Origin of the sequence: Methylocystis sp. IM3 (genome assembly GCF_038070105.1) — a bacterium.
Classification (GTDB): Bacteria; Pseudomonadota; Alphaproteobacteria; order Rhizobiales; family Beijerinckiaceae; genus Methylocystis.
The window spans coordinates 3048269-3103208 of the sequence record NZ_JBBPBZ010000002.1 but is presented as its reverse complement, the minus strand read 5'-3'; the positions used below and the strand labels follow the sequence as shown (position 1 = coordinate 3103208).

Sequence of the window (54940 nt, the reverse complement as noted above, 5' to 3'; positions counted from 1 at the left end):
AGCCGTTGAAAACGCCGTAATGGCCGACGCCGTCCTGCAAGTGATGCGCCTTGCGCGCCGCCGGAATGCCGGCGCAGAGCTCTTGCGCGGCGAGCGTCTGGCCGACGCCGGAAATATCGTCCTTCTCGCCTTCGACAGTGAGCAGGGCCGTGCGGCGGATCGCCTTGAGGTCGACGAGTTCGCCGCGATGGCGCAGGAGCCCGAGCGGCACTTCGTGCCGGATGAATACGCGCTCGACCGTCTGGAGATAGAATTCGGCCGTCAGATCCATCACGGCGAGATATTCGTCGTAAAAGTCGCGGTGTTTCTCGGCCGAGTCGCCGTCGCCCTCGATCAGATGGTTGAACATCTCCATATGAGCCGTCACATGGCGCTCGATATTCATCGCCATGAAGCCCGAAAGCTGGAGGAAGCCCGGATAGACGTCGCGCCCCATGCCCGCATGAGGGAAGGGAACGGTGTGGATACAGTGGCGGCGGAACCACTCGATGCCGCGCTTCTCGGCGAGCTTGTTGACCGCGGTGGGATTGACGCGCGTATCGATCGGTCCGCCCATCAGGATCATGGATTGGGGGGCCGCCGGATCGTCGGCCGCCTCCATGGCGGCGATGGCGCAGATCAGGGGCACGGAGGCCTGACACACGCCAAGCGTGTGGACGGGCGTCCCGTCCTCGGCAAGGAAGCCCATCATCTCTTCGAGATAGTCGATGTAATCGTCGAGATCGAAACCGCCCTCGATGAGCGGCACGGTGCGCGCGTCCGCCCAGTCGGTGATATAGACGTCGTGGCTCGGCAGGAAGGCCTCGACCGTCCCGCGCAGCAGCGTGGCGTAATGGCCCGACATTGGCGCGACGATGAGAAGCTTCGATTGACGCGGCGCCTCGCCCTCGAACTGCCGCTTGAAATGCAGCAGGCCGCAGAAGGGCTTCATCCAGACATGCTCTTCGGCGATCTCGACCGTTACGCCGTCGACGACGGTCGAATCGAGGCCGAACATCGGCTTGCCGTAACGGCGCGTCATGCGCTCGAAGAGTTCGGCGGAGGCCGCGATGCTGCGGCCGAGCGAGGTGTGATAGAGCGGATTGAGGGGGCTCTTGATCGTGTGCAACAGGGCGTCAGTCGCCGCGCGCGCCGGCGCGAAGGCCAGATGCAGCATCTCGTAAACATGATAGGACATACGATCCATATTCAGAGCCTTTCCGCTACTCCTATGCTGCGCTGCACAAAAAATTTGTAGCCGAATTCTTCAAAAATGCAAAGTCCAGCGCCCGCGACATCGTCGCGCAGAAATGCAAACAGATTGAAGGCGTCCGGGGAAACAACCTATCTAGCGCCCGCCGCCGCGCCGGCGAACATCAGTAGCCAAAGCACGGCGGCCGACCCTTTGTAAATCATTAATCCGCGAAAAATATCCGCCGCTGTGGCCTCCCGCCGGCCACGCCCGAGCAGGGCGCCGTCCACCGTCGCGCCATGATAGGCGCGCGGGCCGCCAAGCGCGAGGCCGAGCGCGCCGGCCATGGCGGCCTCGGGCCAGCCGGCGTTGGGCGAGGCGTGTCGCGCGGCGTCGGCGCGGGCGGCGTCGAGCGCGCCCTTCGCCGAGGCGGCCGGGATCGCCGCGGCCGTCGCAACGATGAGGCCCGCCGCGACCCGCGCGGGCACGAGGTTGAGGAGATCGTCGCAGCGCGCCGCCGCCCAGCCGAAGGCGAGATGGCGGTCGGATTTGTGGCCGATCATGCTGTCGGCGGTGTTGACCGCCTTGTAGACGAGCGCGCCCGGCAAGCCGAAGAGGGCGAGAAACAGCGCGGGCGCGACGACGCCGTCGGAGAAATTCTCGGCGAGACTTTCGATCGCCGCGCGGGCGACGCCGGCCTCGTCGAGCGCGGCCACGTCGCGGCCGACGATCTTCGCGACCTCGCGGCGCCCCTCGTCGAGGCCGCGTGACAGCCCTTGCGCTACGGCCGCCACATGATCGTAAAGGCTTCTTTGAGCAAGGAGGCTCGAGGCGAGGAGCGCGGCGAGAAGCCAGCCCAAGGGCAGGGCCTCGCAGAGCCGCTCGATGACGACTCCCGCGGCGAGCGGGAGGGCGGCGACGAGCATCAGCGCCGCGGCGCCCTTGGCGCGTCGCCGGGCGAAGGTGTCGCTCTCACGGTTGAGCCGGCGGTCCAGCGCGCCGATGAGGGCGCCGATCCAGGTGACCGGATGGCCGATGCGCCGGAAGAGCGAATCGGGATAGCCCGCGCCCGCTTCGATCGCGAGCGCCGCCAGCGCAACGCCGAAACTCATGGGCGCGTATCGGCCGATATTTGGGGCGGGCGCTGCTCCCTCCCCGCAAGGGGGAGGGATTTGGCCCCCGCAATATCCGTCGTCGGCCTCCTCACCTCAGCGCCCGAACAGGCCGGTGATCGAGGCCTTGGCGAGCGCGTTCTGATTGATCGTGAAGCCGGCGATCGCCGTGCGGCCCTTGCCCGCGTCGCCGATCTTGTCGGTTTTCAGCGCATAGACGGTGATGACATAGCGATGCGGCTTGCCGGGCGGCGGGCACGGACCGCCGTAGGATCTGTCGCCGAAGTCATTTTCGAGATGATGCGCGCCGGGCGGCAGGTTCTTGCCGGAAGCGTCGCCGGCGCCCTGATTGAGTCTGCGCGCGTCCGGCGGAATATCCACGACGAGCCAGTGCCAGAAGCCCGCGCCGCCGGTCGGCGCGTCGGGATCGTGCATCAGCACGGCGAAGCTCTTCGTGCCGGCCGGCGGGTCGCTCCAGGTCAGTTCGGGAGAGAGATTGGCGCCCGTGCAGCCGAAGGAATCATAGACATGCTTCATGTCGATCCTCTGGCCGTCGGCGATGTCGGGGCTCCTGAGTTCGAAGGCCTGCGCGCCGGCGGCCTCGGCCGTCGCGAGCGTCATCATGGCGAAAAAGGATGTCAGGCTGCGATTCATGGGCCAAGCTCCTTCCTAGAAACGGGCGACCCTTTTAGCGGATCGCCGGCCCGGTGTCGCCGGGATGTCGCGGGGCGCGGGGACTTGCTACACATGGCGCATGACGGACGCGCCAAAAGATCGCTCCTTGCGCCGGGGCTGGACGACCGGCGCCTGCGCCACCGCCGCGACCCGCGCCGCCTTCGAGGCGCTGGTGACGGGCGCGCCGCCCCCCGATCCGGTCGAGATCGCGCTGCCCTCGGGCCGGCGCGTCGCCTTTGCGCTCGCCGAATTTGCGCGCGGACCCGATTTCGCGCGCGCGGGCGTGGTGAAGGACGCGGGCGACGATCCGGACGTGACCCATGGCGCCCTCGTGCGCGCCACGGTCCGCCGCGCCGCGCCGGGGACGGGCGTGTCCTTCCTCGCGGGGGAGGGCGTCGGCACGGTGACTCGGCCCGGCCTGCCGCTGGGGCCGGGCGAGCCCGCGATCAATCCCGTGCCGCGGCGCATGATGGCCGAGGCGATCGCGGAAGCCGCGCAAAAGCTCGGCGTCGAAGCCGACGCGAAGATCGAGATTTCGATTCCCCACGGCGCGGAGATGGCGAAGCATACGCTCAACGGGCGCCTCGGCATCGTCGGCGGCCTCTCCATCCTCGGCACGACCGGCGTCGTCACGCCTTTTTCCTGCGCCGCCTGGATCGACAGCATTCATCGGGGCGTCGATGTGGCGCGCGCGAGCGGGCTCGTCCATCTCGCGGCGACGACGGGCTCGACCTCGGAGGCCGCCGTGCAGAAGCTCTACGGTCTGCCTGACGCCGCGCTGATCGAAATGGGGGATTTCGTCGGCGGCTTTCTGAAATATCTGCGCACGCATCCTGTCGCGCGGGTCACGATCGGCGGCGGCTTCGCCAAGATGGCGAAGCTCGCGCAGGGCAGGCTCGATCTGCATTCGGGCCGCTCCACGCTCGATCTTGCGGAACTGGCGGAGACCGCGCGCGCGGCGGGCGCCGATGGAGAGACGCAGGCGCGCATCCGCCACGCCAATAGCGCGCTCGACGCGCTGCTGATCGCCCGCGCCGAAGGCGTCGATCTCGCGGCCCCGGTGGCGCGCTCCGCCTTCGCCACCGCGGCGCGCGCGCTCGGCGCCGCCTGCGAGAGCGAGCTTCAGATCATGGTCTTCGACCGGGAGGGCGGCCTCCTGGCGCAGACGCCTTTCAAGAGGGCCTGCGATGCCTGAGCCGAGAGGGGAAGCCGAAAACCCCCGCCTGACGTTCATTCTGGGCGGCGCGCGTTCGGGAAAGAGCGCCTATGCCGAAGGGCTGATCATGGCGCATCCGGGGCCGTGGTTCTACATCGCCACGGCGGAGGCGTTCGACGACGAGATGCGGGCGCGCATCGGCGCCCATCGCGCGCGGCGCGGCGGCGACTGGCGCACCATCGAGGCGCCGCAGGAGCTGCCGGCGGCGATCGTGGCGGCGCCGGCCGAGTCGCCGCTCATGGTCGATTGCCTGGCGATCTGGCTCTCCAACAGAATGTTCGCGGAAGCCGATCTCGCGGCCGACCGCGCCGCGCTGGCCGCCGCGCTGCTGGCCCGCCGTGCGCCGACGGTGGTCGTCTCGCCGGAGGTGGGTCTCTCGATCGTTCCCGAAAACGCGCTCGCCCGCGCCTTCCGCGACGCCGCCGGGCTGCTGCATCAGGAGGTGGCGCGGATCGCGGCGCATGTCGCGCTCGTGGTGGCGGGCTATCCGGTGAAGGTGAAGTAGGGCCTTTTTTCACTCCCCCTTGCGGCGTGGGCGGTTCTCGGTTTGGGCGCGTTTACGCCCCCGCCGCCTTCAGCCCCCGCTCCAGATCGGCGAGAATGTCGTCGATATGTTCGAGGCCAATTGAGAGGCGCACATAGCCGGGCGTCACGCCGCTGGCGAGCTGCGCCTCTTCGCCGAGCTGGGAATGCGTCGTCGTCGCCGGATGGATGGCGAGGCTGCGCGCGTCGCCGATATTGGCGACGTGGTAGAACATCTCCAGCGCGTCGATGAAGCGGCGGCCGGCCTCCAGTCCCCCTTTGAGCTCGAAGCCGATCAAGGCGCCATAGCCGCCCTTGAGATAGGCGTCGGCGCGCCGGCGGGCTTCCCCGCTCTGCTGCGAGGGATGGATGACCCGCGTCACTTCGCTGCGCTTCGCCAGGAAATCCGCGACCTTCTGCGCATTCTGCACATGGCGCTCCATGCGCAGCGTCACCGTCTCGATTCCCTGCAGGGTGAGGAAGGCGTTGAAGGGCGAGGGCGCGGCGCCGAGATCGCGCAGAAGCGTCGTGCGCGCCTTGATGATATAGGCGACGGGTCCGAGCGGCTTGACCGCCTCGACCCACACCGCGCCGTGATAGCTCGGATCGGGCGTATTCAGCGCCGGCTGGCGGGCGGGGAATTTCTCCCAGTCGAAATTGCCGCCGTCGATGATCGCGCCGCCGATCGAGGTGCCGTGGCCGCCGAGATATTTCGTCGTCGAATAGACGACGATGGCCGCGCCGTGATCGAGCGGGCGGGCGATGATCGGCGCCGCCGTATTGTCGACGATCAGCGGAATGCCGTATTCGCGGCCGATCGCCGCGACTTCGGCGATGGGAAAGACGGTGAGCTTGGGATTGGGGAGCGTCTCCGCATAATAGGCGCGCGTGCGGTCGTCCGTCGCACGGCGGAAGTTCTCCGGGTCCGCCGGATCGACGAAGCGCACCTCGATTCCCTGATCCTTCAGCGTATTGGCGAAGAGATTCCAGGTACCGCCGTAAAGATCGGTCGAGGAGACGACATTGTCGCCGACGCGCGCAAGGTTTTGCAGGGAGAAGGCCGAGGCCGCCTGTCCCGAGGACAGCGCCAGCGCCGCGACGCCGCCTTCGAGCGCGGCGAGCCGCGCCTCGAGCACGCCCGTCGTCGGGTTGCCGATGCGCGTGTAGATGTGGCCGAGCTCCTTCAGCGCGAAGAGATTGGCGGCGTGCTCCGTGTCGCGAAACTGATAGGACGTGGTCTGGAATATCGGCACGGCGACGGCGCCGGTCGCCTCGTCGGCGCGCCACCCCGCGTGCAGCGCAATCGTTTCCGCATGTTTCGAGTCGTGAGCCATGGCCAATCCTCCCGCTACAGGCAACTAAACGAAAAGCCGGCGCGAGGCGATATTTTCTTGCCGGCGCGACGGCCCCGCCCATCTAGCCGTTGGGGGCTTACCCGGCCCGCCGCCAAGGCGGCGGTCAGGAGCGAGAACCATGAAGAAAATTCTCGTGATCTCTGCTTTTCTGTCGGCAGGGGCCGTTGCGCCCGCGTGGGCGCTCGATCAGGGAGATCCCAATCCGCCGACCTTCGACGGGGGCCAGCCGGTCATGCCCAAGGAGGCGCAGCAGGGGCCCGGACTCCGCCAGGCCGAGGCCCGCGAGAGCGCCCCCGTCGAGGCGTCGGGCGTGATCCCCAAATCGACGATGACGCCCTCGCCCGGCGAAACCTCCGGGCCGGCGGTCGGCACGCATGTCGATCCGCCGACGGTGGTGCAGAAAGAAAATCCCGCCGCCCAGATGCAGGCGTCGCCCACGGGCCTCGCCGGGCCGAGTGGCACCGCCGCCGGCTCGCCCGGCATCGAGGGCAAGGCCGGCACGCAGGCGGGCAAGGAATGGCTGCCGCCGGAAGAGCTTCGCGGCAGGAAGCCTAGCAGCTGAGACGCGCCGCGCAGGCGAGCGCGAAGGCGTATTCCAATCCGGTGTCCTCCAGCGCCTCGAAACGTCCCGAGGCGCCGGAGTGGCCGGCCCCCATATGGGTGTGGAGCAGCACGGGCCCGCCGCCGGTCATGGTGGCCCGCAGCTTCGCGACCCATTTGAGCGGCTCCCAATAGGTCACGCGCGGGTCCGTGACGCCCGCGATCGACAGAATGGCCGGGTATCTCTGGGCGCGGATATTGTCATAGGGCGAATAGGACGCCAGACGGTCGTAGACCTTTTCGTCTTCGAGCGGATTGCCCCATTCGAGCCATTCCGGCGGCGTCAGGGGCAGATCGTCCCGCATCATCGTGTGAAGGACATCGACGAAGGGAACGCCGGCGATGACCCCGGCGAAAAGCTCGGGCGCCGCATTGGCGGCGACGCCCATCAGCAGGCCGCCGGCCGAGGCGCCCTGCGCCACGATCGCGCCGGCGCGCGTATATCCCGTCGCGACGAGATCGCGCGCCACGGTCATGAAGTCCGAAAAGGTGTGCGGCTTTCTGTCGAGCTTGCCGTCCTCGTACCAGCGCCAGCCCTTGTCGGTTCCGCCCCGCACATGGGCCAGCGCATAGACGAAGCCGCGATCCACGAGCGACAGCGCGTCCTCGTTGAAACTCGCGCCGAGTGAATGGCCATAGGCGCCGTAGCCATAGAGCAGGAGCGGCGCGCCGCCCCGGCCCGGCTCGAAATCCGCGCGATGCAGCAGCGTGACGGGAATCGTCTCGCCATCCGCGGCCGGCGCGAAAAGCCGGCGCGTAATATAATTTTTTGGATCGTGTCCGGAAGGAATTTCCTGCCGCTTGCGCAGCACGCGCTCGCGCGTCCGCATGTCGTAGTCGAAGGTTTCGTCCGGCGTCGTCATGGAGGAATAGGTGAAGCGCAGCCTGTCCGTGTCGAATTCGAGGCCGGGATCGAGGCCGAGCGCGTAAGCCTCTTCCCCGAAGGCGATGGCGTGCTCCTCGCCGCTCGTCAGATCGCGCACCATGATGCGCGGCAGCGAATTCTCGCGCGTCATCCAGACGAGCCAGTTTCGATAGACCGTGAAGGAGACGATCATCGCGCCGTCGCGATAGGGCGCGACATCGCGCCAGTTGGCGCGCTGCGGCGCATCGAGCGGCGCGACCGAGATGCGAAAATCCTCGGCCCCGTCCGCATTGTTGAGGATGTAGACGAGATCGCCGTGCGGCTCGACGTCGTAGCGCAGTCCCGGTTCCCGCGCGGCGACGCGCCGGGGCGGCGCCTCGGCGTCGGCGAGATCGACGAGCCAGCATTCAGAGGCGTCGTGCCCCCGAATGGCGACGACGGCGAAACGCCGGCAACGGCTTTCCTCGATGCCGATGAACCACGCGCCGTCGGGCTCCTCCAGAATCAGGCGATCCGTCGCCGGGTCGGCGCCGACCTCGTGACGAAAGACCTGCGCCGTGCGATGGTTCTCGTCGACGCGCACGTAATAGAAGGCCCTCGAGTCGGCGCTCCAGACGATGGAGCCCTCCGTATCGGTCACCACGTCGTCGCGGTCCCGCCCATCCGCGAGCGCGCGGGTGCGAATGGCGTAAAGCTCCGATCCGGCGGCGTCGACGCTCCAGGCGAGCTGCGCGTGATCGGGCGAATGGGCGGTCTCGCCAATGTCGAAGAAGTCGTGGCCCCTGGCGAGCGCCTCGCCGTCGAGCAGGATGGTCTCTTCCCCGCCGTCGCGCGGCATGCGGCAGGCGATGGGGTGCTCCGCGCCTTCGCGGAAGCGCCCGTAATAGGCGAAGGGACCATCGGGATCGGGAACGTCGGCGTCGTCCTCCTTGATGCGCCCGCGCATTTCGGCCACGAGGGTCTTGCGCAGCTCGGCGAGCGGCGCGACGGCTTGCGCGCAATAGGCGTTCTCCGCCTCGATCAGCGTCGCAATGTCCCGAGGAAGCTTTTTCGGGTCGCGCAGCACCTCGCGCCAGTTCTCGGCCGCAAGCCACGCGTAAGGATCGTCGAGGACGCGCCCATGCGTGGTCATGCGAAAGGCGCGCCGCTCCGCCACGGGGGGCGTCGCGCTCAGATCGAATGTCGCGTCGTCGATCTTTCGTGGCTCAGCCATTCTCTTTCCCGCCTGTCCTGCCGCCCGGAGGCTCGCGGGGCGCCTGCGAAAAGGGGCGACGCGCGCAAGCCTTTCTCAATATTTTCGTCGTTAGCCTTACCACCCGGGGCCTCGGATTTTCGAGCGGAAACCAAAATGAGCTTCCTCCATCCCCATGTGCGCGCGGGCCGGCCACGCCGTCTACACGGCAAGGGCCTTATCTTTTATCTTATTGAAAGAAAAGGCGCTGCGCCAGGGCTCCTGTTGGCGCGGCTGCTCCTCTCGGCCCTTGCGGGCGTCCTCGCCATCCACTTCTGGAGAAATCACCGGGGCTGAAATCCTCGCTGTTCCCTGCCGCTTCGGGCGCAGGAGGCGACCGAGACAAGTTCTTAAAAATGTCATAACGTCCGCCTTGGCCGCGTTCTTGAGTAGCGTTTGGCCAGGGAGAGTCCGAAGCCGCGCGGCCGGCTTCTAAAAACAAAAGAGACGTTATGTACAAGAGCACCAAGTTCATTTGCGCGGCTGGCGCATTCGCTGCGTTGTTCGTCGGATCGTCCGCTTTTGCGGAAACCGCCTGGAAGCCGCCGGCGGAGATCGCCCCCAAGGCCGCCGAGGCCGGCGCCGCATCCACGGACGCCCCGGCCGCCACCCCCGCCGCCGCGACCTCACAGGCTTCGCCTGCGGACAAGGAAAAGGCCTGCGCCGATCAGGCCAAGGAAAAGGGCCTGAAGGGCAAGGCGAAGAAGCAGTTCAAGGCCGAGTGCTTGAAATCCTGACGCGATGCGCTGGCCGCGACATTTGCGCGGCCGGCTGTCTTGTCTCGAACTCGCATCCGGGAAGGAAATGAAAGGGGCGGGCGCCGGCGCCCGCCCTTCGTTTTGCGCGGGCTAGTAAACCCGCTCGATGCAGAAGTCGACCACCTCGAGGAGCGCGTCCTTCCAGGGCGATGCGGGGAAGATTTCCATCGCGTCGCGGGCAATCGCGCCGTAATGGGCCGCGCGTTCGATCGTGTCGTCGAGCGCCTTGTGTTTTTTCATGAGTCCGCAGGCGGTCTCGACGTCGCCGTCGTTGATCTCGCCCTTCTCGAGCGTGCGCCGCCAGAACTCGCGCTCCTTCTCGCTGCCGCGCCGGAAGGCGAGCACGACGGGGAGGGTGATCTTGCCCTCGCGGAAATCGTCGCCGACATTCTTGCCGAGCTTGGCGGAGGAGCCGCCGTAATCCAGCGCGTCGTCGATGAGCTGGAAGGCGATGCCGAGATTCATGCCGTAGCTGCGCGCGGCTTCCTCGTCGACCCTGGGCTTGCCCGCGAGCATCACGCCGACCTCGGCGGCCGCCGCGAAGAGCTCGGCCGTCTTGCGGCGGATCACGCCCATATAGGCGTCTTCCGTCGTCGTGGTGTCCTTGGCGGCGTTGAGCTGGAGAATTTCGCCCTCGGCGATGACGGCCGCGGCCTGCGAGACCACGGTGAGCGGCGGCACCATGCCCGGCTCGACCATCATCTTGAAGGCGTGGCCGAGCAGGAAATCGCCGACGAGCACGCAGGTCTGGTTGCCCCAGAGCATCCGCGCCGCGATCTTGCCGCGCCGCATGCTGGACTCGTCCACGACGTCGTCGTGGAGAAGCGTCGCCGTATGCATGAATTCGATGCCGGCGGCGAATTTGAGATGGCCGTCGCCCTTGTAGCCGCACATGCCCGCCGTCGCGAGCACGAGCATCGGGCGCAGGCGTTTGCCGCCGGCGGAAATCAGATGGTTGGCGACCTCCGGGATCGTCGTGACGTCGGAGCCCGTTCGCTGGATGATGAGCTGATTGGTGCGCTCGAGGTCCGGGCGGATCAGGCTGAGCAGGCTGTCGAGGCCTGCGGCCTTTTTCTCTTCGAGCGGAATAACGATACCCACGGACCCCCCTACGGCCTTACCTCAATAACGGCGGGGCAATTTAGGGCTTTGCGTCGCTACCGGCAAGTCGAGCCTTCGATTGATCCTTCCGCTACAAAAAATAATCTGCTTCTGAACCATCTTGCCGGGTTGCGCTTGCGGCGCGCGCGTCGGGCATGTGACTGTCGCAAAACAATGAGCGACGGCGAAATCGACGGATTTCTCGAAGGACGGCTGCGACTGCGGCAGGGGCGGGGCCACCGCGCAGGCCATGACGCGGTCTTGCTCGCCTCCGCGACGCCTCCGGACGCCCGTGGTCTGATCCTCGACATCGGGGCCGGGGCCGGAGCCGTGGGGCTCATGGCCGCCCTGCACGCCCCCGCCGCCCAAGTCGGGCTGGTCGAGATCGATCGGCAGACCTGCGCGCTCGCGCGAGAGAACATCGAACGCAACGGCCTTGCGGCGCGCGTGACGGCGCATGAGGCCGACGTCGCCTCTGCGACGTCGCGCCGCGCAGCCGGGCTCGTCGACGAGCAGGCTGCGCTCATCCTCACCAATCCGCCGTTTCACGAACCGTCGCGCGTGCGTGTGACGCCGGACGCCGGCAAGGCCCGCGCCCATGTCGCCGCCGCGCCGCTCTCGGAATGGGTGCGCGGCGCGCTCGCGCTGCTCGCGCCGGGCGGGCGTTTTGCGATGATCCATCGCGCCGACGCGCTCGCCGATTGCCTCGCCGCCGTCGCCGGAAGGCTCGGCGGCGTTTCGGTTCTGCCGATCTACTCCCGCCCCGGCGCGCCTGCGACGCGCATCCTGCTACAGGGGACGAAGGGATCGAAAGCGCCGCTGGCGCTTCTGCCGCCGAAGGCAATCTGGGATCAATAGCGTAAGATCATGATTGTAATGGTTTTATTGCTATAGCTTGTCTTTTCTGCCGAATCGAATAGCTTAGCTTGCGATGGAGGGCGCTGCTCCCGCCCGAATGCAGGCGCCGTCTCGCCGTCCGGCGGCGGAGAAAGGGGCTCCTCTCCCGTCGTTCGGCGCCTCATCGGCTGGGCGGCGGGGTTTTTTGGAAGCATATGGTCGGTGAAAGCGCAGCCATGACTATTCTTCTCGTCGAAGGCGATGCGGAACTGCATCAATCTCTCGCCGGCCTCCTTTCATCGGCGGGGGTGGTCGCCGCGGTCTCGAACGCCAGAGAATGTCGAGAGCGGCTGGCGCGATCGACGTTCGACCTTGCCGTGCTCGATCTCAATCTGCCGGACGACAGCGGTTTTGCGATGGTCAGATATCTCCGGCGGACCACGCGCACCCGCATCATCGTCCACACGCATCGCGACACGCTGACAGACCGCGTCGAGGCCTATACCCAGGGCGCCGATCTCTTTCTGGTGAAGCCTGCGCCCGAGGCGGAGATGCTGGCCGCCGTCAAGTCCTTGCTGGGGCGGGAGCAGCCGTCGCCGGAGGCGGAGCCGGGGGGCTGGCTGCTCGATAAGGGTGGCGGCCTGCGTGGGCCCGGCGGGGAGACGATCCGCCTGGGCCACCGCCAGATCGCCTTCATGAAATGCCTCGCCCGGACGCCGGGCCAACCCGTCGGCAGAGATGAACTGCGCCGGGCCATCGGAATCGAGGAGACGGACGAAAGCGGCCGGGCGCTGGACATGTTCGTGCGCCGCCTGCGTAACAGCATCGAGGAGCAGGCCCACCAGAAGGCCCCCATTACGACGATCTATCGGCAGGGTTTCGCCTTCGATCCCGCGTCTTCACAGGCGACCGCGCAGGCGGATTGAGGCCAGGCCTCAGTGGCGCGCGCGCCCCCAATGGCGCGCCCCGCCGCTGATGGAGATGATCGCCCCTTGCCGGCGCACCATGGAATAAAGCTGCGCGGCATGTCCGGGTGAGAGCCGCACGCATCCATGCGAGACCGGGCGGCCGAGGGAGCCGGTGGCGTACGTCCCATGAATGGCGTAGCCGCCGTTGAAGAAGATGGAATGCGGCATCGGCGCATTGTCGTATTTGCTGGAGTAATGCATGGGTTGCAGCGCCTTGGCGGAGAAGACGCCGCGCGGCGTCCGGTAGCCGGGCCGCGCCGTCGAGACGGGCCAGACATAGCTGCCGCTCCCCGAATTGACATACATGCGCTGGCTGCCGAGATCGATGTGGACGCGAACTCGCGCCGCCGCGCTTTCTCCGCCTGCAATCGCGAAGAGCGAAACAAGAAGAAGGGCATTGATACGCAAAGCAGCCTCCCGCGCGGATGAGCGTCAACCCAAGAGGCATATATGCGCCGCCTCGCGGCTATCCATCGCCGCGGGGTAAAAACCGCGCAGGGACAAGACGCTCCTACATGCGCGCGACCACCACCAGCCGGCGAATGTCGCCGCGCTTATAGGCCTGAAGGAAGGCGTTGTAGTCGCGGAAGGAGACGCAGCCGTTGGAGTCGCCGTTCGGCCCGAGCATATAGGTGTGGGCAAGGAGACCCGCGCGGCCGTATATCGAATCACCGCCGATCGGCGTCAGGCGCAGGGCCTCGACGCCATGAAACAGCGCCTCGCGCGGCGTCAGGGCATAAACGGTCGGAGGCGTCGGACCGCGCATGCGCACATGCACGTAGCGCGGATCGTCGAGATATTCGCGAAGGCCAGAATGGGCTTCGAGCCTGGTGCCGTCCGGCATGTAAACCGTGTGCGCCGAAATGTCGTAGACGGCGGTGCCGGCTCCCGCGCGCGGCGCCGGGCCGACGGCGGCAGATTGCGCCGGGGCCGCGGGCGCGGCGGGGCTCGTGACGCCGCCAAAAAGACCGCCGGTCGATTCCGGCGCGGCATAGGCCAAGACCTGAGCAGAGCCCTGAGCAGGAGCCTGCTGCGGGCGGCGCGCGTTGCGGCCGGTTTGCGCCGGCTCGGGCGGGGCGGCGGGTTGTTGGCTGGCGCCGGCGCCGCCGAAAATCTTCTCGAAGAAGCTGCGGGTGTCGGCTGACGCCGGCGCGGGGGCGGGTTCGGCGAGCGCGGCCTGCCGCTGCGGCGCGGGCGCCAGGCGGCTCGCAAGCGCCTTGAGATCGGCGGGCCGGCGGGGCGGCAGTGGCGTCGTCTCATCGTTAGGGGAGACGCTTTCCGCCTCCGCCGATTCGAGGTTCGCTTCGAGATTCGGGTCGAGCTTCGCCTCCGGCTCCAGAGCCACGGGCTCCACTTTCGCGGCGAGCGCGGCCGTCGTGTCGGCTGTCTGCGCAGGCGCGGCGGCCGTGCGGGCCCAGGGCCCAAGGCCCACGATCATCCGACCGTAAGGGTTGGCGGCAGGCGCCTCCGTCCGCGCCAGCGTGTCAGCCGCGACCGGCCCTTTTTGCCGATGGACATGCCAGCCGATCAGCAGGCTCGACGACAGCGCGACGCTTCCGAGCGCCACATAGGCGACGAAGCGGCCGCGATCTCGTGACAGGAAGCCATGTAAAATCTGGGGTTTCGTCAACATCCGCCCTCGGAAAATGATCGGGTGGCGCGCTCGCGCTGCGACCGGCGGCGTCACGAATCACGGGGTCGGCCGGGTCGAGCGGACGCGCAAGAACGCCGCAGCAACACTCTGGAAAAGCATAGCGGCCTTGCTTGGGCTCGATTGAGGCGAATTCTTGGCTGTGCGTGGACAGCTTCGCACAAGGCGTCAGCCCGCCATAGACATAAGAAACCGTGTGAATGCAGAGACTTGGCACAGGATTGTCTGTCCCGAAATGAGGCGCCCGACAAAAAAACGCGCCGATCCTGCGAGACCGGCGCGCTCGGTGGACGGGGCGGCTCCTCTCCTAGAGGTGCGCGACCACGGCGAGGCGGCGAATGTCGCCGCGCTTATAGGCCTGAAGAAAGGCGTTGTAGTCGCGGAAGGAGACGCAGCCGTTGGAGTCGCCGTTCGGCCCGAGCATATAGGTATGCGCGAGGAGTCCGGCTCGCCCGTAGATGGCGCCGCCGCCGCCGACAGGATTGAGGCGCAGCGCCTCGACGCCATGGAACAGGGCTTCGCGGGGGGTGAGCGTATAGATATGCGGCGGCGTCGGGCCGCGCATGCGGAGATGCACATAGCGCGGGTCGTCGAGATGCTCGCGCAGGCCCGAATGCGCCTCCAGCCTCGAGCCGTCCGGCATGTAAACCACCCGGGCGGAGATGTCGTAGACCGCCGTATAGCGGTCGAAGCGCGCGGCGGGATTGGTGGGCGCGACGGCGCTGCGCAATCCGCCGAACAGCCCGCCCGTGTCGGCGGGCGTGGCGGCATAGGCCATGACCTCGCGATTCGGCCGGCCGGTCGTCAACGCCGCCGCAGCCTGGGGCGCGCCGCCAAAGAGGCGCTCGAAGAAGCTGCGGCCATCCGAGGGCGCGGCGGGAACGGTCGTGGAGCCTGCCGCCCGCGCCATCTGGCGCGCAGGACTACGCGGCTCGTCCCGCGCGAGAGAGACGGGCTGCTCCTTCGGGGGCTCGGGCTTGAGCGCGGCGGAAAGTTCCGGCGGGCGTCGTGGCGGCGTCGGCGCCTCGAGGCTCGCCAGCTCCGGCGCTGGCGCGGGCGGCGCGTCGGCGTCAGTTCGGAGGTCGACGGGGCGCGCGGGCGGCTCGGGCGCCTGCGCCGCCCGCCATGCGCCTTCGGCCGGTTTTGGCCCGGCCTCGGCGCGCGAGACGAAGAAATCATAGAACCGCGCGCGGGCGCTGCGTGGCGCAAAGGCTTGCGGCGCATGGGCGCCAATGCCGGAGACGAGGGAGCCGCGCAGGCCGAGATCGGCGGGGGCCAGTTCGGCGGTCTCGCGCGCCGGCTCGGCCGGTCCGGCGGGCTCCTCCGGGAGCGAGAACAAAAAGCCGCCGGTCAGCAGGCAGAGGGCTACGCCGCCGACCGCCGGGACGATCTTGTGCGCCCGACGGGGGGCGCGAACGCGGGGATACGACACATGGTTACGCATGGGCTAACGCTAGCGCCCATGGCTTTCGGAATGGTTTCCGAGGGCTTTCCCGGCAACTTCGAGTTTGGCTCAAATTGGAACGGCCCCGGCCATTGACCGCGGGCCGCGGCGACCGTAACTGCTTCTTCGCCGCGACAGGATGCCTGCATGACCGCCACCGCCGACGATCTCTCCCCCACGCGCTCCTTCCAGGGCCTGATTCTCACGCTCCAGAATTTCTGGGCGGCGCAAGGCTGCGTCATTTTGCAGCCCTATGACATGGAGATGGGCGCGGGCACCTTCCATCCGGCGACGACGCTGCGCGCGCTCGGCCCGAGGCCCTGGCGGGCCGCCTATGCGCAGCCGTGCCGGCGTCCCAAGGACGGGCGCTATGGCGAGAACCCCAACCGCGTGCAGCATTATTACCAGTTCCAGGTGATCCTCAAACCGTCGCCGGCCAATCTTCAGGAGCTCTATCTCGCCTCGCTCGCCGCGATCGGCCTGGATGCGGCGGTCCATGACATCCGATTCGTCGAGGACGACTGGGAAAGCCCCACGCTCGGCGCCTGGGGGCTCGGCTGGGAATGCTGGTGCGACGGCATGGAGGTCTCGCAGTTCACCTATTTCCAGCAGGTTGCGGGCTTCGAATGCGCGCCGGTCGCGGGCGAACTCACCTATGGGCTGGAGCGGCTCGCCTGCTATCTGCAAGGCGTCGACAGCATCATGGAGCTGAATTTCAACGGCCGCGACGGCGCGGAAAAAGTCACCTATGGCGACGTCTTCCTGCAGGCCGAGCAGGAATATTCGCGCCATAATTTCGAGGCCGCCGACACGGCGAAGCTCTTCGAGGACTTTCGGGACGCGGAAGCCGAGTGCCGGCGCCTGCTCGATTTCGGCGCGGGCTCGGGCGATGAGCGGCATCTCATGGCGCTGCCCGCCTACGACCAGTGCATCAAGGCGAGCCACGCCTTCAATCTGCTCGACGCGCGCGGGGTGATTTCCGTCACCGAGCGGCAAAGCTACATCCTGCGGGTGCGCGAGCTCGCCAAGGCCTGCGGGGCCGCCTGGCTGCGCACGGCGGGCGGCGGCGCCAACGGCTGACGGCCGCCGGGGCGCGGAAAAAGCTCAGTAACGAATTTGAGATGTCCATATCGAGACCCGCGTCGGCGCTAGCCGGCGCGGGCGCCTTGCTGCGCCCAGTGACAGGCGCGAACCACGCCGGCCCGCGACAAAATCAAAAAAAATTGTCTCGCCGATGAAACTATCGTAGAAGTTGTGCGCCTTATGGCAAAGTTCACGCTTGCGTTGCTCGAATCGCACCCCATCTCCAGAGGAGTTCAAGCGGGAGCGTAGTGGCGCAGGGTGCGCGTTGGCGCACAGCCTCCGGGCTGGGCGTCATGCAAAGAGAGGCAAGACAGGCTGCGCCAGTACGGCCGCAGCCCAGTGCGGCGGGGGGAGCGCCCGCCGGGTCTTTCCGGGAACGCGAGGTCGCAGTCCTTGACTGTGTACATCGTTTGTTCTAGTAAAGTTCTTGTTTCGCTCTGTTTGGCAGGGTGTCATGCGTCGGGACCATAATTTTTCGCCATTAATGATGCGCCGGCCATCGCATGGCCTGTCGCCACGCGGTCAGGAACTCGATTCGCTCGCAGAAGCGAATCTCCTCCAGGGCCGCTTCTTCTCCTGGCGTGGCGTATCGGGACGCCGTTACGTCTGCTCCATCTTCCAGCGAGGCGAGGAAGGTTTCGTCTCCGAAGTGGAAAGCGCGGTCGTCGTCGGCGTGGCCCGTGAGGGCCTTGCGCGGCGCCCGCTCTGCGTCTTTTCGACGCGGGAGCCCGGGGCGAGGCCGCCACTCGCTTCCCTCGCCCACGAACTCGGCGTTTCCGAGTGGCATGTCCATTTCTGCGCCGGAGACGAAACGGCGCGCGATCTTTCGGGCTCGCTTCTCAATTGAAGCGGCTTCCGAATCAACGGGGCGCATAGACGCCCCGGACAACAGGGGCCCGGTCCTGACCGTAATGGATCGGAACGCCCCGGCTGAGTCAGCGTGTGGTCGCGTCCGAGTGACTTGTCGTCAAATAGTCGTTGCGTGAGCCGAGTAATCGTTGCGTTGGCGTTGAGTCGAGTTTCCGGTTTGCGTGGCGTGGGGCAGGCGTGGCGTGGCGTGGCGTGGCGTGGCGTGAGCGTAGCGTTTGTAGGCGTCGGGCGTCCGCGTGGCGTTGTGCGTCTGATTGCGCGTTGGATGAGTGCTCTAGCAGCCGGGGCTTGCCCCGGCCTTTTTTTCCTACGGTCTGTCAGACATCCTGTCCGGCCTGTCCGGCGGCAGGGCTCATCCGGCAGGACGAGCGGTCGAGACGTCGGACGACTTCCTCGAGTTCCGGGTCGTGAATGTCGAGTTGCAGCAGGTGCTCGTAGGTGTTGCGCACATAGGCCGGATTGTCGCCGTTGAGGCCCACGCCTTCCGCGACGAGGCGGGTCATCTCATCGACAGGCAGGCGGCCGGCGTATTGATGATGGCTGCGGTCGACGACATAGGCCAGGGCGTTGACGCAGCCGCCCTCGGCAAATCGCACACCGATCGTCTTTTCGAGATAGACGGAAGTCACGAGCTCGCGTTCGCGCAGGTAGTGGATCGTGCTGTCGCGGTCGCGCGCCGCGACGCGAAAGGCCACGCCCTGGCAGGACCCGCCCCGGTCGAGCCCGAGAACAAGCCCCGGCCGCTCGGGCGTGCCCCTGTGGACGTGGGAGAAAATGCAAAGAGACCGATGATAGCCGTGAACCCAGGCGAGGGCGCTCTCGACGAAGTCGAAGCCCGGCCGCCACATCAGCGAGCCATAGGCGAAAACCCAGAGATCCTCGTCGCGGGAATGCGTCGCCAGCAAACCTGACCTCATCCGAGCTTTTCAGCTCCAGCGGCCGAACGCTGCGCCCGGCACATCGCAGTTTATCAATTCGCAGTTTTTCAATTCGCCTCTCGCAATGCAACAGGAAAGAGGCGCGTTCGCTTGAAACGGCTCGCCGAGCCTGCCGCCTCCACTGGATGCTTCCACAAGATATTGTCGGCCGTTTCTTGCCTTCCCCATGCTTTTGTGGCGCTCTTGACGCATGAAATTCGAACGCCTGCGCATATTGGGGTTCAAGAGCTTCTGCGAGTCGACGGACTTCCTCATTCAGCCCGGCCTCACCGGCGTGGTCGGGCCGAACGGCTGCGGCAAGTCCAACCTCGTCGAGGCCCTGCGCTGGGTCATGGGCGAAAATTCCTATAAAAACATGCGCGCGTCCGGCATGGACGACGTGATCTTTTCCGGCGGCGGGTCGCGCGCCGCGCGCAATTTCGCGGAAGTCGGCCTTGTTCTGGACAATTCCGCCCGCCTCGCGCCCGCCGGCTTCAACGACGCCGATCTCATCGAGGTCACGCGCCGCATCGAGCGCGAGCAGGGCTCGACCTATCGCATCAACGGCAAGGAAGTGCGCGCCCGCGACGTGCAATTGCTCTTCGCCGACGCCGCGACCGGCGCCCGATCGCCCTCGCTCGTGCGTCAGGGCCAGATCGGCGAGATCATTTCGGCCAAGCCGCAGGCGCGCCGCAGAATTCTCGAAGACGCCGCCGGCGTCGCCGGCCTGCATTCCCGCCGCCACGAGGCCGAGCTGAGGCTGAACGCCGCGTCCGAGAATCTGACCCGCCTAGAGGATGTTTTGAAGCAGGTCGAGAGCCAGGGCGACAGTCTGAGACGTCAGGCGCGTCAGGCCGCGCGCTATCGCGAGGTCGCCGCCAAAATCCGGCAGAACGAGGCGCTCGTCGCGCTCGTTTCCTACCAGATCGCCGCCGATCAGCTGCGCGACGCCGCCCGCAAGCTCGAAGCCGACATCCTCAACGTGCAGACGCGCACGCTCGAGCAGGCGGAGGCCGCGAAGCTTCAGGCCATCGCCGCGCATGAGCTGCCGAAGCTGCGCGAGAAGGAGGCCGAAGCCGGCGCCGCCGTGCATCGGCTCGTGGCCGCCCGTCAGGCGCTCGAGGCCGACGAACAGCGCGCCAAGCAGCGCATTTCAGAGCTCGCGCGGCAGATCGAGCAGTTCATGCGCGATCTCGAGCGCGAGCGGGCCTTGATCGAGGACGCCGCCGAAGTTGCGCAGAGGCTGGAGGACGAGCGCGCCGACCTTCTGGGCGCCGATTTGCAGGACGACGACCGGGAAGCCGAGGCGCGCGAGCGTCTTGCCGAGATCGAGGCGAAGCTCGCCGAGACCGAATCGGCCCTTTCCGACGTGCAGCAGCAGCTCGCGGGCGTGAACGCCCGGCGCGGCGCCATCGAATCGGCGCTGCGCGACGAGAACGCCCGCGTGGCGCGCTTCCAGGCGGAGCTCACCCGGCTCGACACCGAATTCGCGCTGATCGCCGGGCAGGGCGGGGGCGTCGAGGAGGCGGCGCGTCTCGCCGAGGCGTTCGAGATGGCCGTCGAGGAGGCGCGCGCCGCCGACGAAGCCGCGCAGATGGCCGAGGAGGGGAGCCGTGAGGCGCGCGAGGCGGAGGCCGCCGCCCGTCAGCCGGTCGAGCAGGCCGCGCTGAGGGCGCAGCGGCTGGAGACCGAGGTCCGCACGCTCGAAAATCTGCTGCAATCCGGCGCTGGCGGCCTGTGGGCCCCGGTCGTCGAGAGCGTGACGGTCGAGAAAGGCTATGAGACGGCGCTCGGCGCCGCGCTCGGCGACGATCTCGACGCCTCCGCCGAGACATCTGCTCCCGCGCATTGGGCCCTCACCGCCGACGCGGGCGACCCGTCTCTGCCCCCCGGCGTGCGCCCGCTCCTCGACATGGTCGAGGCGCCGCCGGCGCTGCGCCGTCGGCTCGCCCAGATCGGCGTCGTCCTGCGCACCGAGGGCGAGAGTCTGCGCAAGCTCCTGAGGCCAGGCCAGCGCCTCGTCTCCAGGGAAGGCGATCTGTGGCGCTGGGACGGCTTCACCCAGGCCGCGGAGGCGCCGACGCCGGCCGCGCGCCGGCTTGCCGAAAAGAATCGCCTCGCCGATCTGCGGGCCGAGGCGGCCCGCGCCCGCGCCGAGGCCGACGCCCTCGCCGAGGAGCTCGACGCCGCCCGGGAGGCGACACGGCTCGCCGCCCTTGGCGACGCCGCCGCCCGCGACGCCCAGCGCCGCGCCCGCGCCCGGCTCGAAGAGGCCCGCGAGCGCCACACCGCCGCCGAGCGCCGTCTGGCGCAGATCGGCCAGCGCCTCTCCGCGCTGGAGGAGGCCAAGGCGCAGACCCTCGCCAACCGCGACGAGGCCGCGCAGAAACGCGAATCGCTCGCCGCCGAGCTCGACGCGCTGGACGAGCCGGCCTCGCTCGCCGGCGCCATGGAGAGCCTGCGCGCCCGCGCCATGGTCGAGCGCGCCCAGGCGGGCGAAGCCCGCGCGTCCCTGGCGACGCTGCGCAACGAGGCCAACGCCCGCGCCTCGCGCGTCGCCGCGATCGCCCGTGAAATCGCCTCCTGGGCCGAGCGCCGCGACCGCGCCCAGGATCGGCTCGGCGAATTGGAGGAGCGTCTCGAATCGGCGCGCGAGGAGCAGGAGCGCCTCGCCGAGGCGCCGGACGCCTTCCTCGAGCAGCGCCGGGCCCTGATGAATGCGCTGGAGGACGCCGAGGCCGCCCGCCGCGACGCCTCCGACGCCCGCGCCGCCGCCGAGACGAGCCTCGCGGGCGCCGACCGCGCCGCCCGCGTCGCGCTCGACGCCATGAGCGCCGCGCGCGAGGAGAAGGCGCGCAGCGAGGCCCAGCTCGAGGCCGCGAAACAGCGCGCCGCCGACATCGAGCGCGCGATTGCGCATGATCTCGAAACCACGCCCGCCGCGCTCGCCGGTCTCGCGGGGGTGAAGGAGGGCGACGAACTCCCCGACATCGCCGAGATCGAGAAGCGGCTCGAATCCCTGCGCGCCGACCGCGAGCGCCTGGGCGCGGTCAATCTGCGCGCCGAGGAGGAGCTGACCGAAATCGACGCGCAGCGCGAGAAGATGATCGCCGAGCGCGACGATCTCGCCGAGGCGATCAAGAAGCTGCGCGCCGCCATCGCGAGCCTCAACAAGGAGGGTCGCGAGCGCCTGCTCGCCGCCTTCGACAAGGTCAACGCCCATTTCAGGGAGCTGTTCACGCTGCTGTTCGACGGCGGCTCGGCGGAGCTTCAGCTCGTCGAAAGCGAGGACCCGCTGGAGGCGGGCCTCGACATTCTCGCCCGACCGCCGGGCAAGAAGCCGCAGACCATGACGCTGCTCTCCGGCGGCGAGCAGGCGCTGACCGCCATGTCGCTGATTTTCGCCGTGTTTCTCACCAACCCGTCGCCGATCTGCGTGCTCGACGAGGTCGACGCCCCCCTGGACGACTCCAACGTCGAGCGCTTCTGCGACCTCATCGACGAAATGCGCAAGAAGACCGACACGCGCTTCGTGACGATCACGCACAACCCCATCACCATGGCCCGCATGGACCGGCTTTTCGGCGTGACCCAGGCCGAGCGCGGCATTTCGCAGCTCGTCTCGGTCGATCTGGAGCAGGCGGAAAAATTCGCGCTCGCCAGCTGAGCGCGTGCGACTGTTCCCGACGCTCAGCGGTTCGCCGTCTTCGCCTGGCCGTCCCGGGCCGGCGGGATCGGCTTGCCGCCCGACTTCTCGATTTCGGCGACGAGCTGCTTCATTTCCGCGATCTGCTGCGTCTGGTCCGTGGCGATGCGCCGCGCCAGCTCGCGCACGCGGGGGTCACGCAAATGCGCCCGTTCCGCGACCAGAATCGCGGCGGAGTGGTGCGGGATCATCGCGCGCATGAATTCGACCTCGTGGACGCCGTCCTGCGTCCGCACCAGCCAGGCTGCGGCGGCAAAGACGGCGACCGCCGCCGCGACGATCACGGAATTCGCCGGCCCGCTGCGGTAAATGTCCGGCGAAAACAGAATGACGACCACCGCAACGGCGGCGCCGGCGGCGACGGCCATCCAGACGCGGCCGGCGCTGAACCAGAGATGATCGGCCTGATAGACGTCGAGATAACTCACGCAGAATATCAGAATGGTCGCGACCGCGATCATGACGGCGAAACGCGCGTAAGGCATCGGCTCCTCCCTGTCCCCGCCGCGCGGCGGGGACGCCCGCCGTTCCGCCCCCATCCCGATTAACAACGCAGCGGCGCGGAAGGTCCGGACGGCGCGGCGCGCGGATTCGGCGCGGGGCCTTTCGCAAATGCACAAACTTTCACCCGCGCAAATCGTCGCAAGCGGATGTTTTCCTTTGAAATCAGTGGATTTGCGCAAAAGCGGCGCGCCTTGACTTCACAATGGCCCGTCAATATGTTGCGCGCGGCTCGAAAGGGTCCGGCCGCAAGCCGGGATCTTTCGATTCCAGCCGCTCCCGAAAGCCGGACCATCCCTCGAACCAAGCCGTCCCGGCCATCGTTCAATTTTGCGCGCGCCAGCCATTCGAGCGCGACGGAGAGAGCCGATGACCGAAGACGACAAGCGGGACGCCGAACAGGACGCGCTCAATGCGCGGCTCGAGAAGCTCAACGCGGCGCTGCGACAGCGCGACGAGGAGCGACTCGCCAAGGAGGCGCCGCCGCCCGAGAGAAAGGGCCTGTCGCGGGCGTTGAGCGTCGGGCTCAACGCTTTTTCCGAGTTTGTGGGCGCGGTGGCGGTGGGCGGGGTTCTCGGCTGGAAGGCCGATGAATGGCTCGGCACCAAGCCCTGGCTGATGATCGTCTTGCTCGGTCTCGGCATAGCGGCTGGCTTTTGGAATATTTATCGCGTGGCGAAGCCCAAGGACTGAGCCGCCGCGAAAGGAAAAGTCACTAGGCGCGACCTTCGCGCCACCAATCGAGGGCCGGGCGGAGACGCTCGGGCAGAAACGATGAGCACTGAAGCAGCGGCCGCGCCGAATCCGATTGAACAGTTCGAACTGCACCGCTACTTCCCGCATCAGATCGCGGGCGTCGAAACCTCTTTCACCAACGCCTCGCTCTACATGCTCGTCGCCGCGCTGGGCGTCGTGCTGCTGATGGTCCTCGCGACCTCGCGCAAGGCCATCGTGCCGGGCCGCTTTCAGGCGCTCGCCGAAATGCTTTACGAGTTCGTCGCCAATACGGTGCGCCAGACCGCGGGCAAGGAGGGGATGAAGTTCTTCCCCTTCGTCTTCTCGCTCTTTTCCTTCATCCTGATCGCCAATCTGATCGGCCTCATCCCCTATACCTATTCGGTGACGAGCCAGATCGTGGTGACCGGCGCCTTCGCGCTGCTCGTCATCACGCTGGTGACGGCCTATGGCTTCTACCGCCACGGATTCGGCTTCCTCAATCTCTTCGTGCCGCATGGCGTGCCGCTGCCGGTGCTGGTGATCCTCGTGCCGATCGAGGTCATCTCCTTCCTGTCGCGCCCCGTGTCGCTCTCCATTCGTCTGTTCGCCAACATTCTCGCGGGCCACGTGACCCTCGCGGTGTTCGGCGGATTCGTCGTGCTGCTGCTCGCGGCCGGCGGCGTCTATTCGGCGCTCGCGCCGGTGCCGCTGCTCGCGATCGTCGCGCTCTATGCGCTGGAACTGCTCGTCGCCTGTCTGCAGGCCTTCGTGTTCAGCGTCCTCACTTGCGTCTATCTCAACGACGCGATTCATCCGGGCCACTGATAAACACCCAACAATAAAAGTCGCCCATAAGGAAAACAGGAGAAGTCTATGGCTACTGAGATGCAACTGGTTGGCGCGGGTCTCGCCGCGATCGGCACCGGCGCTGCGGCGATCGGCGTCGGCCTCATCTTCGGCAACTTCGTCAATGGCGCGCTGCGCAATCCGACGGCCGCCGCCTCCCAGTTCACCAACGCGATCATCGGCGCGGCGCTCGCCGAAGGCTTGGGCATCTTCGCCTTCGTCATCGCGCTGCTTCTGTATCTGAAGGCCTAAAGAGCTTTCTCCTGATCTCGCGGGGCGCGCGCACATGGCGCGCCTCGCAGCCCGTACGCCCCTCGCAGAGGCGCGCCCCGCGTTCCATCCGCGCCGCGTCGAAGACTCTGGATCATCTCCATGGCGATCATCTCTTCCGCCCACGCCGCCGAGGCCGAGCAGGAAACCCAAGGGACCCATGAAACCCAAGGGACCCTCGAAGCTCAAGGGACCCACGAATCCGTGGGCGCGCCGGGTGGCGAAGCCCATCACGAAGGCGGCTTCCCGCCTTTCCAGACCGAGAATTTCGCGCCTCAGCTCGTCTGGCTGATGCTGATCTTCGGCTTTCTCTACGTGCTGATGTCGCGCATCGCGCTGCCGCGCGTTGGCGGCATCATCGAGAACCGCGAATCCAAGATCGCCGCCGACCTCGACGCCTCGCGCGACATGCAGTCGAAGGCCCAGGCCGCCGCGCAGGCGAATGACGAAAACCTTCGCCGCCGCCGCGAGGAGGCTCAGGCGATCGGCCGCGAGGCCCAGCAGAAGATCGCCGCCGAGGCGGCCGCGCAGCGCACGCGCGCCGAGAGCGACGCCGCCGAGAAGATCCGCGCGGCGGAGGAGCGCATCGGCGCGGCCAAGAGCGCGGCGCTCGGCAATGTCGAGCAGATCGCCCTCGACGCCGCCGCCTCGATCGTCGAGAAATTGACCGGCGCCCCCGCCGATCGCGCCCGGCTCGCGGCCGAATATCAGTCCGTGAAGAACTGAGGAGACGCATTCCATGCATTTCGACGCGGAATTCTACGTCGCCGTCGGCTTCACGATCTTCGTGCTCGTGCTGCTGTGGGTCGGCGCCCATTCCAAATTCGCCGCGCTGATCGACGCGCGCATCCATCGCATCAAGGGCGAGCTCGCCGAGGCGGAGCGCCTGCGCGCCGAAGCCGAATCGCTCCTCGCGTCCTTTGAGAAGAAGCGCGAAGAGGCGGAGGCCGAGGCCCGCGCCATCGTCGCCCAGGCGAAGGAAGAGGCCGAGCTGATCGCCGCCGAGGGCAAGCGCCGTCTCGACGAGTTCATGGTCCGCAGCGTCAAGCAGGTGGAGCAGAAAATCGCTCAGGCCGAGGCCCAGGCCGCCGCCGAGGTGCGCGCCGCCGCCGCCGACGCGGCCGTGAAGGTCGCCGAACGCGTTCTCGCAAAGGGCGCGCCGGGCAAGGACTTCGTGACGGCCGGGATCAACGAGGTCAAATCGCTCGCCGAACGCGCGCGCTACGTCTCGACCTGAAACGGTTGATCTTTAGGAAGAATTTGGAAAGGCCGGCGTCAGCGCCGGCCTTTTTTGCGTCTGGCCGCGGGCTTCTCTTCCGCATCGGCCGCGCCGCCGGTGAACCCGACGAGGATCTCATATTCCTCCTGCGCCTTGCCATTGGCGGGCACGGTCAGCGGATCGGCGAGCAGCCGGAAATCGGCGCGGGCGCCGCCGGCCGGGATCGAGGCGTTTACGCGATAATTCTTCGTGGAGACGATCGAATCGTCCTTGGTCCGGCGCAGCGCCACGCGAATGGTTCCACCATAAGCGCCAGGGGCGCCGGCCGGGCCGAGCATGGCGTCGCCCTCGACGCCGACCCGGATCACGATCTGATCGCCATTGACGACGCATTCCCGGGCAATGTCCTTGATCGACACCTGATGATGCACGCTCGCGGCCTCGACGCCGGGAGGCGTTCGCAACATCTGCGCGCCGTCTTCCGCCACGATCACCGGACAATCCGCCGTGGCGCCGGGCGTCTGCGGCGCGTCCTTCTTGCCGCCGAGCATTTCCGGCATGCCGAGCTTGGGAAAATCGAAGGCGACGGCCGTCTCGACGCCTGGCGCCGCCAGCAGGGCGAGCGCCGCCAGTCCAGCAAAACCCTTGTTCATCCGCTTGCGCGCTCCTCTCGAAGACCGCCGCCGATCACGGCAGCTTCGCAAAACCTTCCTTGAATCCCTGCAGACTCAGAGGGAGGCCAATTCCCTCCTCGGGAACCTGATGAATGATGAAGGTGGCCATCTTGCCGTTCTTCAGATGGTCGATCAGCTTGTCGTCCATCGTCACTTCCGCCACACAGCCGGTCGGCAGACATTTGACGAAGCCGGCGAGGCCGATGTCCGTCTGGTCGATTTTCAGGCCGAGGCCATTCGGCAACAGCACGCCGAGCGGCGCAATGACACGCAGCAGGCGGCTCTTGCCGTCGCTGGTCTTGAGCACGATCACCACCAGATTGACGTTGTTCTTGTCCTCGGCGACGACGCTCTGAATGAGCGCGCATTGCTCGGCGGAGGCGCCTGCCGGCGTCTCGCAGCGAATCTCCCAGTCGCCATATTTGGACTTGACCACGCCCTGGGCCAAAGCGGCGCTCGCGGCAGTTGTCATCACGACGCCGGCAACGCCCGCGACGAGATGTCGCAAGGGATTGGAGCAAATCGCGGCGCGAAAAGGATTCATGGTCTCTCCAGAAGCAGAGGCGCCGATTATGTGCGGAAAAACGGCCGCTTCGCGGCCGCCGCGCCGTCGCGGGGCGGGCCGCTTTGCCTAGCAAATGGACCCGCGCTGTCAAGCCGCATCCCGCAGCGGCTCCTTGCCTCGCCGGGACCTTGCCCCAGCCTCTCCGGCGCGACCATTTGTCAGCCGGATTATGGCGACGCAGCAATTGCGCAGGAGTTGCGTTTGTGGTTGAACCGGGCCGGAACGGGCGAAGCCTGCCTCGGGCGAGGCGCGCCCGAAATTTGCATGAAAAAAATGACAATGTCTGACGAAAAGGTGCGAAAGGCGACCTGCATGTCCACGGGCAATCGAAACTTCCTTTCTGTCGGGGCGCTTGCGGCGGCTGCCGCGCTTCCGGTCCTCCTCTTCGCTGGCTTTGCCTATGCTCAGGCCGAGGGACAGCCGACTCCGGGCGGCATCGGCCTGCCGGCGACGGTGACGGACATCGGCCGCGAGACGCAGTTCTTCTACAACGGCATCCTTCTGCCGATCATCACCTTCATCGCCCTGTCGGTCCTGGGCCTGCTGCTCTATGTCTCCTGGAGGTACAACGAGCAGGCCAACCCCGTGCCCTCCAAGCTGACCCATCATACGGGTCTCGAGATTGTCTGGACGCTCGTTCCGATCCTGATTCTGGTTGTCATCGCGATTCCCTCGTTCCGCATCCTCGCCCATCAGGTCGAGATCCCGGAGTCGAAGATCACCATCAAGGTGACGGGCAATCAGTGGTACTGGTCCTATAAATATCCCGAGGACCAGGGCGGCGGCTTCGGTTTCGACCAGCTCATGAAGCCCGAGAATGAGCTCAAGGAAGGCGAGCCGAGGCTTCTCGCCGTCGATAACGAGGCCTATGTGCCTGTCAATGAGGTGGTGAAGCTCCAGATCACGGCGGCGGACGTTATTCACTCCTTCGTCATTCCGGCGTTCGGCGTCCGCATGGACGCGGTGCCGGGCCGTCTGAACGAGACCTGGTTCCGGGCGGAGAAGGAAGGCGTCTATTACGGCCAGTGCTCGAAGATCTGCGGGAAGGACCACGCCTTCATGCCGATGGCCATCCGGGTCGTGAGCCGCGAGAAATACGACGAGTGGCTCGCCGAGTCGAAAAAGAAGTTTTCCGCCGCCGAATCGCGGACGCGCCTCGCTTCGAGCGAGCCGGCTCGCTGAACTGGACGCAAGACAACATAAGACATCGAGGACAAAACGATGGCGAGTTCGACTGCCGGAGCGCATGACCATCCGAGAGGCCTGCGCCGCTTTCTCTTCTCAACGAACCACAAGGACATCGGCACGCTTTATCTGATCCTCGCCGTCATCGGCGGCGTGGTCGGCTCGCTGATGTCGGTCGCGATCCGCGCCGAGCTGATGTATCCTGGCATCGGCGTGTTTCCGGGGCTTGCGGCGCTCATCAACCATGCCGATCCGTCGATGGGCGTGGACGCCGCCAAGAACCTCTACAATGTCTTCATCACCGCCCATGGCGTGCTGATGATCTTCTTCCTGGTCATGCCGGCCCTGATGGGCGGATTCGCCAACTGGTTCGTGCCGATCATGATTGGCGCGCCGGACATGGCCTTCCCGCGCCTCAACAATATTTCGTTCTGGTTCCTCGCCGTTTCGCTGATCCTTCTGGTCATGTCGATGTTCGTCGAGGGCGCGCCGGGCATGATGGGCTTCGGCGGCGGCTGGGTCTTCTATCCGCCGCTCTCGTCCAACATCGGCCATCCCGGTCCGGCGATGGACTTCGTCATTCTCTCGCTGCATCTCGCCGGCGCGTCGTCGATCCTGGGCTCGATCAACTTCATCACCACGATCTTCAACATGCGCGCGCCGGGCATGACGCTGCACAAGATGCCGCTCTTCGCCTGGGCCATGCTGGTCACGGCCTTCCTGCTCGTGCTGACGCTCCCGGTCCTCGCCGGCGCCATCACCATGCTGCTGACCGACCGTAATTTCGGCACCATGTTCTATGATCCGGCCGGCGGCGGCGACCCGCTGCTGTTCCAGCATCTGTTCTGGTTCTTCGGCCATCCGGAAGTCTATGTGCTGATCCTGCCGGCCTTCGGCCTCATCAGCCACATCGTGTCGACCTTCTCGAAGAAGCCGGTCTTCGGCTATCTGGGCATGGCCTACGCCATGGTCGCCATCGGCTTCCTGGGCTGCATCGTGTGGGCGCACCACATGTATACGGTCGGCCTGTCGCTGAACGCGCAGCGCTACTTCGTCTTCGCCACCATGGTCATCGCGGTGCCGACCGGCATCAAGGTGTTCTCCTGGATCGCGACGATGTGGGGCGGCTCGATCAGCTTCCGCGCGCCGATGATCTGGGCGATCGGCTTCATCTTCGTCTTCGTCATGGGCGGCGTCACGGGCGTCGTGCTGGCGAACGCCAGCGCCGACCGTCAGCTCCACGAGACCTATTTCGTGGTGGCGCATTTCCACTACACGATGTCGCTCGGCGCCGTCTTCGCCGTCTTCGCGGGCTTCTACTACTGGTTCCCGAAGATGACGGGCTACCTCTACAACGAGACCCTGTCGAAGCTGCACTTCATCGTGTTCTTCATCGGCATCAACCTCACCTTCTTCCCGCAGCACTTCCTCGGCCTCGCCGGCATGCCGCGCCGCTATATCGACTATCCGGACGCCTTCGCGCTCTGGAACTATGTCTCGTCGATCGGCGCATTCATTGGCGCGATCAGCATGCTGGTCTTCTTCTATACGGTTATCGAGGCCTTCATGAGGAAGCGTGAGGCGGGCGCCAATCCCTGGGGTCCGGGCGCCACGACGCTGGAATGGACGCTGCCTTCGCCGCCGCCCTTCCATCAGTTCGAGGTGCTGCCGCGGATTTCCGGCCCCGGCCACCAGTAAGACGACGCCAGCCGGCGCGGGTCCGCCTGCGCCGGCTGCCGCGAGACGATCGCGGCCTTTCTCGTTCCTGTCAGTTTCAAAGAGCGACGGCGATGAGCGACGCATCCTATCTCGACGACGGCCAGAGCCCGCGCATTCCCGTTGCCGCGCCGTCGGACTATTTCCGGCTCCTCAAGCCGCGCGTCATGTCGCTCGTCGTGCTGACCGCGCTCGCGGGCCTCATGCTTGCGCCGACGCCGCCGCATCCGCTCATCGCCTTTACGGCGCTGCTCGCCATCGCCGTCGGGGCAGGGGCTTCGGGCGCGCTCAACATGTGGTTCGACGCGGACATCGACGCGGTGATGACCCGCACGCAACAGCGTCCGATTCCATCGGGCCGCCTGGAGGCCGACTCGGCGCTGGCCTTTGGTCTCGTGCTGGCGCTGCTTTCCGTATTCACGCTCGGCTTCGCCACCAACTGGCTTGCGGCCGCGCTCCTCGCCTTCACCATCTTCTTCTATGTCGTCATCTACACGATGTGGCTGAAGCGTTCGACGCCGCAGAACATCGTCATCGGCGGCGCCGCGGGCGCGCTGCCGCCGATGGTCGGCTACGCCGCGGCGACCGGGGACCTGTCGCTTGCGAGCCTCGTGCTGTTCGCCATCATCTTCGTCTGGACCCCGCCGCATTTCTGGGCGCTCGCGCTCATCAAGCATGACGACTATGGTCGCGCGGGCGTGCCGATGATGCCCAATGTGCATGGCGCGGACCGCACGCGGCTCGAGATCCTCGTCTATTCCCTGCTGCTCGCACCGCTCGGCGTCCTGCCCTGGCTGATGGGCTTCGCGACCGCCGTCTATGGCGTCGTTTCGGTCGTTTCCGGCCTTTATCTCGTCTGGCTCGCCGTGCAGGTCTATCGCCGGCGCGAGGGAGACGCGGCGCGGCGCGCGTCGCTGCGGCTGTTCCTGTTCTCGATTTCCTATCTCTTCATGCTGTTCCTCATTCTCGTCGCCGAGCGCGCGGCGCATATCGCCGGATACGTCTGAGCGTCGCAAAAGGAAGAAGACATGAGCAGAGAGTCGCAGGAGAGGAGAACTGAGCGCGTCGATGATGGCGTCGTTCTCACGCCGGAGCAGGAGCGCAGCCGGCGGGCGCGCAACATCGCCATCGGCGTCACCGTGGCGCTGCTTGCCGTGCTGTTTTATGCGATCACGGTGGTTAGACTCGGCGGCGCCGTCGCCAATCGGGCGATCTGAAGATGAACGCCCCCGCCAAACAAACGGCGCCCCGTCGCCCGCGCGCCATCGCCGCGGCGCTCGTCGTCGGCTCATTGGGAATGCTCGGGCTTTCCTTCGCGTCCGTGCCGCTCTACCGCGCCTTCTGCGCGGCGACGGGGTTCGGCGGCACGCCGCAGGTCGGCAAGACCGCGGCCGCGACGCAGGGCGAACGTCATCTTACCGTGTTGTTCGACGCGAATGTGTCGCGCGACCTTCCCTGGCGTTTCTCGCCGGAGGTCTCCAGGATTTCGCTGCGAACGGGCGAGATGGCGACTGTTTATTACAAGGTCGCCAATCTCTCCGACAAGGCGACGAGCGGCCAGGCTGCCTATAACGTCAGCCCCGATCAGGCGGGCGCCTTTTTCGTCAAGGTGAAGTGTTTCTGCTTCGACGAGCAGCGCCTGGGGCCGGGCGAAACGGCGGAATGGCCCGTAGTTTTCTATCTCGATCCCGCGCTCGAGTCGGACGAAGCGATGCGTCGGGTGCAGGAAATTACTCTTTCCTATTCCTTCTATCCGACCCGATCGCCGGCGAAGACCAGCGACGCAGCCGGACAGAAGCCGAAGTCCTGATCGCCGGAGAAAGCCGGCGGAAGCGTTGATCTCAAGAACACGCCGGGCGACCGGCGCATGACGAGGAAAAGTAAAGATGGCCGACGGACACGCGAAACCTCAACACGACTACCATCTCGTCGATCCGAGTCCGTGGCCGATCGCCGGCGCCTTCGCCGCGTTGGCCACCGCCATCGGCGCCATCATGTGGATGGCGCAGCACAAGGGCGCGCCGATCTACGGCCAGACCTGGGGCGGCACGCTGTTCTTCGCGGGATTCGCGGCGATTCTCGCGGTCATGTACGCCTGGTGGAGCGACGTCGTGCGCGAGGCGCAGGTCGAGCGCCATCACACGCCGGTGGTTCAGCTTCACCACCGCTACGGGATGATCCTCTTCATCCTTTCCGAGGTGATGTTCTTCGTCGCCTGGTTCTGGGCCTTCTTCAATTCCAGCATTTTCCCCGACGACGTCTGGCAGGTGACGCGCACGGAGCTCTTCCAGGGCGTCTGGCCGCCGAAGGGCATGGAGGTGCTCAGTCCCTGGAAGCTGCCGCTGCTCAACACGGTCATTCTTCTGACCTCGGGCGCGACGCTGACCTGGGCGCATCACGGCCTGCTGCACGACGATCGCGGTCAGCTCCAGAAGGGCCTGATGGCGACCATCGCGCTGGGGCTGCTGTTCACCTTCATCCAGGGCTATGAATACGCCCATGCGCCTTTCGCCTTCTCTTTCGATCCGGCGCACCCCGCGGCGACCAATTACGGCTCGACCTTCTTCATGGCGACAGGCTTCCACGGCTTCCACGTCATTGTCGGCACGCTGTTCCTGATCGTGTGCCTGGTTCGCGCCTTCAAGGGCCATTTCGCGCCCAACCAGCATCTCGGCTTCGAATTCGCCGCCTGGTACTGGCACTTCGTCGACGTGGTCTGGCTGTTCCTGTTCCTCTGCATATATGTCTGGGGGAACTGGGGCGGCGCGATGGAGTAAGCGCCCGGCGCGCATCACCCGCGCGCCGACCGAGAGACCGGAAAATCGACGGTCACGGCGCCGCCGTGGCCGTTTTCTTATGGAAGCGAGCTCGCAATGTCCGAAGAGCATGTCTATCCGCCCGCGCAGGTCTATATCGACGGGCTGCTCGGCAGATGTCCCCGCTGCAGCAAGGGGCATATGATCCAGGGTCTTCTAGAGGTCGCGCCGAAATGCGAGGTCTGCGGGCTCGACTTCTCCTTCGCCGACACCGGAGACGGACCGGCGATCTTCGTCATGACGATCGCGGGCTTCATCATCGTCGGCCTCGCCTGGTACATCGAGGTCGCTTACCAGCCGTCCTACTGGATTCACGCGCTGATCTTTCTGCCGCTGTCCGTGATCGTTTGCATCGGGCTGCTGCGGCCGACCAAGGGGCTGCTGGTCGCCCTGCAATATTTCAACAAGGCCGAAGAGGGCCGCCGCGAATCATGAGAAGCGCCGCGCGGGCGCTCGTCTGGCCGGCGGCCGCGGCGGCGCTCGTCGCGGCGCTGCTCGTCGGCCTCGGGGTCTGGCAATTGCGCCGCCTGGCGGAGAAAGAGGCGCTCATCGCCCGCGTCGAGGCGCGCGTCCACCTTGCGGCCAAGCCCGTACCGCCCCCGAGCGAATGGGCCGCCCTCGATCCGGCGGAGTATGAATTCTCCCATGTGACCGCGCGGGGGCGCTACCTCCCCGGCCGCGACGCCCTCGTCTTCATGAAGCCGCCGGAGGGCTTCGGGCTCGAACCCGGCTATATGGTGCTGACGCCCTTCGCCCTCGCCGAGGGAGGCGTGATTTTCGTCGAACGCGGCTTCGTTCCGACATCGCGTGCGGAGGATGCGGCCGGGCGCGCGCCGCCATCGGGCGAGACGACTCTCACCGGTCTCATGCATGGCCCGCAGCGGCGCAACGCCTTTACGCCAGCCGATACGCCGGATCGGTTCATCTGGTTCACGCGCGACGCCGGACCGATCGCGGCGCGGCTGGGCCTCTCCGACGCCGCGCCCTTCACCCTGGCGCTGGAGGCGCCGGCCAGCGCGGGGCCGAACGGCTTTCCCCGGCCCGCGTCGACGGCGCCGGAATTTGCAAACAACCATCTCTCTTACGCGCTCACCTGGTTCTCCCTCGCCGTGGCGCTCGTCGTGATGTTTGCGCTCTTCGCCCGCGCCCGTCTCGCAAGCGGCGCATGAGGCGCGCAGAAGCCGCCTTGCGACGCGCGTGAATGTGCTATGAAAGAGGCTGACGCGCTCGTCCTCGCGTCGCCTGCCCCTATGGATTGAGACAGTTGCGCTACCTTTCGACGCGCGGGGAAGCCCCGCAGCTCGCTTTTGAAGATGTTCTGCTCGCCGGCCTCGCGACCGATGGCGGGCTCTACACGCCCCTCGCCTATCCGCATGTGTCGCCGGGGGAGATCGCGGCGCTCGCCGGCGCGCCCTATGAAGAGGCGGCGGCGCGGCTGATCGCGCCCTTTCTGACCGAAGAGGCCTCGCAGGCGGCGCTGCGGGCCCAGACCGAGGCCGCCTATGCGAGCTTCCGGCACCGCGCCATCGCGCCGCTCACGCAGATCGCCGACAATCTCTTCGTTCTGGAGCTTTTCCACGGTCCGACGCTCGCCTTCAAGGATCTGGCGATGCAGCTCCTCGGCCGCATGATGAACGACCTTTTGGAGAAGCGGAACCTGCGCGCCACGATCGTCGGCGCGACCTCCGGCGACACGGGCGCCGCCGCCATCGAGGCCTTTCGCGGCCTGCCGCGCGTCGACGTCTTCATCCTCTACCCGCATGGCCGCGTCTCGGACGTGCAGCGCAAGCAGATGACGACGGTCGCGGAGGACAACATCCACACGATCGCGCTGCAGGGCACCTTCGACGACGCTCAGAACATTCTGAAGCGACTGTTCCGCAACGCGCCGTTTCGCGAGCGCGTCGGCCTCGCGGGCGTCAATTCGATCAACTGGGCCCGCGTCGTGGCGCAGATGGTCTATTATTTCACGAGCGGCGTGGCGCTCGGCGCGCCGCATCGGCGCATCTCCTACGCCGTGCCGACCGGCAATTTCGGCGACGTGCTGGCGGGCTATATCGCCAAGCGCATGGGTCTGCCGGTCGACCGGCTGATCGTGGCCACCAACGCCAACGACATTCTCGCCCGCGCGCTGGCGACGGGGCGTTACGAGCCGCGCGGTGTGACGCCCACGCAGTCGCCGTCCATGGACATTCAGCTTTCCTCCAATTTCGAGCGCCTCCTGTTCGACGCCGCGGGGCGCGACCATGCGGCAGTGCGCGCGGCCTTCGCCTCGCTGGAGCAGTCGGGCTCCTTCGAGATTCCGGCGGGGCCGCTCGAGGCGATTCGCGCCGAATTCGAGGCGCTCGCGGTGGGCGAGGCGCAGACGACGGCGGAAATCGCCCGCACCTGGCGCGAGGCCGGCTATGTGCTCGATCCGCACACGGCGACCGGCGTGCGCGCCGCGCGGACGCGGCTCGAAAAGGACCCGGCCACGCCGGTCGTGGCGCTCTCCACGGCGCATCCCGCGAAATTCCCGGAGGCAATCGAACGCGCCATCGGCCGCCGGCCGCGCCTGCCCGACGAGATCGCCGCGCGCCTCGAGGGGCCGGAGCGATATACGGTTCTCGAAAACAGCGAGGCCCGCGTCGCCGCCTTCATCGCCGAGCGCGCCCGCGCGGCGCAGATCTGAGCGTCGAGGCTTGCACATGGCTCTCTTTGGCGTCATTGGCCGTCGCGACATGCCGCTCCGGGGGGAGGGCGTCTATCTGCGCCCCTCCGAAATGCGCGATTACGTCGATTGGTCCTCGCTGCGCGAGCAAAGCCGCGCCTTTCTGACGCCCTGGGAGCCGATCTGGCCTGCGGATGATCTCACCCGCGCGAGCTTCCGTTACCGGGTGCGCCGGCACGCGGAGGAAATGGCGCGCGACGAGGCCTATTCCTTTTTCGTTTTTCGGGACGAGGACGACGCGCTGCTCGGCGGTCTTTCCTTCGGCCATGTCCGCCGGGGCGTCTCCCAGGCCGCGACGCTCGGCTACTGGATGGGCGAGCCCTATGCCGGCAAGGGCTATATGACCCGCGCCGTGCGGGTGGCCTGCGCCTATATCTTCGAGCGGCAGGGTCTGCACCGGATAGAGGCCGCCTGCCTGCCCAACAACGAGCCCTCGAAGCGGCTTCTGGAGCGGGTGGGCTTCCGCCAGGAAGGTTATGCGCGGGCCTATCTGAATATCAACGGCGCATGGCGCGACCATCTGCTGTTTGGGCTTCTGGAGTCGGACCCGATCCCGCCCGCGAAACCCCGCTAACCATCCAAAATTTTTATTGCTGAGTTTCAGCCCGGTTCCTGTAGAGTGCCAAAGCTTGGCCATAAGGGGAGCTGGTCGTGACGCTCGAACACATTGAGAAAACCCTCGTGGGGGGCGCCGCCGTCGCCCGGCTCGATCTGATGGAGACCGCGCGGCTGATGCTCGATCTGGCGCAGGCCCCCGCGCGGCCGGAGGGTCCCCTCTATTTCACCTCGGTCAATGGCGAAGTGCTGGCGCGTCGCTTCTTCGACAAGGGTTTCGCCCGTCTGATCGACAGCGCCGACTCGATTGCGGCGGATGGTCAGCCGCTGGTCACGGCCTCGCATCTCTTTTCGAGAAACCCGCTGCCGGAGCGGGTCGCGACGACCGATCTTTATCCGCTCGTCGCGCTGATGGCGCAGCAGACGGGGGCGAGCTTCTATCTTCTCGGCGCCAGCGAGGAGATCAACCGCGCCGCCTTCGAGGCGACCCGGCGGGCGGCGCCCAATCTGCGGATTCTGGGCCGCTCGCACGGATTTCTGACCGGCCGGCGGCTGGAGGAGAAGCTCGACGAGATCAATGCGCTCGCGCCCGATATTCTCTGGCTCGCCATGGGCGTGCCGCTCGAGCAGCAATTCGTGCGCGATCACGCGCATCGGCTGAAGAATGTGAAGATCATCAAGACCTCTGGCGGCCTGTTCGACTTCGTCGCGGGGGCGAAAAAGCGCGCGCCGGAATGGATGCAGCGGGGCGGCTTCGAATGGGCCTTCCGCCTCGCCCTCGAACCCAGGCGGCTCGCGAGGCGTTATCTGACGACCAATCCGGTCGCGGCCTTTCTGTTGTTGACGCAGACGCGATAATCGGGACGGGGCGTTTTCGCCCCGCTCTTTACCCGATCCGCGCCGCGAGCCGTCCCCACAGAGCATTTCCGGCGTTGAAGACGTAATCGAGCCGCGCGCTGGTGACGCGCTGGGCACCCTTGCCGATCAGCCAGTCGGCGAGGGCGGCGACCCGTTTCGTCGGGCACGCGAAGGTCGCCGTCTCGCCGTTGCGCTCGCGCAGGCTGGCGCCGAAGGCGCTCTCCGCCTCGCGCAGCGTCTCGTCGGAGAGGGGCAGGGCGGCGCGCACTTCGCGCGTCGTGCGAGCCGCCTCTTCCGCGGCGATGCGGGAGAGAATCACGCGGGCGGCTTCGCGCGCCGTCTCGCTCCAGGGCGCGGCGAGGGACGCGACGAGATTGGCCTGGGAGCGCAAAATCACGCCGTCGTCGAGCACCTTCAGCGCATTGGCGGCAAGCGTCGCGCCCGTCGTCGTGATGTCGACGATCAGATCGGCGGAGCCTGCCGCGGGCGCGCCTTCCGTGGCGCCGGAGCTTTCGACGATGCGATAGTCGCTCACCCCGTGCCGGGCGAAAAAGCGGCGGGTCGTGTTCACATATTTGGTGGCGACGCGCAGCCCGCGCCCATGACGGGCGCGGAAGCCGTCGGCGACGTCGGCGAGATCGGCCATGGCGCGCACGTCGATCCAGGCCTGCGGCGCGGCGACCACCACATTGGCGTGGCCGAAGCCGAGCGGCGCGATGAGCTCCACCTTGCGGTCAGGATCGGCGATTTCCTCGCGCACGAGATCTTCCCCCGTGATTCCGAAATGCGCCTCGCCGCGCGCAAGGCGGCTCGTGATTTCGGAAGCCGACAGAAAGGCGACCTCGACGCCGTCGAGCCCGGCGATCGCGCCGCGATAATCGCGCGCGCCGCGCCCCTGCGTCAGTTCGAGACCGGCGCGGGCGAAGAAGGCGTTGGCGTTCTCCTGGAGGCGGCCCTTGGAGGGCGTCGCCACGATGAGTTTCTGCGTCATGCCGCGCCTCCCGCCTGCGCGGCCCGCGCCAGCCTGTCGATCCAGATGGCGGCGCCCACCGCCGGAATGTCGGCTTTTGCGCCGAGCGTCTTGAGCAGCCGGTCGTAGCGCCCGCCGCCGATGACCGGCTCGCTCGAGGCCGGATGGCGCGCCTCGAACACGAAGCCGGAGTAATAGTCGAGCTGGCGGGCGAAGCTTGCCGAAAACGCCATCCCGTCGAGATCGAGGCCGCGGGCGGCGATGAAGCTCGCGCGCGTATCGAAGCGGTCGAGCGCCGCCGTGAGGTCGAGCCGGGCATCCTCGGCGAGGCTGCGCAGGGCCGCCGAGGCGATGTCGGGGGCGCCCTCGATGACGAAAAAGGCCTCGGCCAGCGCCCGCTTCTCGGGAGAAATACCTGCGCCCTCGGCCAGCGTCGCCTGATCGAGGAAGCGCTCCGCGATCTCGGCCGCGCTGCGTCCGCCGACCGCGGTGATGCCGGCGATGGAGAGAAGATCCTCGACGAGCCGCCGGGCGTCGGCCGGATCGGCCTTGGTCAGCGCCGCGAGCACGCCGGCCTTTTCGGCGCCGTTGCGCTGCGGGGGCGTGAAGATCGTCGCGAGCGACTGGCCGCGCGCATGGCCCTTCTCGACGCGACGGCGCCACACGGGCGGCAGATCGAGCCCGTCCAGAAAGGCGGCGACGAGGCCGGCGTCGCCGATGCGGACGGAAAGATCGCCGGCGCCGCCGGCGCGCGCCGCATCCAGCGCCGCGCCGAGAATTTCGGCGTCCGCCGCCTCGCTGTCCTCGCGGCCGAAGCTTTCGATGCCGGCCTGCAAAAATTCGCCGTCCCCGCTCGCGCCATGGATGGGCGCCCGGAAGATCGAGCCGCCATAGGCGAAGGCCGCGGCCCGCCCGGCCTGCGGCGACGCAAGATAATCGAGACAGACGGGGATCGTGTATTCCGGCCGCAGGCACTTCTCCGCGCCCGTGGCGTCGGTCGTCAGATAGAGATGGCCGCGAAAATCCTCGCCCGCGCGATCGAGAAAAACGCTCGCCGGCTGCAAAAGCTTCGGCTCGCGGCGGGCGAAGCCCGCGCGTTCGAAATGCGCCAATATGGCCGCAAGTCTGTCGGCGCCTTGCCTCTCGGGGGCTTGTTTCGTCGCGGCGGTCACAATCTTCCTTCCGATTTTTCGGGCTTTCTTTAGCAAGCGGCCCGCGCCCGCGCATCCGCTTTCCGGCGGAAAGGTGAATGGCGCGCGGATTTTTGGGCGCTCGGCGGCGAAAAACCGCAGCCCATGGGCTGCGGCTCGGTTTTTCAGGCGGCATTCCGGAACGCCTTCAGCGCCGGTGCTCCCACCCTCGGCGGGACGCTTCCGAATGGCCTTTGGGGTCGCCACGCCAGCCTCGGTGCTCGCTTCCCCGCTCCTGGCCTCCCCGCTCTTGGCCGCTCCGGCTTGCGCCGCGCTCTTGCCCGCGAGCCATGGAGCCACGGCCCTCTTCTTTGCGGGACTCGCCGCGCTCCTCTTCGCGGCCGCGCGAAGGGCCGCCGCCGATCTCGCGCTCTTCCCAGCCGCGCCGCGCGGCCTGCGCGCGCCGGCCGGCCTCGCCATGCCAGCCGTGTTCGCTGTCCTGGCGGCCGTGCGCGGAGCGGCGCTCGTCATAGGCGCCTCCGGCCTCGTCCTCGCGTTCGCCCCAGCCGCGGCCTTCCTCGCCTTCGCTTTCGCTCCCGCTCTCCCACGACGCGCGCTCTTCGCCCCGGCGACCCTCGCCCGCGTGGGCGCCTCTTCTGCTGGCGGGCGGGCTCGCCCAGACCTCTTCATCCTGCGCAAGCGTCACATGGAGCGCCTTGGGCTGCGGCAGCATGAGCTCCTCGGAGAACTGGTCCATGAGCTCCTCGCGCCGCGACGCCATGCGCGCTCCCAGCGCGGCCGTATCGACGCCGCCCTTGCGCGCCTCGTTGAAGATGCTGTCGGCGCCCTTTTCCTCTTCCTGGATGTGGTGGCGCATATATTCGGCGAGGACTTTCACCTTGGCGTCGAAGAAGGGATCGGCCGTCGGCGTTCCCATCGCCACCTCGGCCACGAGGATCTTCGCGGTGTCGTGCTCGATCTGCGCCTCGTCGAGCAGCGGATCGTCGACATGCTCGCGACAGGCCGGGTAGAAGATTTCTTCCTCGAGCTCCGCGTGGATGGTCAGCTCCAGGCATATCTGCTGCGCGAGCTTCGATTTCTCGGCGCGCCGACGCGCCTGGTCATATTTGTCGAAAAGCTGTTCGACGCGGCGATGGTCCGCCTTCAGCATTTCGATGGCGTCGGTCTTGGGTTCGCCGTCGCCGTTCGACCGCTCGCCTTTCGCGGATCTGTTCTGCGTATCCCACTCGCTCTGCTTCGCCATGGGGTTTCCTCGACGTCTTGCTGGAAGCCGCCCCTTTCAGCCGGTCACGTCGTAACGCCCACGGCGATTTGCCTGTTCCAGAGCGGCGGGAGCGCCCGATCGACGCGATCAACCATTGGGAAGTTTCTCCAGAAGCTGCTCGAGCGATTCAGAGCCCACCGAATTCGGGGGCGCGTAGGGCTCGGCCACCGATGCGACGAGCGAGATCGCGACAACGGCGGCGGCGGCGAAAATCGCCTGCGCCAGTAGCTGGGGCCGCACGCGCTCCAGATGCGCGACGGCGAGGCTCACCTGGGTGATGAAGGCGATGATGATCACCGCCGCCCATTTCCGGTCGTCCGGATAGGCGGCGGCGACGGCAAGCCGCTGCTCGCGAGCCGAGCGCAGCTTCATGACAGTGTCGACCAGCACGCGCTGATAGGGCGGATCGATCTTCGCGCTGCTCACGGCGCGGGTGAGCGTATTGAGCGCCGATTCGGCCTCGGACGACTCCTCGCCATTCTCCATGGTTTTCCATTCGAGGCCGACGACGGCCTCGACATAATCCCGGATCGCGTGAGGCAGATGGGCGGCGTCGACCCCATGATTCTCGCTCAGCGCGCCGAGGGTGACGAGCTGTTCGCGTTCCTGCGCCAGCGCGCGATAGGCCATGCCGTTCACCTCCCAGACATCATGGGACAGGAAAGTCATCAGCAGGCCGAAGAGCGTCGCCGGCACGCCGACGAAGGGCGGGACGACCCCCCTCAGGGTCTGCACGAAGGGCGTCGCGGGAGAGGCGAAGCTCAGCCAGCAGAGAAAGAGGGCGAAAACCGCGAAGGCGCCGCCGAGAGTCAGCGCCATGAACTCCGTGGATTGCGCCATCCAGTCATGCAGAATTCCAATGTGAACGAGCATCGCGCCCTCTGCGAATCACGTATCCAGCGCGCATTTGGGCCCCCAAAGGGCGATGGCGCCAGCGCTTCCTGCGCGGGGCCCGCCGCGACGGCGGGCGCTCCCCTCTTGCATCGCGGCGCATCCTCTGCCACATAGAGCCCGGGAGGTTGGCGTTGGACGTTTCACTCGCCAACCGGGTCAGGTCCGGAAGGAAGCAGCCCTAACGAGCTTGAGCGGGTCTTCGTCCAGCCTCCTACTTCACAGGCGCGCAATGCAGGGCCTCGCCGCTTCTGCCCGCGCCTTTTGTGTTTCTGGCGGACAGTGTTTCTGGCGGACGCAATGGACCATGAGCACGACCAGCCGGGACTGGACAACGCCGGGCCGTCGCTCTTTGGCGCCGAGGCCGCGCCGCCGGCCGCCTATCGCGTGCTCGCCCGCAAATACCGGCCCGTCACCTTCGCGGACCTCATCGGCCAGGAGCCGATGGTGCGCACGCTCGAAAACGCCTTCGATCTCGGCCGCATCCATCAGGCCTATCTGCTGACCGGCGTACGCGGCGTCGGCAAGACCACGACCGCCCGCATTCTCGCCCGCGCCTTCAATTACGAACGGCCCGCGACCGACGGCCGCCCCGCGATCGACAAACCCACGATCCACATGGACGGGCTCGGCGTCCATTGCCAGGCGATCATCGATTCGCGCCATGTCGACGTGCTGGAGATGGACGCCGCCTCCCATACCGGCATCGACGACGTGCGCGAGATCATCGACAATGCGCGTTACCGGCCGGTCATGGCGCGCACCAAGGTCTATATCATCGACGAAGTGCACATGCTCTCCAAGGCCGCCTTCAACGGCCTGTTGAAGACGCTCGAGGAGCCGCCCGAGCATGTGAAATTCATCTTCGCAACCACCGAGATCGACAAGGTGCCGGTGACGGTGCGCTCCCGCTGCCAGCGCTTCGATCTGCGCCGCATCGACGCCGGCCTGCTCGCCGGGCATCTGCGCAAGATCTGCGAGCAGGAAGCCGTCGCGATCGAGCCCGACGCGCTCGCCATGATCGCCCGCGCCGCCGAGGGCTCGGTGCGCGACGCACTCTCTCTGCTCGATCAGGCCATCGCCCATGGCGCGGCGCACAGCGCGAGCGGCGCGATCTCGGCCGAGGATTTGCGGCTGATGCTCGGCGTCGCCGACAAGTCGCGGATCATCGACCTGTTCGAGGCCACGATGGCCGGCGATGTGGCGAAAGCCATCGGCCTGCTCGAAGACCTCTACAACGGCGGCGCCGATCCGGCTCAGGCCCTCATCGAAATGGCCGAATTCGCGCATCTCGCCACGCGACTGAAGCTCGCGCCCGAAACCGCGCAATCCGCCGCCCTCACGCCGGAGGAGCAGCGGCGCGGGCGGGACGCCGCCGAACGCCTCTCGGTTCCGGCGCTGACGCGGGCGTGGCAAATCCTGATGAAAGGCGTCGACGAGCTGCGCGGCTCGCAGCGTCCGCTTCAGGCGGCCGATATGGTGCTGGTGCGGCTCGCCTACGCCGCCGACCTGCCGACGCCCGGCGAAGCCCTGAGACAATTGGGCTTCGGCGCCTCCGGCGGGGCGCCGGGCTCCCCGCCCCGAGTCGCGCCCGTCGCGAGCCGCCCCGCGCCTCAGCCGCAGGGCGCGAGCGCCGCCGCCCGGCCCGCGCTGGCGCAGCCGGCGCCGGCGGCCTCCGGCGTGACGCTCGCGAGCTTCGAGGCGCTCGTCGCCCTGGCCGAGGAGAAGCGCGACATTCGCCTGAAACTCGCGCTGGAATCGGACGTGCGGCTCGTGCGTTTCGAGCCGGGGCGCATCGAATTCGAACTCGCCCCCGGCGGCGCGCGCGATCTTGCGTCGCTTCTGATGCAGCGGTTGCAGCTCTGGACGAATGCGCGCTGGATGGTGTCGGTCGTCGCCTCGGGGGGCGCGCCGAGCCTGAAGGAAAAGCGCGAGGCCGAGGAGCGCAAGCTCCGCTCGGGCTTGGAGGCCGACCCGGTGGTGGCGAGCGTGCTGGCGCATTTTCCGGGGGCGCAGATCGTCGCCGTGCGAAGCCGGGAAGAGAACGCGGGCGTGGGCCGGCCGGAGGCCGAGGAGGCCGCGGACGTGCAATATGACGATTTATCCCCGGCGGACGAAGACTGAGGAGAGACCGCGATGATGGACTTCATGGGCCTGATGAAACAGGCGCAGCAGTTTCAGGCCAAGATGGCCGAGGCGCAGCTCGAACTGGAGAACACCGAGGTCGAGGGCGAGGCGGGCGGCGGTCTCGTCAAGGTGCGGCTCACCGCCAAGGGCGCGATGAAGTCCATTTCCATCGATCCGAGCCTGGTGAAGCCGGAAGAGAGGGAAATTCTCGAGGACCTCATCGTCACCGCCCATATGCAGGCGCGCGGCAAGGCCGACGAGCTGATGGCGGAAAAGATGAAGGCGATGACCGGCGGGCTCCAGCTGCCGGCGGGCTTCAAGCTGCCGTTCTGAGTTCCCTCTCCCCGCTGCGGGAGAGGGGCGCGCCCCGCCCCCGCACGAAACAGTAAAAATGGCCGAACGCGTCGCAGGTCCGGAAATCGAACGTCTCGTGCAGTTGCTCGCGCGGCTGCCCGGACTTGGGCCGCGGTCGGCGCGGCGCGCGGCGCTGCATCTCATGCGCAAGCGCGAGGAGCTTCTCGGCCCGCTCGCGGACGCCATGCGGGTCGCGCGGGAGCGCATCGTCGCCTGTTCGATCTGCGGCAATCTCGACACCAGCGACCCCTGCACCGTCTGCCGCGACGCGCGGCGCGACCCCTCGATCGTCATCGTCGTGGAGACGGTCGCCGATCTCTGGGCGCTGGAGCGCGCCGCGCTTCTCGACGCGCGCTATCACGTGCTCGGCGGCGTGCTGTCGCCGCTCGACGGCGTGGGGCCGGATGATCTCTCCATCGCCGGACTGATCGAGCGGGTGCGGAGCGGCGGGATTCGGGAGGTGGTGCTCGCCGTCAACGCCACCGTCGACGGCCAGACGACGGCGCATTACATCGCCGATCTGCTGGGCCCCTTCGGCGTCAAGGTGACGCGCCTCGCCCATGGCGTGCCAGTCGGCGGCGAGCTCGACTATCTCGACGAGGGCACGCTCGCCGCGGCGCTGGCGCGGCGAACGGTTTTTTAGAGGGCCTTCCGGCGAAGCGGAAACCTCGCTCCGGCCCGGCCTATTTCGCCGGCGTCTTCGCGGCGATGATCTTGTCGAAATCGGCCGTAGTGATCTCACCCGTATATTTTTCGCCGTTGATGAAGAAGGTCGGGGTCGAATTCACCCCGAACTTGTCGGCGGCGCGGGCGCGCACCTCGTTGACCTTCTTGTAGAGGTCCTGATCCTTGAGAATCGCCTCGAATTTTTCCTGGCTCAGGCCCGCCTGTTTGAGGACATTGGCGAGGCCGTCGAGCGGCTGGTCGACGAAAGCCCAATTCTTCTGCTGCGCGAAGAGAAGATCGACCACGGCGTCGCGCTTGTCGCCCATTTCGCGCGCCAGCATGAAGGCCGCGGTGGCGAGCGGATCGAGCGGGAACTCGCGCAGCGTGAATTTGACCTTGCCCGTGTCGATGTAATTCTTTTTCAGCGTCGGATAGACGTCGTGATGGAAGGCCGCGCAATGGCTGCAGGTCATCGAGGCGTATTCGACGATCGCGACGGGCGCATTGGCGTCGCCCTCGACGATGTCGGGGAGGGCGTTCGGCGCCATGAGCTCCATGAGCGACACCGAGCCCGAGGCCGCCTTTTCGGCCAGGGCGGGCGAGGCGGCGAGGGCGAGCGCGCCGCCGGCGGCGGCAATCAGGCGGCGGCGGGTGATCGCAGAAAGCGGAAAGGACATGGAAGGCCCGTAGCTGGAATGATCGGCGGGCCGAACATAGTCGTTCGGCCCTCGATCGCAACCCCAAACGCTATCGCTTGCCGGTCGGAAGCCCATGCTTGGGCTGGAAGAAGTAATAGACGAGCGCGATCGCGGCGAAGACGCCGCCCGCCCAGAAGACGACGTCGCCGATCTGCAAATCCTGCAAGCTGAAGCTTGCAAGGCTCACGAGCAGCCCCGCGATGGCGAACCACAGCGGCGACTGGCTGCGCTCCTCGGCCTGCGCAGGCCTCCGCCCGTTTGACGCATTATTAGACATAATTCCTCCCTGCCTCGTTTTTTGGGCAGGATAACGCGACGGCCGAGCCAAATGGAAGAGATAACCGGCGAGCCTCGTCTTGCGGCGACGCTCGAAAAGCGGCGGTCCCCGTCACACTTCAGAAGCTTATGAGACCGAATGGATCAGCCAGACGACTTCTCTTCGCCGGCGGGGAATTTGCTCATGTCCATCGCAGAAGAAGGCACGCGGCGTGAGAGAGCCCGGAACCAGTCTCTCATGCAGGCGCAGCTCGCAGCCGCCATTCGCGAGGCGCTCAAGGACACCCTCGCCGAACCCCTTCCCTTCGAAGTGCGTTTTCTGCTCGATCTGCTTTCGGCGAAGGAACAGGCCGCGCGCAGGGCGTCGGGGCGGGAGCGGAACAATTGAGAGGTCGCTTGCGGGCCGCGCCGCCACGGCCCTCCCGCGCAGGCGAAAACGCTAGTTGCCGCAGGCGTAGCTCAGCTCGCTGTGGCTGATCTGGTCGGCGACCCAGTGCACGCCCCTGGCCCGGTTGGCTTCGATGAAGGCGGAGGCCCTGTTCAGCTCGTCGTCCGATAGCGAGAGGTTGCACATGAGCGCGACCTGGCGGCCGATCTCCGCCTTGCGGGCGGCGGGGGTCTGCCGTGACAGCACGGCGCTGATGGCCGCCGCGGGCGAGGGCTTGGCGATCGCCGGAACAGCCGTCGCCGCCAGGATCGCGCCGCCAGCCAGGAGGATGAGCTTCTTCATGCCGTTTCGAGACCTTTCTGATGTTTGTCGCCGCATCGCAGAAGCTTGAAAACACGACGAGATTGTGACGCGGATGCGGCCGTGGGCGACGCCGGCGCGAAGAAAGAGGTTCAAACGGCGTTCTTATGCGCGGGGCTTGTCGGCGCGCGCATTCGGGGCGACGCTCGCCAGCAATTGCCGCAGGGCGGTCAGGCTCGCCGGCTTGGTGAGCTGAGCGTCGAAACCGGCCTCCCGCGCCCGGTCCTGAATTTGATCGGGACCCCATCCCGTGAGCGCCACGAGCGTCGCCGCCCGCCCTTCCGGCACGGCGCGAATCCGGCGCGCCGTTTCGTAGCCGTCCATTCCGGGCATGCCGATGTCGAGAAAGATCAGTTCCGGCTGGAAACCGGCAAGCGCCGCGAGCCCTTCGGCGCCGCCATAGGCGACGCGCACCGTGGCGCCGAAGCCGTCGAGGAGGGCCATGAGGCTGTCGGCGACGTCGCGTTCGTCGTCGATCACGAGGATACGGCGGGGGGCCGCCGTCTGCCCGGGCGCCTTTCCGCCGCGCTCCGGCGTCTTTTCCAGGGCGCCCGCGACGCTGACGGGGAGGCGCACGGTGAAGGCGCTTCCCTTGCCGAGTCCGTCGCTTTGCGCCTCGACGGCGCCTCCGTGCAATTCCGCGATGCGGCGCACGAGGGCAAGTCCGACGCCAATTCCGCCCTGGGCGCGACCGAGCGTCCTGTCGACCTGCGTGAAGAGCTCGAAGACATGCGGCAGCATTTCGCTGGGGATGCCAACCCCATTATCGCGCACGACGACGACGGCCGCGCCTTCTTTCGCCTCGGCGGTCAGCGAGATGACCCCGCCGGGGTCGGTGTATTTGGCGGCGTTATTCAGGAGATTGGTGAAAAGCTGCGCGAGGCGCACCGGGTCGCCGTCGACCACGATCGGGTCCGGGGGCAGGGCGATTTCGAGCTTGTGGCCGCCGCGCTCGATCAAGGGCCGCGCCGTCTCCAGCGCATTGCGCAGCACATCGGCGAGGTCGATCGGCTGCTTCTTGAGCTCGATCTTGCCCCTCGTGATGCGGGAGACCTCGAGAAGATCGTCCACGAGGCGATTCAGGTGCTGCGCCTGCCGGTCGGCGATTTCCAGCATGGAGAGATCCCGCGCATCCCAACTGGCCTGCTCGGCGTCCCATTGCAGAACGTGTATGGCGTTGCGGATCGGCGCCAGCGGGTTGCGCAGCTCATGGGCCAGCGTGGCCAGAAACTCGTCCTTGCGTCGGTCCGACTCGCGTAATTTTTCCATCAGCTCGGAGCGGCTTCTCTCCGCCCGGACGCGCTCGGTGATGTCCGTGTGGCTGATGACGACCGCCGCCGGCGCGCAATTGGCCCGCGCCCCATGCATGAGGAACCACCGCTCCGAGCCCGGCGCATGGCAGGGATACTCCATCGAGAATTCGTTGCGCTCTCCCCTCAGCAACTGCTCGATCCCGTCCAGGGCCGTCCTGGCGTGCAGGTCGCCCTCGGCGGCGGCGGCGCGGCTGACGTCCATATAATTTGCGCCCACCGCGACGCAGTGGCGCTCGCCGGGCGCAAAACATTCCCATCGGCTGTTGATTGCGATGATTTCTCCGGAGGCGTCGATCACCGCGATCTCATGGGGCAATGAGTCGAGCACCCCGCTGAGAAATTCTTCGCGCTTCCTGATTTTCTCTTCGGTAAACTCACGATTGCGCGCATCGGCGGCTTTCAGCTGCGCGTCGATCGCCGAAACGATCGCCCGGCGCTTCGCTTCCGTAAGGGCTGCGACGCTCGAGCCGATGGTCAGGAAGGCGATCAGGCGCAGGAGGTCGCCGCCTGAAACCATCAAGGCGCTCGCCGGCTCCATGAAGAAATAGACGCCCAGCGCCGACGAGAGGATCGTGGCGAAGAAGGCGGGTCCGGCCCCCGCAAGGGCGGCGACGAGCAGCACTGCAAAAAAGAAGGAAACGAAAGGCTGGCCATGCACGGCGTTGTTCAGCCAGAACCTGATCGCAAGCGCGGCCAGCACGGCGAACAGCGCAAAGAGATAGCGACCGGACCGAATCATGCGCGCCATTGACCCTGCTCAAGCTTTCGACAACGATCGGCGATCGAGGGGCGACAAATCCACTAGAAGCGCACGCGTCACTAGGCAAGCTGATGCTCGTCGTTTCCAAAGAGGGGAAAGCGTCGGAGTCTGTCAATTGGATCAATACGCGATACGTTGATCTATCTCGCCTTTCGCGTGTGTGGGGTGCGTTGTCGGCGAGAGCCGCGTCAAATGAAAAAGCCCGGCGAGGGGGCCGGGCTCCTTTGAGCAAGAAGGGGCGAGTCGCCCCTTTCAAGACAGGAAGGGGCGACTCGCCCCTTTAAGATCAGTAGGTGGCGACGGCCGGAGCCGAGGCGCCCCAGTTGAAGTGATAATTCACGCCGGCGCGGACCGTGTTGATCTGCGGATGACGATGGTATCCGACCTGGAACCCGAAGGGACCCGTCGCGCCGCCGCTGTTGAGGTCGGTGTAGAGATATTCGGCCTTGGCCGACCAGTTGGGCAGGAACATCCATTCCACGCCGCCGCCAGCGGTCCAGCCGGTGCGGGTATTGCTCTGGTTCGCGCCCGCCGAAACGCCGCCATAGGCGAAGCCTGCCGTGCCGTAGGCGAGCAGGGTCGGCGTGATCAGGAAGCCGGCGCGCCCGCGCACCGTGCCGAACCAGTTGAGCGCGACGCCGGCATTGCCCCCCGGCAACAACGGCACGAGGAAGGCGCCAGGGTTGTTCGGGTCGGGATAGACGAAGAAGTTGCTGTTGCCGCCCGAGCGCATGCTCGTGCCCTGGAAGTCCGTCTCGACGCCGACGAGGAAGCTCGATCCGATCTGGTAGTTGTAGCCGATCTGGCCGCCGCCCACGACGCCGCCGGCGTTGGTGCCGCCATTGTTGTTGCCGGGCAGGAGGGAGATGGCGCCGGTCGCCGTGCTCGCATAAGGCGTCAGGGCGTTGGGATTGACGCTGTTGGCGCTCCACCCGCCGCCGAGATTGAGACCCGCGTAGAAGCCGGTCCACATCGGGGGCGGCGGCGGCGGCGGCACATAGGCGGGGGCCGCCTTGCGATACGGCAGGTCGGCCGCGAAGGCGGCGCCGCTGAGCGCGGCGAGGGAGACCGCCGTGAGAAGACCGATTTTTTTCATTAGTGAACCCTTACGCTTTTGCTTCCGGTTCGATGTTTTTGATGCCGAAAGCTTTTTCCACACTGGAGAAATCTGGGCCGTGGGTCGATCCAAATCGCTCCGTAAGGTCAATAATCGGTCAACGGGATTAAGTTTTCCCCAAAAGGCGGCGCTTCGCCGGGGGTGCGCCAGCGCTTCCGCAAATATGAAAGCCCGGCCGCAAGGCCGGGCTCGGGTCTCTCACGCTCATGTCGCTGCGGGGCGCCTGCCATGCAGGCCCCCGGCCGGGCTCCACTTCAGCGGGCGTTCTTCTCGATCGCCTGCATCAGCGGGGATTTCGGCAGCTTCTTGCAGTAGCGCGTGATCTTCTCGGTGTTGCGCTTCACGTAGAGCGTGTCGATGACGGTCAGGTTCTTGGAGGACATCCAATAGCCGCGCATCCAGTTGCCGATGAAGTTCTGGGTCTCGGGATCGTAGCCCGAGAAATCCTTGCAGGTGATCTCGGACATGTCGATCGTGACCTGCGCGGAGGCGGGGGCGGCGATCAGGAGAGCGCCGGCGACGGCGGCGAAAATGACGTTACGGATCATGTGGCTTGCCGTCCTCTTCTTACTTCTTCTCGGTGGCGCGCTCGAGGCCCACCATCACCGACTGGTCCTTGTTGGACTTGCACCAGTCCAGCACGCTCGCGGTGTTCCGCTTGAACAGGCTCATGTCGATGAAGCTGCGGCCGGCCTTCTGTGAGAAGAAGCCGCTCATGAAGGCGGCGAAGTCCGCCTGGTCGTCGGGCGACATGGCGAGCACTTCTCCGCAGGTGACCTTCATCATGTCGATCTTGACCTGCGCCTGCGACAGCGACGGCGCGAGCGCGCCCGCGAGCGCCAGCGCGACGATTAGTTTCTTCATCTAGCTCTCCTTGCAATGATCCCCGTGGCGCGACGTTCCAGTCCCTGCCGGCTTCTTCCAGCGAGACCTCTGCGAGCGCCCGCGCGACCATTGCACAGCCACTGTCATAAGTCCAAGCTCGTACAATGGGAATTCCGCAGCCAGTCCGGTTGCTCCGCAGGCCGCTGTGGACGCCGAAGGAAGACTGTCCTAGTTTCAGCCGCGTCGCCGCCTGATCGCGTCACCCTCCTTTTCGCCCGAGAAACAGTCATGAAGCCAAAGCGATTTCTCGCGAGTCCACAAGCTGTGTGGCTGGGCCTGGGAGGGCTGGCGGTCGCCGCCCTCGTCGCCTTCAGGGTCGTCGCGGGCGCGCAGGATGGCGGGGCGGCCACGTCGGCGCCGCCGCCGCCCAGCGTCACGGTGGCGCATCCGCTTGCCGAGACGGTTCCGCGCTGGGACGAATTCACCGGACGATTCGTCGCCGTGCAGCGCGTGGAGGTGCGTCCGCGCGTCTCGGGCGCCGTGGAGAAGATCCATTTCGCCGACGGGCAGATCGTGAAGGCCGGCGATCTTCTCTTCACCATCGACCCGCGCCCCTATCAGATTGCGGTCGACAGCGCCCGCGCCGAGGTCGCGCGCATGCAGGCGCAGACCACCATGCTGTCCCGGGACGCCGCCCGCGGGGAGTCGCTCGTCGGCGGCGGCACGATCACGCGGCGCGACATGGATCAGCGGCGCGGCGGCTCGGATTCCGCCCGCGCCCAGCTTCTGGGCGCCGAGGCGTCGCTGCGCAACGCCGAGCTCAATCTGGAATGGACGCAGGTGCGGGCGCCGATCGCCGGCCGCGTGTCCGACCGGCGCATCGACACCGGCAATCTGGTGCAGGCGGGCGCAACGCTGCTCACGACCATCGTCACGCTCGACCCGATCTATTTCGAGTTCGACGTGTCGGAATCCGATTACCTGCATTATGCCCGCAGCGGCGCGGGGCATCAGAAGGCGGGGCAGACGCCGGCCTTCGTGCGGCTCGCCGACGAGAGCGACTGGAGGCGCAAGGGAACGATCGACTTCCTCGACAATCAGCTCAATGTCCATTCGGGCACGATCCGCGCCCGCGCCGTGCTCGCCAACAAGGATCTCTTCCTGACGCCCGGCGCCTTCGGCCGCGTGCGCCTCAATGGAGGCGACGCGTCGGCCCTGCTCATTCCCGACGCGGCCGTCTCCTCCGACCAGACGAGCAAGGTCGTGATGACCGTGACGCCGGATCGCAAGGTCGCCGCCAGGCCGGTCGCGCTCGGTCCGCTGCACAAGGGCCTGCGCGTCGTGCTCTCCGGCCTCGACCGCGACGATCTCGTCATCACCGCCGGACTCGCCAATCCCATGGTGCGTCCGGGCGCCGCCGTCGCGCCGGTCGAAGCCGCGATTGCTCCTGCGGGAAACTAGACGACCCATGCGCTTTCCGCATTTCTTCATCGAGCGGCCGATCTTCGCCGCCGTCCTGTCGATGCTGCTCACCATCGCCGGCCTCATCGCCGCGCGGACGCTGCCCGTGTCGGAATATCCCGACATCGCGCCGCCGACGGTGATGATCACCGCGACCTATCCCGGCGCCTCGGCGGAGGTCATCGCGCAGACGGTCGCCTCTCCGATCGAGCAGGAGGTCAATGGCGTCGACGACATGCTCTACATCGCCTCGCAATCGACGGGCGACGGCCTGCTCACGATCAATGTCGTGTTCAAGACGGGCGTCAACATCGATCTGGCGCAGGTGCTGGTGCAAAATCGCGTGGCGATCGCGACGCCGCGCCTGCCGGAGGAGGTGCAGCGTTTCGGCGTCGTGGTGAAGAAGGCCTCGCCCGATCTCATGATGGTCGTGCATCTGCGCTCGCCCGACGGCTCGCGCACGCAGCAGTATATTTCCAACTATGCGACGCTCTATGTGCGCGACGTGCTGGCCCGCCTCGAGGGCGTGGGCGACGTGCGCGTCTTCGGCGCGCGCGATTATTCGATGCGCGTCTGGCTCGATCCCGACAAGATCGCCGCGCGCGGCATGACGGCGGGCGAAGTCGTCATGGCGCTGCGCGCGGCCAATCTTCAGGTGGCGGCCGGCGCGATCAACCAGCCGCCCGCGGCCTCCCCCGGCGCCTTTCAGCTTTCCGTGCGCACGCTCGGGCGCCTCTCCGAGCCCGCCCAGTTCTCCGACATCGTGCTGCGCTCGGACGCCGACGGTCAGGTGCGCCTGCGCGACGTGGCGCGCGTCGAGATCGGCGCGCAGGATTATACGGTCAACGCCTATCTCGACCGCGATCCGGCGACGGCCATCGCCATCTTCCAGAAGCCTGGCTCCAATGCGCTCGCCACCTCGGAGGCGGTCGAGGCGGCGATGGCGGAGGCGAAGAAGCAGTTCCCGGCGGGCATAGATTATTCGATCGTCTATAACCCGACCGAGTTCATCCAGCAGTCGGTCGACCAGGTGGTGCGCACGCTCGGCGAGGCGATCATCCTCGTCGTTCTGGTGGTGATCCTGTTCCTGCAGACCTGGCGCGCCGCGATCATTCCCGTCGTCGCCATTCCGGTCTCGCTCATCGGCAGCTTCGCGGTGATGAAGCTCCTCGGCCTGACCTTCAACACGCTCTCGCTCTTCGGCCTCGTGCTCGCCATCGGCATCGTGGTCGACGACGCCATCGTCGTCGTCGAGAATGTCGAACGCTATCTCGATCACGGGCTCACGCCGAAGGAAGCCGCGCACAAGACGATGGACGAGGTCGGCGGCGCGCTGATCGCCATTGCGCTCGTGCTCTGCGCGGTCTTCGTGCCGGTCGCCTATATCACCGGGCTTCAGGGCGCCTTCTACAAGCAGTTCGCCATCACCATCGCCTCGGCGACGCTCATCTCCGCCTTCGTCTCGCTCACGCTCTCGCCGGCGCTCGCCGCCATTCTTCTGCATCCGAGAGGCGAGGAGAAAGAGCCGGAGGGGCGGCTTGCGGTTTTGCTCCACGCCTTCTTCGCGCGCTTCAATCTACTCTTCGAGCGCCTGTCCGATCGCTATGGGTCGATGACTGCGCGGCTCGTGCGCCTGGGGCTCGTTTCGCTCATCGTCTATGCGGGGCTGATCGGCGTGGCGCTGGAGCTTTTGCGGCGCACGCCGACGGGCCTCGTGCCGACGCTCGACCGCGGCTATCTCATCGCCGCCTTTCAATTGCCGCCGGGCGCGGCGCTCGATCGCACCGACGCGGTGATGCGGCAGGCGACCGACATCATCCTCAAGCGGCCGGGCGTCGAATCGAGCGTGGTGTTCACGGGCTTCGACGGCGCGACCTTCACCAATGCGCCCAATTCCGGCGTGATCTTCGTCACGCTGAAACCCTTCGCCGAGCGCCACCGGCAGGGGGTGACGGCGATCGGCGTCCGCGACGATCTGCGCGCGGCCCTGTCGCCGATCAAGGAAGCCTTCGTCTTCGTGCTGGAGCCGCCGGCGGTGCCCGGCATCGGCACGGGCGGCGGCCTCAAGGGCTATGTGCAGGATCGCGGCGGCATGGGCCTTCCGGCGCTGGAGGCGGCGACATGGGGGCTCGCCGGCCCGGCCATGGGCGCGCCCGGCGTGGCGCAGGCCTTCACGCTCTTCAACACGCGCACGCCGCAGATCTTCGCCGACATCGACCGCACCAAGGCCGAGATGATCGGCGTGCCGATCTCGCGCGTCTTCGAGACCCTGTCGGTCTATCTCGGCTCGGTCTTCGTCAACGACTTCAACATTCTCGGCCGCACCTACCGCGTCATGGCTCAGGCCGACAATCCGCACCGGCTGACGCTGCGCGACATTTCCGAACTCAAGACCCGCAGCGCGACCGGCGAGATGACGCCGCTCGGCGCCATCGCGACCTTCCGGGACACGACGGGCGCCTTCCGCGTGCCGCGGTACAATCTCTACCCCGCGGCGGAAGTGCAGGTGAACCTTCAGCACGGCGTCTCCTCGGGGCAGGGGATCGCGGTGATCGAAGGGCTCGCCAAACAGACGCTGCCGCGCGGATTCGGCTTCGAATGGACGGAGATCGCGCTGCAGGAGAAGCTTGCCGGCAATACGGCGATGCTCGCCTTCGGCCTTGCGGTCGTCTTCGTCTTTCTGCTGCTCGCGGCGCTCTACGAGAGCCTCGTGCTGCCGCTCGCCGTCATCCTCATCGTGCCCATGTGCGTGCTCGCCGCCATGGCCGGCGTCGCCCTGGAGGGGCTCGATCGGAATATTCTCGTCGAGATCGGCCTGGTCGTGCTGATCGGCCTCGCCGCCAAGAACGCGATTCTCATCGTCGAATTCGCCCGTCAGGGCGAGGACGAGGGCAAGGACCGCTTCGCGGCGGCGATCGAGGCGGCGCGCACCCGGCTGCGGCCCATCCTCATGACCTCCCTCGCCTTCATTCTGGGCGTTCTGCCGCTCGTCGTCTCGCATGGCGCCGGCGCCGAAATGCGCCAGTCGCTCGGCGTCGCGGTGTTCAGCGGCATGATCGGCGTGACCCTGTTCGGGCTCGCCTTCACGCCGATCTTCTATGTGCTGTCGCGCGCGCTCTCCCTGCGGATGCGCGGGCGCGCGCCCTAGTCGGCGGGGGCGCGAAGGAGGACGAGACGCCGCGTCTCGAGCGGCCCTGGTTGTCAATTCCTCTGTTCCAAGGCTAAGCTACGCCGTCACTCAATTTATTTTGGAGGATGCGGCATGACTGCCTTTGCTTCGGTTGATTACACGGCTGCGGAGGCGGCCACTTTGCGCGCCAAATGGGGCTGGATGGTCGCCTTCGGGGCGCTGCTCGCGCTCGCCGGCTTCGTGGCGCTCGGCAGCGTCGTCAGCGCGACGGTCGTCACGGTCTATGTTGTCGGCGTCGCGATGATCGCCTCCGGCATTGTCGAAATGGTTTACGCCATCGTCGTCCGGTCCTGGAAGAAGTTCTTCTTCTGGTCGCTCATCGGCCTCCTCTATTTCATCGGCGGCATAGAGGTCATCAACAATCCGATGCTCGCGGCCGGCTTCCTGACGCTGCTGCTGGGCGCGGGGCTCGTCG

At 66.9% G+C, this 54940-nt stretch carries 55 protein-coding genes, 1 other RNA gene and 1 pseudogene (2 of these 57 cut by a window edge); 33 read left to right on the top strand and 24 right to left on the bottom strand.

The genetic code is table 11. From position 1 onward, the window contains the following. From WOC76_RS17105 to WOC76_RS17095, 3 genes are all read right to left on the bottom strand, one after another. Nucleotides 1–1186: the 5' portion of a polyhydroxyalkanoate depolymerase gene (locus WOC76_RS17105; RefSeq protein ID WP_341105145.1), read on the bottom strand. It extends 71 nt beyond the left edge of the window; only the first 1186 of its 1257 coding nucleotides appear in the window; its start codon is at nucleotides 1184–1186; the stop codon falls past the left edge of the window. Nucleotides 1187–1323: 137 nt separating this feature from the next. Continuing rightward, entirely contained in the window at nucleotides 1324–2283 is a 960-nt protein-coding gene (gene cbiB / locus WOC76_RS17100; protein ID WP_341105147.1) for an adenosylcobinamide-phosphate synthase CbiB, read from the bottom strand. A gap of 96 nt (nucleotides 2284–2379) precedes the next feature. Continuing rightward, nucleotides 2380–2937, bottom strand: a complete 558-nt coding sequence (locus WOC76_RS17095; protein WP_341105149.1) for a YbhB/YbcL family Raf kinase inhibitor-like protein — start codon at nucleotides 2935–2937, stop codon at nucleotides 2380–2382. 100 nt (nucleotides 2938–3037) lie between these two features. Between WOC76_RS17095 and WOC76_RS17090 the strand changes: the two genes are divergently transcribed. Both WOC76_RS17090 and cobU read left to right on the top strand, forming a co-directional pair. After that, nucleotides 3038–4153 carry a cobalt-precorrin-5B (C(1))-methyltransferase gene (locus WOC76_RS17090; RefSeq protein ID WP_341105151.1) on the top strand — a complete coding sequence of 372 codons (1116 nt, stop codon included), beginning with the start codon at nucleotides 3038–3040 and terminating at the stop codon, nucleotides 4151–4153. Next, on the top strand, nucleotides 4146–4679 hold the full coding sequence (gene cobU / locus WOC76_RS17085) for a bifunctional adenosylcobinamide kinase/adenosylcobinamide-phosphate guanylyltransferase (protein WP_341105153.1): 534 nt from the start codon (nucleotides 4146–4148) through the stop codon (nucleotides 4677–4679). Before WOC76_RS17090 ends, cobU begins: the two co-directional genes overlap by 8 nt. Nucleotides 4680–4731: 52 nt before the next feature. On the opposite strand, the gene WOC76_RS17080 is transcribed toward cobU, so the two are convergent. Further along, nucleotides 4732–6030, bottom strand: coding sequence for an O-acetylhomoserine aminocarboxypropyltransferase/cysteine synthase family protein (locus tag WOC76_RS17080; protein ID WP_341389124.1), 1299 nt, complete (start codon nucleotides 6028–6030; stop codon nucleotides 4732–4734). 139 nt (nucleotides 6031–6169) lie between these two features. Between WOC76_RS17080 and WOC76_RS17075 the strand changes: the two genes are divergently transcribed. Continuing rightward, nucleotides 6170–6613 carry a hypothetical protein gene (locus WOC76_RS17075; protein WP_341105155.1) on the top strand — a complete coding sequence of 148 codons (444 nt, stop codon included), beginning with the start codon at nucleotides 6170–6172 and terminating at the stop codon, nucleotides 6611–6613. Here the strand turns inward: WOC76_RS17075 and WOC76_RS17070 are convergent. Continuing rightward, nucleotides 6603–8729 (bottom strand): S9 family peptidase, encoded by a 2127-nt coding sequence (locus WOC76_RS17070; RefSeq protein ID WP_341105158.1) that lies wholly within the window; start codon nucleotides 8727–8729, stop codon nucleotides 6603–6605. The two genes, WOC76_RS17075 and WOC76_RS17070, sit on opposite strands and share 11 nt — an antisense overlap. A gap of 470 nt (nucleotides 8730–9199) precedes the next feature. Between WOC76_RS17070 and WOC76_RS17065 the strand changes: the two genes are divergently transcribed. Further along, a complete protein-coding gene (locus WOC76_RS17065) occupies nucleotides 9200–9484 on the top strand; it encodes a PsiF family protein (RefSeq protein ID WP_341105160.1) in 285 nt (94 codons plus the stop codon). Between the two features lie 111 nt (nucleotides 9485–9595). Here WOC76_RS17065 and WOC76_RS17060 read toward each other — a convergent pair whose 3' ends face one another. Next, complete coding sequence (locus WOC76_RS17060) at nucleotides 9596–10606, bottom strand: polyprenyl synthetase family protein (protein WP_341105162.1); 1011 nt, start codon at nucleotides 10604–10606, stop codon at nucleotides 9596–9598. A 174-nt stretch (nucleotides 10607–10780) separates the two neighbouring features. On the opposite strand from WOC76_RS17060, the gene WOC76_RS17055 reads away from it, so the two are divergent. Together WOC76_RS17055 and WOC76_RS17050 are read left to right on the top strand one after the other, a co-directional pair. Continuing rightward, nucleotides 10781–11464, top strand: coding sequence for a tRNA1(Val) (adenine(37)-N6)-methyltransferase (locus WOC76_RS17055; protein ID WP_341105165.1), 684 nt, complete (start codon nucleotides 10781–10783; stop codon nucleotides 11462–11464). Between the two features lie 215 nt (nucleotides 11465–11679). Continuing rightward, nucleotides 11680–12369, top strand: a complete 690-nt coding sequence (locus tag WOC76_RS17050; protein WP_341389117.1) for a response regulator transcription factor — start codon at nucleotides 11680–11682, stop codon at nucleotides 12367–12369. Between the two features lie 9 nt (nucleotides 12370–12378). Here the strand turns inward: WOC76_RS17050 and WOC76_RS17045 are convergent, their stop codons facing one another. From WOC76_RS17045 to WOC76_RS17035, 3 genes are all read right to left on the bottom strand, one after another. Continuing rightward, complete coding sequence (locus tag WOC76_RS17045) at nucleotides 12379–12819, bottom strand: L,D-transpeptidase (RefSeq protein WP_341105168.1); 441 nt, start codon at nucleotides 12817–12819, stop codon at nucleotides 12379–12381. Between the two features lie 103 nt (nucleotides 12820–12922). After that, nucleotides 12923–14044 carry a DUF2778 domain-containing protein gene (locus tag WOC76_RS17040; protein ID WP_341105170.1) on the bottom strand — a complete coding sequence of 374 codons (1122 nt, stop codon included), beginning with the start codon at nucleotides 14042–14044 and terminating at the stop codon, nucleotides 12923–12925. Between the two features lie 325 nt (nucleotides 14045–14369). Further along, a complete protein-coding gene (locus tag WOC76_RS17035) occupies nucleotides 14370–15506 on the bottom strand; it encodes a tlde1 domain-containing protein (RefSeq protein ID WP_341105171.1) in 1137 nt (378 codons plus the stop codon). A gap of 147 nt (nucleotides 15507–15653) precedes the next feature. On the opposite strand from WOC76_RS17035, the gene WOC76_RS17030 reads away from it, so the two are divergent. Continuing rightward, nucleotides 15654–16586: a glycine--tRNA ligase subunit alpha gene (locus tag WOC76_RS17030; protein WP_341105173.1), complete on the top strand. Its 933-nt coding sequence runs from the start codon at nucleotides 15654–15656 to the stop codon at nucleotides 16584–16586. Between the two features lie 457 nt (nucleotides 16587–17043). Then, a complete protein-coding gene (locus tag WOC76_RS17025; protein ID WP_341431511.1) occupies nucleotides 17044–17436 on the top strand; it encodes a hypothetical protein in 393 nt (130 codons plus the stop codon). Nucleotides 17437–17776: 340 nt separating this feature from the next. On the opposite strand, the gene WOC76_RS17020 is transcribed toward WOC76_RS17025, so the two are convergent. Beyond that, nucleotides 17777–18376, bottom strand: coding sequence for a gamma-glutamylcyclotransferase (locus tag WOC76_RS17020; RefSeq protein ID WP_341105177.1), 600 nt, complete (start codon nucleotides 18374–18376; stop codon nucleotides 17777–17779). 211 nt (nucleotides 18377–18587) lie between these two features. Here WOC76_RS17020 and smc point away from each other — a divergent pair, with 211 nt between their 5' ends. After that, nucleotides 18588–22043 carry a chromosome segregation protein SMC gene (gene smc / locus WOC76_RS17015; RefSeq protein WP_341105179.1) on the top strand — a complete coding sequence of 1152 codons (3456 nt, stop codon included), beginning with the start codon at nucleotides 18588–18590 and terminating at the stop codon, nucleotides 22041–22043. Between the two features lie 23 nt (nucleotides 22044–22066). Here the strand turns inward: smc and WOC76_RS17010 are convergent, their stop codons facing one another. Next, nucleotides 22067–22567: a DUF305 domain-containing protein gene (locus WOC76_RS17010; protein WP_341105180.1), complete on the bottom strand. Its 501-nt coding sequence runs from the start codon at nucleotides 22565–22567 to the stop codon at nucleotides 22067–22069. Between the two features lie 385 nt (nucleotides 22568–22952). Here WOC76_RS17010 and WOC76_RS17005 point away from each other — a divergent pair, with 385 nt between their 5' ends. The 5 genes from WOC76_RS17005 to WOC76_RS16985 all read left to right on the top strand — a co-directional run bounded on the left by WOC76_RS17005 (nucleotide 22953) and on the right by WOC76_RS16985 (nucleotide 25653). Next, nucleotides 22953–23276, top strand: a complete 324-nt coding sequence (locus WOC76_RS17005; RefSeq protein WP_341105181.1) for an AtpZ/AtpI family protein — start codon at nucleotides 22953–22955, stop codon at nucleotides 23274–23276. 81 nt (nucleotides 23277–23357) lie between these two features. After that, nucleotides 23358–24125: a F0F1 ATP synthase subunit A gene (locus tag WOC76_RS17000; protein WP_341105182.1), complete on the top strand. Its 768-nt coding sequence runs from the start codon at nucleotides 23358–23360 to the stop codon at nucleotides 24123–24125. A gap of 48 nt (nucleotides 24126–24173) precedes the next feature. Next, a complete protein-coding gene (locus WOC76_RS16995) occupies nucleotides 24174–24398 on the top strand; it encodes a F0F1 ATP synthase subunit C (protein WP_341105183.1) in 225 nt (74 codons plus the stop codon). Between the two features lie 120 nt (nucleotides 24399–24518). Further along, complete coding sequence (locus tag WOC76_RS16990; RefSeq protein WP_341105185.1) at nucleotides 24519–25142, top strand: F0F1 ATP synthase subunit B family protein; 624 nt, start codon at nucleotides 24519–24521, stop codon at nucleotides 25140–25142. A gap of 13 nt (nucleotides 25143–25155) precedes the next feature. Further along, entirely contained in the window at nucleotides 25156–25653 is a 498-nt protein-coding gene (locus tag WOC76_RS16985) for a F0F1 ATP synthase subunit B family protein (RefSeq protein WP_341105186.1), read from the top strand. Between the two features lie 38 nt (nucleotides 25654–25691). On the opposite strand, the gene WOC76_RS16980 is transcribed toward WOC76_RS16985, so the two are convergent. Together WOC76_RS16980 and WOC76_RS16975 are read right to left on the bottom strand one after the other, a co-directional pair. Continuing rightward, the gene (locus tag WOC76_RS16980) at nucleotides 25692–26288 is read right to left on the bottom strand and encodes a hypothetical protein (protein ID WP_341431510.1); all 597 of its coding nucleotides are present in this window, start codon (nucleotides 26286–26288) and stop codon (nucleotides 25692–25694) included. Between the two features lie 34 nt (nucleotides 26289–26322). Continuing rightward, on the bottom strand, nucleotides 26323–26853 hold the full coding sequence (locus WOC76_RS16975; protein ID WP_341389108.1) for an invasion associated locus B family protein: 531 nt from the start codon (nucleotides 26851–26853) through the stop codon (nucleotides 26323–26325). A 333-nt stretch (nucleotides 26854–27186) separates the two neighbouring features. On the opposite strand from WOC76_RS16975, the gene coxB reads away from it, so the two are divergent. The 11 genes from coxB (at nucleotide 27187) to WOC76_RS16920 (ending at nucleotide 36714) form a co-directional block, all read left to right on the top strand. Continuing rightward, nucleotides 27187–28056: a cytochrome c oxidase subunit II gene (coxB, locus tag WOC76_RS16970; protein WP_341108736.1), complete on the top strand. Its 870-nt coding sequence runs from the start codon at nucleotides 27187–27189 to the stop codon at nucleotides 28054–28056. A 39-nt stretch (nucleotides 28057–28095) separates the two neighbouring features. Continuing rightward, nucleotides 28096–29757, top strand: coding sequence for a cytochrome c oxidase subunit I (ctaD, locus tag WOC76_RS16965; RefSeq protein ID WP_341105188.1), 1662 nt, complete (start codon nucleotides 28096–28098; stop codon nucleotides 29755–29757). Between the two features lie 92 nt (nucleotides 29758–29849). Beyond that, complete coding sequence (locus tag WOC76_RS16960) at nucleotides 29850–30782, top strand: heme o synthase (protein WP_341105190.1); 933 nt, start codon at nucleotides 29850–29852, stop codon at nucleotides 30780–30782. A gap of 21 nt (nucleotides 30783–30803) precedes the next feature. Continuing rightward, nucleotides 30804–30992 carry a hypothetical protein gene (locus WOC76_RS16955; protein WP_341105192.1) on the top strand — a complete coding sequence of 63 codons (189 nt, stop codon included), beginning with the start codon at nucleotides 30804–30806 and terminating at the stop codon, nucleotides 30990–30992. A gap of 2 nt (nucleotides 30993–30994) precedes the next feature. Beyond that, nucleotides 30995–31585 (top strand): cytochrome c oxidase assembly protein, encoded by a 591-nt coding sequence (locus tag WOC76_RS16950; protein ID WP_341105194.1) that lies wholly within the window; start codon nucleotides 30995–30997, stop codon nucleotides 31583–31585. 76 nt (nucleotides 31586–31661) lie between these two features. Continuing rightward, nucleotides 31662–32552, top strand: a complete 891-nt coding sequence (locus tag WOC76_RS16945; protein ID WP_341105197.1) for a cytochrome c oxidase subunit 3 — start codon at nucleotides 31662–31664, stop codon at nucleotides 32550–32552. 96 nt (nucleotides 32553–32648) lie between these two features. Then, nucleotides 32649–33026 carry a DUF983 domain-containing protein gene (locus WOC76_RS16940; protein ID WP_341105199.1) on the top strand — a complete coding sequence of 126 codons (378 nt, stop codon included), beginning with the start codon at nucleotides 32649–32651 and terminating at the stop codon, nucleotides 33024–33026. Then, a complete protein-coding gene (locus WOC76_RS16935) occupies nucleotides 33023–33760 on the top strand; it encodes an SURF1 family protein (protein ID WP_341105201.1) in 738 nt (245 codons plus the stop codon). Before WOC76_RS16940 ends, WOC76_RS16935 begins: the two co-directional genes overlap by 4 nt. A gap of 95 nt (nucleotides 33761–33855) precedes the next feature. After that, entirely contained in the window at nucleotides 33856–35262 is a 1407-nt protein-coding gene (gene thrC / locus WOC76_RS16930; protein ID WP_341105203.1) for a threonine synthase, read from the top strand. 16 nt (nucleotides 35263–35278) lie between these two features. Then, the gene (locus tag WOC76_RS16925) at nucleotides 35279–35875 is read left to right on the top strand and encodes a GNAT family N-acetyltransferase (RefSeq protein ID WP_341431509.1); all 597 of its coding nucleotides are present in this window, start codon (nucleotides 35279–35281) and stop codon (nucleotides 35873–35875) included. 77 nt (nucleotides 35876–35952) lie between these two features. Next, complete coding sequence (locus WOC76_RS16920) at nucleotides 35953–36714, top strand: WecB/TagA/CpsF family glycosyltransferase (RefSeq protein WP_341431508.1); 762 nt, start codon at nucleotides 35953–35955, stop codon at nucleotides 36712–36714. A gap of 28 nt (nucleotides 36715–36742) precedes the next feature. Here WOC76_RS16920 and hisG read toward each other — a convergent pair whose 3' ends face one another. The 4 genes from hisG to WOC76_RS16900 all read right to left on the bottom strand — a co-directional run bounded on the left by hisG (nucleotide 36743) and on the right by WOC76_RS16900 (nucleotide 40972). Further along, the gene (gene hisG, locus WOC76_RS16915) at nucleotides 36743–37705 is read right to left on the bottom strand and encodes an ATP phosphoribosyltransferase (protein WP_341105210.1); all 963 of its coding nucleotides are present in this window, start codon (nucleotides 37703–37705) and stop codon (nucleotides 36743–36745) included. Continuing rightward, nucleotides 37702–38856, bottom strand: coding sequence for an ATP phosphoribosyltransferase regulatory subunit (locus WOC76_RS16910; protein WP_341105211.1), 1155 nt, complete (start codon nucleotides 38854–38856; stop codon nucleotides 37702–37704). Before WOC76_RS16910 ends, hisG begins: the two co-directional genes overlap by 4 nt. A 166-nt stretch (nucleotides 38857–39022) precedes the next feature. Continuing rightward, complete coding sequence (locus WOC76_RS16905; protein WP_341105213.1) at nucleotides 39023–40078, bottom strand: hemerythrin domain-containing protein; 1056 nt, start codon at nucleotides 40076–40078, stop codon at nucleotides 39023–39025. A gap of 108 nt (nucleotides 40079–40186) precedes the next feature. Then, a complete protein-coding gene (locus WOC76_RS16900; protein ID WP_341105214.1) occupies nucleotides 40187–40972 on the bottom strand; it encodes a bestrophin-like domain in 786 nt (261 codons plus the stop codon). A gap of 140 nt (nucleotides 40973–41112) precedes the next feature. On the opposite strand from WOC76_RS16900, the gene ffs reads away from it, so the two are divergent. From ffs to recR, 4 genes are all read left to right on the top strand, one after another. Further along, an RNA gene (gene ffs / locus WOC76_RS16895) (signal recognition particle sRNA small type) lies at nucleotides 41113–41209 on the top strand. An 81-nt stretch (nucleotides 41210–41290) separates the two neighbouring features. Then, entirely contained in the window at nucleotides 41291–43114 is a 1824-nt protein-coding gene (locus WOC76_RS16890) for a DNA polymerase III subunit gamma/tau (RefSeq protein ID WP_341105215.1), read from the top strand. Nucleotides 43115–43126: 12 nt separating this feature from the next. After that, on the top strand, nucleotides 43127–43450 hold the full coding sequence (locus WOC76_RS16885; protein ID WP_341105216.1) for a YbaB/EbfC family nucleoid-associated protein: 324 nt from the start codon (nucleotides 43127–43129) through the stop codon (nucleotides 43448–43450). A 58-nt stretch (nucleotides 43451–43508) separates the two neighbouring features. Further along, nucleotides 43509–44114, top strand: coding sequence for a recombination mediator RecR (gene recR / locus WOC76_RS16880; RefSeq protein ID WP_341389095.1), 606 nt, complete (start codon nucleotides 43509–43511; stop codon nucleotides 44112–44114). Nucleotides 44115–44154: 40 nt separating this feature from the next. On the opposite strand, the gene WOC76_RS16875 is transcribed toward recR, so the two are convergent. Next, nucleotides 44155–44814 (bottom strand): DsbA family protein, encoded by a 660-nt coding sequence (locus WOC76_RS16875; protein ID WP_341105218.1) that lies wholly within the window; start codon nucleotides 44812–44814, stop codon nucleotides 44155–44157. Nucleotides 44815–44884: 70 nt separating this feature from the next. Next, nucleotides 44885–45112: a hypothetical protein gene (locus WOC76_RS16870; protein WP_341105220.1), complete on the bottom strand. Its 228-nt coding sequence runs from the start codon at nucleotides 45110–45112 to the stop codon at nucleotides 44885–44887. A 183-nt stretch (nucleotides 45113–45295) separates the two neighbouring features. On the opposite strand from WOC76_RS16870, the gene WOC76_RS16865 reads away from it, so the two are divergent. Then, nucleotides 45296–45499: a hypothetical protein gene (locus tag WOC76_RS16865; protein WP_341389091.1), complete on the top strand. Its 204-nt coding sequence runs from the start codon at nucleotides 45296–45298 to the stop codon at nucleotides 45497–45499. A gap of 51 nt (nucleotides 45500–45550) precedes the next feature. Here the strand turns inward: WOC76_RS16865 and WOC76_RS16860 are convergent, their stop codons facing one another. The 5 genes from WOC76_RS16860 to WOC76_RS16840 all read right to left on the bottom strand — a co-directional run bounded on the left by WOC76_RS16860 (nucleotide 45551) and on the right by WOC76_RS16840 (nucleotide 49913). Next, entirely contained in the window at nucleotides 45551–45841 is a 291-nt protein-coding gene (locus tag WOC76_RS16860; protein WP_341389089.1) for a hypothetical protein, read from the bottom strand. Between the two features lie 123 nt (nucleotides 45842–45964). Beyond that, a complete protein-coding gene (locus tag WOC76_RS16855; protein WP_341389087.1) occupies nucleotides 45965–47920 on the bottom strand; it encodes an ATP-binding protein in 1956 nt (651 codons plus the stop codon). A 298-nt stretch (nucleotides 47921–48218) separates the two neighbouring features. Further along, on the bottom strand, nucleotides 48219–49028 hold the full coding sequence (locus tag WOC76_RS16850; protein WP_341105226.1) for an outer membrane protein: 810 nt from the start codon (nucleotides 49026–49028) through the stop codon (nucleotides 48219–48221). A 275-nt stretch (nucleotides 49029–49303) separates the two neighbouring features. Next, complete coding sequence (locus WOC76_RS16845) at nucleotides 49304–49597, bottom strand: HdeA/HdeB family chaperone (RefSeq protein ID WP_341105229.1); 294 nt, start codon at nucleotides 49595–49597, stop codon at nucleotides 49304–49306. 19 nt (nucleotides 49598–49616) lie between these two features. Then, complete coding sequence (locus WOC76_RS16840) at nucleotides 49617–49913, bottom strand: HdeA/HdeB family chaperone (RefSeq protein WP_341105230.1); 297 nt, start codon at nucleotides 49911–49913, stop codon at nucleotides 49617–49619. A 249-nt stretch (nucleotides 49914–50162) separates the two neighbouring features. Here WOC76_RS16840 and WOC76_RS16835 point away from each other — a divergent pair, with 249 nt between their 5' ends. From WOC76_RS16835 to WOC76_RS16825, 3 genes and pseudogenes are all read left to right on the top strand, one after another. Next, nucleotides 50163–51335, top strand: coding sequence for an efflux RND transporter periplasmic adaptor subunit (locus WOC76_RS16835; protein WP_341105232.1), 1173 nt, complete (start codon nucleotides 50163–50165; stop codon nucleotides 51333–51335). A gap of 7 nt (nucleotides 51336–51342) precedes the next feature. Beyond that, nucleotides 51343–54483: an efflux RND transporter permease subunit gene (locus WOC76_RS16830; protein WP_341389082.1), complete on the top strand. Its 3141-nt coding sequence runs from the start codon at nucleotides 51343–51345 to the stop codon at nucleotides 54481–54483. Between the two features lie 114 nt (nucleotides 54484–54597). Continuing rightward, nucleotides 54598–54940 (top strand): annotated as a pseudogene (locus WOC76_RS16825) (HdeD family acid-resistance protein) (its annotated part continues 98 nt past the right edge of the window); the annotation flags it as partial.

Coding starts and splice junctions, on each gene's coding strand:
- cbiB (WP_341105147.1), bottom strand. CDS start 2,283: ATGAGTTTCGGCGTTGCGCTGGCGGCGCTCGCGATCGAAGCGGGCGCG.
- WOC76_RS17095 (WP_341105149.1), bottom strand. CDS start 2,937: ATGAATCGCAGCCTGACATCCTTTTTCGCCATGATGACGCTCGCGACG.
- WOC76_RS17090 (WP_341105151.1), top strand. CDS start 3,038: ATGACGGACGCGCCAAAAGATCGCTCCTTGCGCCGGGGCTGGACGACC.
- cobU (WP_341105153.1), top strand. CDS start 4,146: ATGCCTGAGCCGAGAGGGGAAGCCGAAAACCCCCGCCTGACGTTCATT.
- WOC76_RS17080 (WP_341389124.1), bottom strand. CDS start 6,030: ATGGCTCACGACTCGAAACATGCGGAAACGATTGCGCTGCACGCGGGG.
- WOC76_RS17075 (WP_341105155.1), top strand. CDS start 6,170: ATGAAGAAAATTCTCGTGATCTCTGCTTTTCTGTCGGCAGGGGCCGTT.
- WOC76_RS17070 (WP_341105158.1), bottom strand. CDS start 8,729: ATGGCTGAGCCACGAAAGATCGACGACGCGACATTCGATCTGAGCGCG.
- WOC76_RS17065 (WP_341105160.1), top strand. CDS start 9,200: ATGTACAAGAGCACCAAGTTCATTTGCGCGGCTGGCGCATTCGCTGCG.
- WOC76_RS17055 (WP_341105165.1), top strand. CDS start 10,781: ATGAGCGACGGCGAAATCGACGGATTTCTCGAAGGACGGCTGCGACTG.
- WOC76_RS17050 (WP_341389117.1), top strand. CDS start 11,680: ATGACTATTCTTCTCGTCGAAGGCGATGCGGAACTGCATCAATCTCTC.
- WOC76_RS17040 (WP_341105170.1), bottom strand. CDS start 14,044: ATGTTGACGAAACCCCAGATTTTACATGGCTTCCTGTCACGAGATCGC.
- WOC76_RS17035 (WP_341105171.1), bottom strand. CDS start 15,506: ATGCGTAACCATGTGTCGTATCCCCGCGTTCGCGCCCCCCGTCGGGCG.
- WOC76_RS17030 (WP_341105173.1), top strand. CDS start 15,654: ATGACCGCCACCGCCGACGATCTCTCCCCCACGCGCTCCTTCCAGGGC.
- WOC76_RS17025 (WP_341431511.1), top strand. CDS start 17,044: ATGCGTCGGGACCATAATTTTTCGCCATTAATGATGCGCCGGCCATCG.
- WOC76_RS17020 (WP_341105177.1), bottom strand. CDS start 18,376: ATGAGGTCAGGTTTGCTGGCGACGCATTCCCGCGACGAGGATCTCTGG.
- smc (WP_341105179.1), top strand. CDS start 18,588: ATGAAATTCGAACGCCTGCGCATATTGGGGTTCAAGAGCTTCTGCGAG.
- WOC76_RS17010 (WP_341105180.1), bottom strand. CDS start 22,567: ATGCCTTACGCGCGTTTCGCCGTCATGATCGCGGTCGCGACCATTCTG.
- WOC76_RS17005 (WP_341105181.1), top strand. CDS start 22,953: ATGACCGAAGACGACAAGCGGGACGCCGAACAGGACGCGCTCAATGCG.
- WOC76_RS17000 (WP_341105182.1), top strand. CDS start 23,358: ATGAGCACTGAAGCAGCGGCCGCGCCGAATCCGATTGAACAGTTCGAA.
- WOC76_RS16995 (WP_341105183.1), top strand. CDS start 24,174: ATGGCTACTGAGATGCAACTGGTTGGCGCGGGTCTCGCCGCGATCGGC.
- WOC76_RS16990 (WP_341105185.1), top strand. CDS start 24,519: ATGGCGATCATCTCTTCCGCCCACGCCGCCGAGGCCGAGCAGGAAACC.
- WOC76_RS16985 (WP_341105186.1), top strand. CDS start 25,156: ATGCATTTCGACGCGGAATTCTACGTCGCCGTCGGCTTCACGATCTTC.
- WOC76_RS16980 (WP_341431510.1), bottom strand. CDS start 26,288: ATGAACAAGGGTTTTGCTGGACTGGCGGCGCTCGCCCTGCTGGCGGCG.
- WOC76_RS16975 (WP_341389108.1), bottom strand. CDS start 26,853: ATGAATCCTTTTCGCGCCGCGATTTGCTCCAATCCCTTGCGACATCTC.
- coxB (WP_341108736.1), top strand. CDS start 27,187: ATGTCCACGGGCAATCGAAACTTCCTTTCTGTCGGGGCGCTTGCGGCG.
- ctaD (WP_341105188.1), top strand. CDS start 28,096: ATGGCGAGTTCGACTGCCGGAGCGCATGACCATCCGAGAGGCCTGCGC.
- WOC76_RS16960 (WP_341105190.1), top strand. CDS start 29,850: ATGAGCGACGCATCCTATCTCGACGACGGCCAGAGCCCGCGCATTCCC.
- WOC76_RS16955 (WP_341105192.1), top strand. CDS start 30,804: ATGAGCAGAGAGTCGCAGGAGAGGAGAACTGAGCGCGTCGATGATGGC.
- WOC76_RS16950 (WP_341105194.1), top strand. CDS start 30,995: ATGAACGCCCCCGCCAAACAAACGGCGCCCCGTCGCCCGCGCGCCATC.
- WOC76_RS16945 (WP_341105197.1), top strand. CDS start 31,662: ATGGCCGACGGACACGCGAAACCTCAACACGACTACCATCTCGTCGAT.
- WOC76_RS16940 (WP_341105199.1), top strand. CDS start 32,649: ATGTCCGAAGAGCATGTCTATCCGCCCGCGCAGGTCTATATCGACGGG.
- WOC76_RS16935 (WP_341105201.1), top strand. CDS start 33,023: ATGAGAAGCGCCGCGCGGGCGCTCGTCTGGCCGGCGGCCGCGGCGGCG.
- WOC76_RS16925 (WP_341431509.1), top strand. CDS start 35,279: ATGGCTCTCTTTGGCGTCATTGGCCGTCGCGACATGCCGCTCCGGGGG.
- hisG (WP_341105210.1), bottom strand. CDS start 37,705: ATGACGCAGAAACTCATCGTGGCGACGCCCTCCAAGGGCCGCCTCCAG.
- WOC76_RS16905 (WP_341105213.1), bottom strand. CDS start 40,078: ATGGCGAAGCAGAGCGAGTGGGATACGCAGAACAGATCCGCGAAAGGC.
- WOC76_RS16900 (WP_341105214.1), bottom strand. CDS start 40,972: ATGCTCGTTCACATTGGAATTCTGCATGACTGGATGGCGCAATCCACG.
- WOC76_RS16890 (WP_341105215.1), top strand. CDS start 41,291: ATGGACCATGAGCACGACCAGCCGGGACTGGACAACGCCGGGCCGTCG.
- WOC76_RS16885 (WP_341105216.1), top strand. CDS start 43,127: ATGATGGACTTCATGGGCCTGATGAAACAGGCGCAGCAGTTTCAGGCC.
- recR (WP_341389095.1), top strand. CDS start 43,509: ATGGCCGAACGCGTCGCAGGTCCGGAAATCGAACGTCTCGTGCAGTTG.
- WOC76_RS16875 (WP_341105218.1), bottom strand. CDS start 44,814: ATGTCCTTTCCGCTTTCTGCGATCACCCGCCGCCGCCTGATTGCCGCC.
- WOC76_RS16870 (WP_341105220.1), bottom strand. CDS start 45,112: ATGTCTAATAATGCGTCAAACGGGCGGAGGCCTGCGCAGGCCGAGGAG.
- WOC76_RS16865 (WP_341389091.1), top strand. CDS start 45,296: ATGTCCATCGCAGAAGAAGGCACGCGGCGTGAGAGAGCCCGGAACCAG.
- WOC76_RS16860 (WP_341389089.1), bottom strand. CDS start 45,841: ATGAAGAAGCTCATCCTCCTGGCTGGCGGCGCGATCCTGGCGGCGACG.
- WOC76_RS16855 (WP_341389087.1), bottom strand. CDS start 47,920: ATGGCGCGCATGATTCGGTCCGGTCGCTATCTCTTTGCGCTGTTCGCC.
- WOC76_RS16850 (WP_341105226.1), bottom strand. CDS start 49,028: ATGAAAAAAATCGGTCTTCTCACGGCGGTCTCCCTCGCCGCGCTCAGC.
- WOC76_RS16845 (WP_341105229.1), bottom strand. CDS start 49,597: ATGATCCGTAACGTCATTTTCGCCGCCGTCGCCGGCGCTCTCCTGATC.
- WOC76_RS16840 (WP_341105230.1), bottom strand. CDS start 49,913: ATGAAGAAACTAATCGTCGCGCTGGCGCTCGCGGGCGCGCTCGCGCCG.
- WOC76_RS16835 (WP_341105232.1), top strand. CDS start 50,163: ATGAAGCCAAAGCGATTTCTCGCGAGTCCACAAGCTGTGTGGCTGGGC.
- WOC76_RS16830 (WP_341389082.1), top strand. CDS start 51,343: ATGCGCTTTCCGCATTTCTTCATCGAGCGGCCGATCTTCGCCGCCGTC.